At 68.2% G+C, this 40,500-nt stretch carries 40 protein-coding genes; 22 read left to right on the forward strand and 18 right to left on the reverse strand.

Annotated elements, in window-relative coordinates; all coding sequences use genetic code 11:
- Positions 1-72: 72 nt before the first annotated feature.
- Together ABIB29_RS19380 and ABIB29_RS19385 are read right to left on the reverse strand one after the other, a co-directional pair.
- Positions 73-387, reverse strand: coding sequence for a site-specific integrase (locus tag ABIB29_RS19380; protein WP_354174594.1), 315 nt, complete (start codon positions 385-387; stop codon positions 73-75).
- A 165-nt stretch (positions 388-552) separates the two neighbouring features.
- Entirely contained in the window at positions 553-705 is a 153-nt protein-coding gene (locus ABIB29_RS19385) for a trypco2 family protein (protein ID WP_354174657.1), read from the reverse strand.
- A gap of 914 nt (positions 706-1,619) precedes the next feature.
- Between ABIB29_RS19385 and ABIB29_RS19390 the strand changes: the two genes are divergently transcribed.
- The 3 genes from ABIB29_RS19390 to ABIB29_RS19400 all read left to right on the forward strand — a co-directional run bounded on the left by ABIB29_RS19390 (position 1,620) and on the right by ABIB29_RS19400 (position 3,130).
- Positions 1,620-2,195, forward strand: coding sequence for a hypothetical protein (locus ABIB29_RS19390; RefSeq protein ID WP_354174595.1), 576 nt, complete (start codon positions 1,620-1,622; stop codon positions 2,193-2,195).
- Positions 2,196-2,205: 10 nt separating this feature from the next.
- Entirely contained in the window at positions 2,206-2,469 is a 264-nt protein-coding gene (locus ABIB29_RS19395; protein ID WP_354174597.1) for a hypothetical protein, read from the forward strand.
- 400 nt (positions 2,470-2,869) lie between these two features.
- The gene (locus ABIB29_RS19400; protein ID WP_354174599.1) at positions 2,870-3,130 is read left to right on the forward strand and encodes a hypothetical protein; all 261 of its coding nucleotides are present in this window, start codon (positions 2,870-2,872) and stop codon (positions 3,128-3,130) included.
- On the opposite strand, the gene ABIB29_RS19405 is transcribed toward ABIB29_RS19400, so the two are convergent.
- Entirely contained in the window at positions 3,112-3,858 is a 747-nt protein-coding gene (locus tag ABIB29_RS19405; RefSeq protein WP_354174600.1) for a haloacid dehalogenase type II, read from the reverse strand. The genes ABIB29_RS19400 and ABIB29_RS19405 overlap by 19 nt on opposite strands.
- Before the next feature lie 44 nt (positions 3,859-3,902).
- Between ABIB29_RS19405 and ABIB29_RS19410 the strand changes: the two genes are divergently transcribed.
- Entirely contained in the window at positions 3,903-4,166 is a 264-nt protein-coding gene (locus ABIB29_RS19410) for a flavin reductase family protein (protein ID WP_354174602.1), read from the forward strand.
- A gap of 336 nt (positions 4,167-4,502) precedes the next feature.
- Here ABIB29_RS19410 and ABIB29_RS19415 read toward each other — a convergent pair whose 3' ends face one another.
- Positions 4,503-5,936 (reverse strand): SLC13 family permease, encoded by a 1,434-nt coding sequence (locus ABIB29_RS19415; RefSeq protein ID WP_502915660.1) that lies wholly within the window; start codon positions 5,934-5,936, stop codon positions 4,503-4,505.
- 54 nt (positions 5,937-5,990) lie between these two features.
- A complete protein-coding gene (locus ABIB29_RS19420; RefSeq protein ID WP_354174604.1) occupies positions 5,991-7,109 on the reverse strand; it encodes a PrpF domain-containing protein in 1,119 nt (372 codons plus the stop codon).
- A 241-nt stretch (positions 7,110-7,350) separates the two neighbouring features.
- Between ABIB29_RS19420 and ABIB29_RS19425 the strand changes: the two genes are divergently transcribed.
- Positions 7,351-8,289, forward strand: a complete 939-nt coding sequence (locus tag ABIB29_RS19425; RefSeq protein ID WP_354174606.1) for a LysR family transcriptional regulator — start codon at positions 7,351-7,353, stop codon at positions 8,287-8,289.
- 38 nt (positions 8,290-8,327) lie between these two features.
- On the opposite strand, the gene ABIB29_RS19430 is transcribed toward ABIB29_RS19425, so the two are convergent.
- Positions 8,328-9,473 carry a hypothetical protein gene (locus tag ABIB29_RS19430; RefSeq protein ID WP_354174607.1) on the reverse strand — a complete coding sequence of 382 codons (1,146 nt, stop codon included), beginning with the start codon at positions 9,471-9,473 and terminating at the stop codon, positions 8,328-8,330.
- A 451-nt stretch (positions 9,474-9,924) separates the two neighbouring features.
- Between ABIB29_RS19430 and ABIB29_RS19435 the strand changes: the two genes are divergently transcribed.
- On the forward strand, positions 9,925-10,773 hold the full coding sequence (locus tag ABIB29_RS19435; protein ID WP_354174609.1) for an esterase/lipase family protein: 849 nt from the start codon (positions 9,925-9,927) through the stop codon (positions 10,771-10,773).
- Between the two features lie 110 nt (positions 10,774-10,883).
- Here the strand turns inward: ABIB29_RS19435 and ABIB29_RS19440 are convergent, their stop codons facing one another.
- From ABIB29_RS19440 to ABIB29_RS19450, 3 genes are read right to left on the reverse strand one after another with little or no spacing between them, the layout of a single operon-like run.
- Positions 10,884-11,654 carry an alpha/beta fold hydrolase gene (locus ABIB29_RS19440; protein WP_354174611.1) on the reverse strand — a complete coding sequence of 257 codons (771 nt, stop codon included), beginning with the start codon at positions 11,652-11,654 and terminating at the stop codon, positions 10,884-10,886.
- A 39-nt stretch (positions 11,655-11,693) separates the two neighbouring features.
- Positions 11,694-12,977, reverse strand: a complete 1,284-nt coding sequence (locus tag ABIB29_RS19445; RefSeq protein ID WP_354174613.1) for a flavin-containing monooxygenase — start codon at positions 12,975-12,977, stop codon at positions 11,694-11,696.
- A gap of 2 nt (positions 12,978-12,979) precedes the next feature.
- Positions 12,980-13,375, reverse strand: coding sequence for a TfoX/Sxy family protein (locus tag ABIB29_RS19450; protein WP_354174615.1), 396 nt, complete (start codon positions 13,373-13,375; stop codon positions 12,980-12,982).
- A 256-nt stretch (positions 13,376-13,631) separates the two neighbouring features.
- Between ABIB29_RS19450 and ABIB29_RS19455 the strand changes: the two genes are divergently transcribed.
- Positions 13,632-14,786 (forward strand): DUF6226 family protein, encoded by a 1,155-nt coding sequence (locus ABIB29_RS19455; protein WP_354174617.1) that lies wholly within the window; start codon positions 13,632-13,634, stop codon positions 14,784-14,786.
- An 8-nt stretch (positions 14,787-14,794) separates the two neighbouring features.
- On the opposite strand, the gene ABIB29_RS19460 is transcribed toward ABIB29_RS19455, so the two are convergent.
- Positions 14,795-15,814, reverse strand: coding sequence for a DUF808 domain-containing protein (locus tag ABIB29_RS19460; protein WP_354174618.1), 1,020 nt, complete (start codon positions 15,812-15,814; stop codon positions 14,795-14,797).
- 157 nt (positions 15,815-15,971) lie between these two features.
- Here ABIB29_RS19460 and ABIB29_RS19465 point away from each other — a divergent pair, with 157 nt between their 5' ends.
- From ABIB29_RS19465 to ABIB29_RS19485, 5 genes are all read left to right on the forward strand, one after another.
- Positions 15,972-16,298 (forward strand): ArsR/SmtB family transcription factor, encoded by a 327-nt coding sequence (locus ABIB29_RS19465; protein ID WP_354174620.1) that lies wholly within the window; start codon positions 15,972-15,974, stop codon positions 16,296-16,298.
- Positions 16,299-16,310: 12 nt separating this feature from the next.
- Positions 16,311-16,967: a dihydrofolate reductase family protein gene (locus tag ABIB29_RS19470; RefSeq protein WP_354174621.1), complete on the forward strand. Its 657-nt coding sequence runs from the start codon at positions 16,311-16,313 to the stop codon at positions 16,965-16,967.
- Positions 16,964-17,422, forward strand: a complete 459-nt coding sequence (locus tag ABIB29_RS19475) for an SRPBCC domain-containing protein (protein ID WP_354174623.1) — start codon at positions 16,964-16,966, stop codon at positions 17,420-17,422. The genes ABIB29_RS19470 and ABIB29_RS19475 overlap by 4 nt, the downstream gene beginning before the upstream one ends.
- Before the next feature lie 26 nt (positions 17,423-17,448).
- On the forward strand, positions 17,449-18,657 hold the full coding sequence (locus ABIB29_RS19480; protein WP_354174625.1) for an acyltransferase family protein: 1,209 nt from the start codon (positions 17,449-17,451) through the stop codon (positions 18,655-18,657).
- Between the two features lie 121 nt (positions 18,658-18,778).
- On the forward strand, positions 18,779-19,360 hold the full coding sequence (locus ABIB29_RS19485) for a hypothetical protein (protein ID WP_354174627.1): 582 nt from the start codon (positions 18,779-18,781) through the stop codon (positions 19,358-19,360).
- 56 nt (positions 19,361-19,416) lie between these two features.
- On the opposite strand, the gene ABIB29_RS19490 is transcribed toward ABIB29_RS19485, so the two are convergent.
- Positions 19,417-19,818 (reverse strand): VOC family protein, encoded by a 402-nt coding sequence (locus tag ABIB29_RS19490; protein ID WP_160667324.1) that lies wholly within the window; start codon positions 19,816-19,818, stop codon positions 19,417-19,419.
- Positions 19,819-19,828: 10 nt separating this feature from the next.
- Positions 19,829-20,266, reverse strand: coding sequence for a helix-turn-helix transcriptional regulator (locus ABIB29_RS19495; RefSeq protein WP_354174629.1), 438 nt, complete (start codon positions 20,264-20,266; stop codon positions 19,829-19,831).
- Positions 20,267-20,525: 259 nt separating this feature from the next.
- On the opposite strand from ABIB29_RS19495, the gene ABIB29_RS19500 reads away from it, so the two are divergent.
- Positions 20,526-20,729 carry a cold-shock protein gene (locus tag ABIB29_RS19500; RefSeq protein ID WP_024365339.1) on the forward strand — a complete coding sequence of 68 codons (204 nt, stop codon included), beginning with the start codon at positions 20,526-20,528 and terminating at the stop codon, positions 20,727-20,729.
- 112 nt (positions 20,730-20,841) lie between these two features.
- Here ABIB29_RS19500 and ABIB29_RS19505 read toward each other — a convergent pair whose 3' ends face one another.
- Positions 20,842-21,192: a hypothetical protein gene (locus ABIB29_RS19505; RefSeq protein ID WP_354174631.1), complete on the reverse strand. Its 351-nt coding sequence runs from the start codon at positions 21,190-21,192 to the stop codon at positions 20,842-20,844.
- A gap of 129 nt (positions 21,193-21,321) precedes the next feature.
- On the reverse strand, positions 21,322-23,142 hold the full coding sequence (locus ABIB29_RS19510; protein WP_354174633.1) for an AfsR/SARP family transcriptional regulator: 1,821 nt from the start codon (positions 23,140-23,142) through the stop codon (positions 21,322-21,324).
- Between the two features lie 146 nt (positions 23,143-23,288).
- On the opposite strand from ABIB29_RS19510, the gene ABIB29_RS19515 reads away from it, so the two are divergent.
- Positions 23,289-23,483: a hypothetical protein gene (locus ABIB29_RS19515; protein WP_354174635.1), complete on the forward strand. Its 195-nt coding sequence runs from the start codon at positions 23,289-23,291 to the stop codon at positions 23,481-23,483.
- Here the strand turns inward: ABIB29_RS19515 and ABIB29_RS19520 are convergent.
- A complete protein-coding gene (locus ABIB29_RS19520; protein ID WP_354174637.1) occupies positions 23,442-25,997 on the reverse strand; it encodes an AMP-binding protein in 2,556 nt (851 codons plus the stop codon). The genes ABIB29_RS19515 and ABIB29_RS19520 overlap by 42 nt on opposite strands.
- Before the next feature lie 774 nt (positions 25,998-26,771).
- Between ABIB29_RS19520 and ABIB29_RS19525 the strand changes: the two genes are divergently transcribed.
- Complete coding sequence (locus ABIB29_RS19525) at positions 26,772-27,533, forward strand: ZIP family metal transporter (protein ID WP_354174639.1); 762 nt, start codon at positions 26,772-26,774, stop codon at positions 27,531-27,533.
- A 30-nt stretch (positions 27,534-27,563) separates the two neighbouring features.
- Here ABIB29_RS19525 and ABIB29_RS19530 read toward each other — a convergent pair whose 3' ends face one another.
- Together ABIB29_RS19530 and ABIB29_RS19535 are read right to left on the reverse strand one after the other, a co-directional pair.
- Positions 27,564-27,746, reverse strand: coding sequence for a PspC domain-containing protein (locus ABIB29_RS19530; RefSeq protein WP_354174641.1), 183 nt, complete (start codon positions 27,744-27,746; stop codon positions 27,564-27,566).
- 84 nt (positions 27,747-27,830) lie between these two features.
- On the reverse strand, positions 27,831-28,724 hold the full coding sequence (locus tag ABIB29_RS19535) for a glucose 1-dehydrogenase (protein ID WP_354174643.1): 894 nt from the start codon (positions 28,722-28,724) through the stop codon (positions 27,831-27,833).
- Between the two features lie 196 nt (positions 28,725-28,920).
- Here ABIB29_RS19535 and ABIB29_RS19540 point away from each other — a divergent pair, with 196 nt between their 5' ends.
- Positions 28,921-30,195 carry a plasmid pRiA4b ORF-3 family protein gene (locus ABIB29_RS19540; protein ID WP_354174644.1) on the forward strand — a complete coding sequence of 425 codons (1,275 nt, stop codon included), beginning with the start codon at positions 28,921-28,923 and terminating at the stop codon, positions 30,193-30,195.
- Positions 30,196-30,255: 60 nt separating this feature from the next.
- On the opposite strand, the gene ABIB29_RS19545 is transcribed toward ABIB29_RS19540, so the two are convergent.
- Entirely contained in the window at positions 30,256-30,930 is a 675-nt protein-coding gene (locus tag ABIB29_RS19545; RefSeq protein WP_354174645.1) for a TetR/AcrR family transcriptional regulator, read from the reverse strand.
- Positions 30,931-31,158: 228 nt separating this feature from the next.
- On the opposite strand from ABIB29_RS19545, the gene ABIB29_RS19550 reads away from it, so the two are divergent.
- The 6 genes from ABIB29_RS19550 (at position 31,159) to ABIB29_RS19575 (ending at position 40,323) form a co-directional block, all read left to right on the forward strand.
- Positions 31,159-32,676: an amino acid permease gene (locus tag ABIB29_RS19550; RefSeq protein WP_354174647.1), complete on the forward strand. Its 1,518-nt coding sequence runs from the start codon at positions 31,159-31,161 to the stop codon at positions 32,674-32,676.
- 71 nt (positions 32,677-32,747) lie between these two features.
- Positions 32,748-33,629, forward strand: coding sequence for an urea amidolyase associated protein UAAP1 (locus ABIB29_RS19555; protein ID WP_354174649.1), 882 nt, complete (start codon positions 32,748-32,750; stop codon positions 33,627-33,629).
- Positions 33,626-34,321 (forward strand): urea amidolyase associated protein UAAP2, encoded by a 696-nt coding sequence (locus ABIB29_RS19560; RefSeq protein WP_354174650.1) that lies wholly within the window; start codon positions 33,626-33,628, stop codon positions 34,319-34,321. Before ABIB29_RS19555 ends, ABIB29_RS19560 begins: the two co-directional genes overlap by 4 nt.
- Complete coding sequence (uca, locus tag ABIB29_RS19565) at positions 34,318-38,127, forward strand: urea carboxylase (protein ID WP_354174651.1); 3,810 nt, start codon at positions 34,318-34,320, stop codon at positions 38,125-38,127. Before ABIB29_RS19560 ends, uca begins: the two co-directional genes overlap by 4 nt.
- Positions 38,124-40,040: an allophanate hydrolase gene (gene atzF, locus ABIB29_RS19570; RefSeq protein WP_354174653.1), complete on the forward strand. Its 1,917-nt coding sequence runs from the start codon at positions 38,124-38,126 to the stop codon at positions 40,038-40,040. Before uca ends, atzF begins: the two co-directional genes overlap by 4 nt.
- Before the next feature lie 109 nt (positions 40,041-40,149).
- Complete coding sequence (locus ABIB29_RS19575) at positions 40,150-40,323, forward strand: hypothetical protein (protein ID WP_354174655.1); 174 nt, start codon at positions 40,150-40,152, stop codon at positions 40,321-40,323.
- The last annotated feature ends 177 nt before the right edge of the window (positions 40,324-40,500 follow it).

Raw genomic sequence — 40,500 nt, forward strand, 5'->3', positions numbered from 1 at the left:
CGCTGCGACGTGATCTTCGCCATGCTCAAAAACGGAACCTTCTACCTGGAAAAAACTCCTCAGGCAGCTTGACTAAAAGCATAGGGACACCCCCCCCGAGATCACGTCAGCGGATACCGCGTAGCGGTAGAAGCTGGACAGTGCCGCCAGTTTGGCCGCGATTGTGGCCTGGGCCAAAGCCGTGAGAGTGTGGCGGTATCCATCGACGATCGGACGCTTGACGGTGAGGAGGTCCATTCCCCTGCCATCCAGCCAAGAACAGAAGTCCGTCATGCTCCGGCCGTAGGCGCGGAGCGTGTGCGGTGAGCTTTGCGCCAGCTTCCATGCGGCGACGATGTGGCAGTGCCGTTCGTTTCCGGCCGGGGCGGGGATCGTGTGCAGTTCCATACCCACATGATGACTGACATTATCCTGTGGGTTTTTCGTTTCGGGGCTGGTGCGAAAACCAGGGTTTCATCATCGTCGTCGTCGTCTCCACGGCGGCGCACTGAAAGCAGAGTAATTTTTAGCGTCTGAGTCACGTCAGACTCTCGTGAGACTTCAGCGCCAGCCTCAAAAGCGCCACCACTTCACTCCGGCCTTTCCAGTGACATCTCTGGTTACGGCTGCCTGCACCGTAAGTTCCACTGGTCCAGAGCGAAACCCCACCCTTGTCCTTGGAGCGTTCGCTAACACTTTGTTCAACTCCGCTCGTAAGGTATCGATTGCGTCAACAACGCTCTGACATGGGGCGGCCTACCGCGCCCGCGATCCGGTCAAAACACAACGGTGCATTTGGTATCGTCGGGCAAGACCAGGTGCAAAAGTGGAAATCCCTTAGAGACAGAGGTGAAAGGCCGTCCTGGTCGGAGGGTAGGGGTTATACCCCCGATCAGGTACCAACGCTCCTGTTGGTGGTTAGCGCCTTATTGTGGCGACGGGTTTATGAGTTTTCGCTGGTGCTACCACTAAGTACTGGCAACTAATGCGCAGAATCGCTAACGGTGTCAAGGATGACCGGAAGTCAGCCGCCTTGGGCTACAAACTCGAAGAGATTCCGAACGTCCTGAATTTCCTTGCCCCTGGGTGGCTTCTCTACGACAGCGGCCACCATATCCAAGCACTTGGCAAATGGGCCTGGAAGACAACCAAGGTGCACGGAATTTTGAACGGTGGCCTACCCGGACTCTGCAGGAATGCTTGATGCGGTGCCTCTAGGGCGTCAGGCATAGGCTCACCCTGGCGCGGACCGACGCGGGTCTGCATTGGAACGGGGGCAAGTTCGTGGGGACATGGGCCAGAGTGAAACAGGCGGTGGACAGGGGTCGGGCTCCTGTGGAAGTGCAAGCCGCCGATCCAGCGCCGGAACCTGTGGAAAGTAATGCCAGCGAACTTCTGGACGAGACGACGTGTTCGAAGTGCGCGGAAATCGACGGCCACGACTACGCCTCGATAGGTGAGGCAAGGGCCGACTATCCGGAGGGCGGCGGCTACAAAAAATGTGAGAGGGAATCGGGCTGCCGGGGACACTCGTGTTCTCCTACCACGCCGGCTGAATCAGCGTCCCGGACTCCGCCACGGTCTCCTCGTCCGGGCCTTGGGGTCTGCCTGGCGCTGCTGCTGCGGCTAGTATCCAAGGCATGGGGATACTCGATCGATTCAAGAAAAATTCCAGCCCACAGGCGGAAACCGCAACCGCCGTTGTGGAAGCTCCGAAGAGGGACGATATCCGGACCCCCGATCTCATCCCCCGCCTCGACGTCTTCCACGGAACGATGGAGCCTAATCCGGACGTCCCTAAGCTCACCGCACAGATCCCGCTATCGCTGACGCCGCAGTTCGGGCCGCTTGGGGCCGAACTGCCCTACCGGATCACGACGGACGGCTTCCGTGGGCGGATGAAAAATGTCCGAGCAGGTGTGGAGCTCGAACTGACCCTAGCCATGAACAAGGAAGTGTACGGATACCCACAAATTCACGTGTTCCGCGACGGCAACTGCATGGGTCTCCTGGAGATCTACCGTGCTGAGTGGTTTGCGCCCGTAGTACGGCTTGCTGAAAAGTATGGCGTCGCCATGACCATGAGCGGCGTCACCGCAAATGATAGATTCGACCAGCGTGTTGAGCCGTACATCTTCTTGCCGGATCCCCAGAAGTTGTACGACATGGTGAGGTCCGCTCTACTGGCAAAGCTGGCTGCCGAGAACGGCCTGTAGACTCCCCGTCATGATGATTACTTATAACCCGGACCTGCTGATCGCCGACATGAAGGCCGCTGAGGGCGTAGGCGGTTACCTGACCCAAGTTCTGCTGCAGAGCGGCTATCTGGCCACTATCCGGCAGCAGGGCGTTACAGGGCTGTTCGAGTCGGACCTGAGCCATCTGCCCACCTCGGGCATCGTCGCGGACCCCGAGGCTTACACGCCGGAGGAAGTAATCCAGAAGCTGCGCGAGTGGGAGGCGCTCCCGGTTGAGGAGCCGTCGGAGTAACTACCCCTTGGGCTGTTAACGAGCCAATGGGCCGCCGCGGCATTGCGGACGGAGCCCCAGAGCATGACAAAGCCCCTCCCAACTCCGGGAGGGGCTTTGTTGTGCGCCGGGTCCTTCGTCCATCGGCTTAGCTGCGTGTAACGTACTAAATCCCCGCTCCTGGTTTAGGTTGTTTGCCGTGGAGACCGCCCTCAGCTTTGGCGATTTGCCTGCGATCGCGCCGCCGTGCACCGACGCTGACGGAACCGGCCGGCGCAAAGTACGCCCGTCGTCGTCGTCGTTCCATTCTTGCCTGCTGACCGGGCGAGGGAACCTGGGCTCCCTTAGTCCGGTTACCCCTAACACAGGCTGCGACAAAGCTATCCAGGGTGGTGGATCCGCCCTTGGACCACAGGTAGAGATGGTCACCGTACTCAGCGGGCAGCGGGCACCGCTGCCGGAGTCCGGACTCCATCTCGCACTGGCCACCGCCGCGTGCCATGCCCTCCGGGCGCCGCTGGCGGCTGAAACGCCGGACCGGGTCCCGGCGTATCACGTCCCTGGCGCGGATGCCTTTGATGTCTCGGGCGTGAATAATGGCCGCAACAATCTTCAGACCCACCACGAAAAGCCCGGGGACGGTGACCGCGGCCAGTACGCAGCTCAGGCCCTGAGTTCGTGAGCCAGTTCGGTGATGCTCGACGCCGAGAGGTCCCAATCGCTCTCCGGCGTCAGATCCGCAACCTGGCCCGGGCCGTATTCGGTGGGGCGGGCGATGAACGCCGTCGCCAGACCGGCCTCCCGGGCAGCACGCAGGTCGTTGTTGTGGGCGGCCACGAGCATCACAGCGCCTGGCCTGAGGTCCAGGAACTCCGCAGTCCGAAGGTAGGCCCTCGGCAGCGGCTTGTAGGTGCGCGTCATGTCCGATCCGATGATCACGTCCCACGGAAGGCCGGCGTTTCTGGCCATGTCCAACAGCAGCGAGGTGTTGCCATTGGAAAGGGGACCCACGATGTAGCCACGGCGGATGGCGGCCAGACCTTCCAAGCTGTCCGGCCACGGGGGCAGACGGTGCCAGGATCTGTTCAACTCCTCCAGAGTTCTTGCGTCCAGCCGGTCCGGATCGAAGCCGTGGCGGCGGAGCACCTCGTCCAGGTTTTCGCGGTGGAGTGTGTCCAGGGTGGCGAATTCCCGGGATCCGGAGCGGATAGCCTCCATTGCCGGCTGGTAGAGGGCGCGCCAGTCATCGGCGAACGCCTCGGCGTCGAGGTCCTGCCCATGTGTCGCGGCGAAGGCGGCCGCCTGCCGGGCGACGCCGGTGCGCCAGTCCACCACCGTGCCGAAGGTGTCGAAGAGGACGGCGCGTACCTCGCGCCCGGTTGACGGTGAACGGTATGGCTGGAACTTCATATCCTGTCTCCTTCCCGAACTTTCCTGACCGTTAGTCTGGCAGCATGCGCACTGATTTCGATCCCGCAACCACGTCCGCCCGTGATTTCTACCGGTTGCTCACCGCGGTGGTGGTGCCCCGGCCCATCGCCTGGGTTTCGAGTGTCTCGCCGGAGGGCGTCGACAATCTGGCGCCCGGGGGAGAGAAGGATTCGCTTCGCAACATCACCGAGTCCAGAGAATTCGTGGTGAACCTCGCCCCGGCAGCGCTGTTGGAGGAGGTCTCCGCGATGGGAACCACTACAACGGTAAAGCTGAAGAAGCAGTAACGAACTTCAACCATGGACGCCCACCTACGCGGAGACGATGATCATCTTGGATGGACTACTGCCTCCAATCTATGGGTAGCGAGGCACGCCCAGGGTGTCGCAGATCGGGTCCCGCGTTCCGGCTGGTCAGTTGCTGTTCGTGCGACCCAACCCTTCGTGGCAAGCCTAAGGCAGGGCGGCTGTGAAAGCCGCCCTGCCTTTGGCGCGTCCGCGTCTTCCCTGCGCCCGTCTATCGGGTTTCCTGTTGCGTTGGAGTGCAGGGTTGTCCCGTCCGCGTGCCGGACGTGGGTCCGGCGGTCCTTCGAACCAGCGTGAGATCGGGACCGGTCGTGCCGCTTACATAACCCCGGTCGGCACCAGCAGAGCCCAGGCCAGCGCGGGAGCCACCAGGACCACGCCTCCGGCGTACATCATGAGCTGGCGGTAGACACGCTGGCGGTCGTTGTCGCGGGCGTTGGCCACCACCAGGGCGCCGTCGGTGGAGAACGGGGAGACGTCCACCACGGTGGCCGCGATGGCCAGGGCCGCCACGGTGCCGGAGGCGCTTAAGGAGCTGGTTGCCAGCAGCGGCCCGGCCATCGGGATGAACGCGGTGAGCAGCGCCGTCGAGGACGCGAACGCGGACCCGACTCCGATCACGTAGCAGAGCACCAGGGCGATCAGCAGGGGAGCGCCCAGCGCCAGGGCCATCTCGGCGAGGGTGTCGATGACGCCAGCGTGCTGGAGCAGCGAGACGTAGGTGATCATGCCGGCCACGAGCAGCACGGTGGACCAGGACACGCCCCCGATGAACGTCTTGTGATCCTTGATGTTGACGAACGCCAGGAGCAGGCCGGCGGAGAGCGCCACGAAGCCGATCGGCATGTGGAAGCCCAGCGTGCACACCAGGATCGCGGCGATCAGGAGCAGGGTGAAGATCTGCTGGCCGGTGGGGCGGCCGGTGCGGGGCGTCTCCAGTCCGGCGTACTCGTTGCTGTGCTTGTCGCGCAGCTTGCCCAGCAGGCCGAACACCACGATGGTCAGGGCGGACAGGATGAAGTTCAGTGCGAAGCTGGCCAGGAAGAGCGAGCCCTGCGAGATGGGGAAGCCGTTCTTCAGCGCGATGTCGTGCACCAGGACGCCGGCGACGGACAGCGGGGAGAAGCCGCCGGCGTGGGCACCGTTGATCACGAAGGCGCCCATCAGGACCGGGTGGATGCGGGACTCGTACGCCAGGCCCAGGGCCGCCGGGGCCAGCAGCGCCACCGCGGCGGGGGAGAAGGTGCCCAGCGCCGTCAGCGCCGCGGCCAGGAGGAAAAACACCCAGGGGAGCAGCATGGTCTTGCCGCGGACCAGCCGCACGCAGGTCTGGACGATGATGTCGATGGACCCGTTCCGCTGGGCCATGCTGAAGAAGTAGGTCACGCCGATGATGGTCAGGACGATGCTGGCCGGGAAGTCCGCCAGGATTTCCTTGTCGGTCATGCCGAGGATGAAGTAGCCGACCCCGAAGGACGCCACCAGCCCCATGACGCCGATGTTCAGCGGCCATTTGGTGGCGACGACGAACATCACCACAAGGATGACAAGCGGGATGATCTGGGTGGCGGTCATGGTCGGCTCCGATTCAGAGGCGGCCGCGGGGTTGAACAGGCTACCTCCGAACAGGAGGGCCATCAGCCCCAGCGTCGTGATCGCGGCTACCGTCACCAGCAGGATACGGCGGCGGCGGTCGGGACGCCCGGAGCGCTCCGCCCGGGTGTCGCCGGGCGCGGTCTGTTGCGGTGCCATTTCTTTAGTCTTTTCTGCAATCTTTTCTGCGATGTTAGTCATGATGCTGTCTCCTCATCGAGTAGCGCCGGCAAAGGAGGCGTCGACGGCGGTGCCGAGGGCCTCCGGAAGGTGGATGGTGGTGGTGGCAATGGTGCGGGCGGTGCGGTCGACGCCGACGAGCAGTTGCCCGTCGCATTCCTCGCTCCAGGTTTCGATCACCCCGGCCGGGGTGCGCAGCCGCAGGGTGGGTCCGGCGGTGCCGCCGGTGATGTCGCCCAGCAGTGTGCCCGGGGTGCGGGCGGCGAGGGTCAGGGCGATGCTTCCGGTGATGGCCAGGGCCGGGTGCGGCTTGCCCATCGAGAGCATGACGACGGCGACGTCGGACTCGGCGTCGGACCGGGCCGGGGCGGACACCACCGCGACCTTGGGGACGGCGCGGGCCGCCTCGCCGGGTGTCGCTGCCAGCCCCATCCGCACGGCGGCCTGGCGCCGGATATGTTCCAGGGTGTCCAGTTGCAGTTCCAGCCCGGCGGTCCAGCTGGCGTGGCGCTCCGGGTCCAGGCCCAGCTCCTCCGCGCGCAGCATGACCACCGGCGCTCCGGCGTCGACCATGGAGACGGTCCAGCGGGTGCCTCCGGCGATGATCGTGTCGGTGGCGGACCCGGTGGGAAGGAGCCGGCCGGTGGTCTTGCCGGCCGGGTCCAGGAAGCCGAGCCCCACCCGGTAGCCGGGGAACGGCACGCCGGGCATCTGGGCCTGCGGGACGATCGGCAGGGCGCCGGCCGGGGTCGACACCCGCTGGATGATGACCTGGCCGGTGTTCGTGTTCCGGGTGACGATCCGGGTGACGTCGCCGTCGGGGACCACCCAGCCCTTTTCGATCGCGTACAGGCCCACCACCGCCGAGCAGTTGCCGCAGTTGCTGCCCCAGTCCACGGCGGCTTCCTCGATGCCCACCTGAGCGAAGGTGAACTCGACGTCGACGCCGGCGTCGGCCGGGCGGTGGAGGATCATCGCCTTGCTGGTGGTGGAGGTGGCGCCGCCCACGCCGTCGATCTGCCGGTGGTCGGGGCTGCCGAACAGCCGGGGCAGCAGCACGTCCGGGCTGGTCCCAGTCTCATCCAGCTGGCCTGTTTCGAAGACCCAGCATTTGCTGGTGCCTCCGCGCATCCACTCCGCTTCGATCTTCATGGTCTGTTCCTTGCTTCGGTTCTGGCCCGGGGTGTTCAAGGCCTTGATTCGAGATTGATCCAGATCACAAATGAAGACAAGGTTGGATATCTGCAAGGGGCTGTAGCGATGCTTCATTCACTGCTGCCGGTGGGGACAAGAGCCCTGCGAGGCGAGCGCCGCCGTCGGAAACGGGGTGCATAACGCTGCCATTAACCCGGGGAATGTATAGAATTAACGGATTCAACAGAAGGGCATAGCGTTGCTTAACGATGCTGATGAGGAATTGTTCGACATTCGGCGCCTTGCCCTGCTGGTGGAGGTGGTGGAACAGGGTTCCATCACCGCAGCGGCCGAGCTGATGATGTACACGCCCTCCGCCGTCTCGCAGCAATTGCGAAAGCTTGAGCAGGAAGTGGGGCAGCCGCTCCTCAACCGCCGCTCCCGCGGGGTGGTGCCCACCGAAGCGGGCCAGATTCTGGCCGGCCACGCGCGCAAGATCATCGGGCAGATGCGGGCCGCGCAGTCGGACCTGGACCAGATCGCCGGCCTTAAGCGCGGCTCCCTGACCGTCGGCACCTTTCCCACGCTCGCCGGGTCATTCCTGCCCGTTGTGATCCGGGCCTTCAAGAAGAGGTACCCAGCCATTGGCCTGTCCCTGCGCAGCGCGCGCTTCGATGACCTGGTGAGCGACTTGCAGTCCGGAGTGACCGGTCTGTGCCTGCTCTGGGACTACCCCTGGAACCGCTTTCACGACGACTCCATCCGGATCACGGAAGTGTTCCAGGAGAGCACGGTCCTGCTGGTTTCCCGCAGCCATCCGCTGGCCGACCGCGACGAGATCCGGATGGAGGAACTCCGCAAGGAATCCTGGATCGTGCGCGCCGAGGCCCACCCCGTCGTCGAGGTGCTGCAGCGCTCCGCCCACGAGGCCGGGTTCGAGCCGACCATCGGCTTCCTGGCCAACGACTACCAGGAAGCGCAGGCGATGGTGAGCGTTGGCATGGGCGTGGCCATGGTGCCGAAGACGGCCGTGGCCCTGCAGCACCCTGACGTCCGGGTCATCAGCCTCGGCTCCGCCGCACCGCTGCGGCGCGTGCTTCTGGCCCAGCGCCAGGACAAGGTCTACGCCCCGGCAGAGGTCGCCTTCCAGTCCACGTTGCTGGAAATCGCCCGCGAACGTGCCGGGGACTACCTGTAACGACGACGCCCGGGCCAGCGGCTGCCGTTCGCCGACGCTCAGCGCATCCGCAGGTTCGAGGGCTTCCCGGGAACGTCCATCGGCTGCAGGCCGGCGGCTTTGGCCTGCAGCACGCACCACCTGCGCAACGGCATGCCGAGAACCTTTGGAAGGGACCCGTGGTGCTGCTTCACCAGCGGCGTCCCCACACCGCCGAACAGGGACACGCTGATGCCCGATTCTCCGTGCAGCAGGGGGTCGCCAAGCACCGACATCCACGCCTTCTCGAGTGCCTTGGTAGCGGCAGCCGCACTGCCGTTGACTCCCTGGAAGCTTCGTGTCAGATGCGCGTGCATCCGCTGGTGCTCGGTCAGGGCGGGGGACTTGGAGTCCGCCGCCGGCTGGTTCTTCACTGTGGCCGGCTGGTCCTTCACCGCCGCCTGCGGAGCCGTGCCGACGGCCGGCGGCTGGACGGGCCGGGTGTCCGCGCCGGCAGCGGTGACCACAAGGTCGGCGAGTTCCGCGTGCAGCGCCGCGATCTGCCGGTGGATGGCGCTGATCCGAAGGACGACGTCGGTGTCCCCGCCCTTCGGTGAAACGCGAAGCTTGGTCTCTGCCCGGGGAGTGAAGGTGGTGCGGAACAGCGAACAAAGCGCTGTGGCCAGCGCAAGCCCGGCGCCGGCGTCGGGCAGGACCAGCGGTGACCGGCTGGTCGAGTTCGCAACCACCGCAGCCAGTTCCGGCAGGTCGCCGTACACCTTGCCCCAGCGAATTCGCTCAACCGTGGTGTTCTGGTCCACCTGCGGGGAGTAGACGCTCTGCATGAGCCGCAATTGCTGCGGATCGAAGGCGGGGAAGTGCTGGGGGAGGATGGCGCCGCGCAGCGCTGCCCGGACGGCGTCGAGCTGCCGGGACACCTGCTCGATCGGATTCGGTACGGCCAGGCCGCCGTCGAGCAGCCAGGGCGTGCCCGTGTCGGTTGCCTGCGCGACACGTTGGGGGAAGCCCTTCCACTCGCTGACCATGAGGGTGCCGTGCCGGACGTTATAGAAGAACCAGTCGATTTCGGCGACAGGCCTGCCCGGTGCGTCCACCCGGCAGTTGCTGAACGCCCACACGTCGTCATCCAGCAGCTCCTCCAGCCGGGCAACATCGCGGGGAGCCGGTCGGTGGGCGGCCGAATTGGCGGAAGGAAAGTGTAGCAACGGAAGCCTTCTGGGGCGCTATGCCAGCTGAGGGATCCCCACGCCCCGAGCCGGTCGCGCGTCGTGCGCTACGCCATCATCACCGGCCAGATGGCCCAAGGGCAAGTGGGGCCCACGGGCGGCTTTTGCCGGCTGGTGCCGCGTTACTCTGGGTCCCCGCAGTCTGGAAGTTCCGTTCCTGCATGGATGGACGTTTGTGCAGACGCCCGCGGCTGCGCACGGGCAGGTTCCGGGAACGCAAAGCTACTGAACAGTAGCTTTGTATCGCGGTGGAGCGGCATTCGCGGGCGGGCGGGGCACGCCCGCGGACCGGCTTATTTGTGCACATCCGTGCAAATCCATGGCCGAATCGGGTTCCGGGATGCCTAGCATTTGAGGACCGCAGCCCAGACCCGGCCGCGAAAGAGCTCCATCTGGCACCACCCGCTGACACACGAACAAAGAGGTTTCTATGTCATTGCTTACCAGAACCCTGTCCATCGCCGCCGCCGCGGTCCTCGCCGGCTCCCTTACCGTGGCTCCCGCCCAGGCGGGCACCCTTGACGTTTCCCCGCCCGGAGCCAACGACTGGTCCTGCAAGCCGTCCGCCGAGCACCCTTATCCCGTCATCCTGGTGCCTGGGACCTTCGAAACCATGGCGAAGAACTGGTCCACCCTGTCGCCCTACCTGAAGAGCGCCGGGTATTGTGTGTTCGCCCTCAACTACGGCGAGACTAACGGTGTGTACGCCACCGCGCCGGTGACCGAATCGGCGAAGGAACTTGCCCCGTTCGTGGACGCGGTCCGGGCTGCCACCGGAGCCAAGAAAGTGGATCTGGTGGGCCACAGCCAGGGCGGCATGATGCCGCGTTATTACATGGGCTTCCTGGGCGGAGCCAAGTATGTCCGTCAGCTGGTGGGGATCGCACCCTCCAACCACGGCACGACAGGCCTGATCGTCCCGCCGCCGGACTTCGTACCGCCGCCGGACTACACCGCCTTGAACTGTGCTTCCTGCGCCGATCAGCAGGCAGGCTCGGCCTTCATGCAGCAGCTCAACTCCATCGGCGACACCGTTGCCGGACCGTCCTACACCGTCCTGTCCACGGTCTACGACGAAGTGGTCATTCCCTACAACAGCCAGTTCCTCAACGGCTCCGCACAGCAGGTCACCAACATCACCATCCAGGACAAGTGCCCGGCCGACGTCTTCGAGCATGACCAGACGCCGAACGACCCCGTGGTGCACCAGTTCGTGGCCCACGCCCTGGGACAGGCCTCCGGCCCCGCCGACCCGGCCTACCAGCCCCGTTGCCTCTAGCAGGTTTCAGCGCCCCGGATCGCAGCCGGCAGACCACGACGGCGGGATTCACCAACCGGTGAGTCCCGCCGTCGGGCGTTGAGAGGCGGTCGCCCAAAGACCGCAGGTTGTTACTGGCCTTCGGCCGCGATTCTCTCGGCCCGCGCCCAGTGGTCCAGGAACATCCCGGCCAGGCGGGCCGGCTCGATCCGGTGCGGCGGGTCGAAGTGGTGGCGTTCCGCGAACACCTCCAGCCGGAAGTCCGGGAAGACGCCGGACAGCCGCTGTGCCACCTCGCCGTAATCGTCGGGGTTGCTGAGCGCGCCGAGGGCGAAGAGCACCGGCCGGCGGAACTCTTCGAGCCTCCGCCGGTCCAAGTCATAGGTCCTGAACGACTGCAGGAAAGCCCGGATCCCTGCCGGCCGCTTGGCCATCCAGGGCGGAGCGTCGCCTGGCGGCGGAAGGACGACGCTGGGCTTGACCCCCAGCCTCATGAACGCGGGCATGAACTGCTCGGGCGGGAGTGCATCCAGCTCCTCGTACTGCTTCCAGAGCCGGGCATGGGCGGGACTCCAGTCCCAGTTTCCGGCCCAGGCCGGCTCGAGCAGCGCCAGGCTGAGGAGCCGTTCCGGGTGCCGGGCGGTGAACGCCAGCGCGGCCGCCCCGCCACCGGAGTAGCCCACCAGGTGGAAAGTGTCCCAGCCGCGGGCATCGGCCTCACGGAGTGTCCCGTCAACCTCGGTGTCCAGGCTCCAGTCCCCCGGCGGACTGTCTCCCGCATAGAGTTCCAGGTCTTTGGCGACGGCGTCCGCTCCCGGTCCGAGCGCCGCAAGCAGGGCGTCGTAGGCCGGGCCGGCGGGAAGCACGCTGCCGGGAAGAAGGATGGCTCGCGACCGTTCCATGGAAAAAGCCTACGCCCGAAAGTCAGAGGCAGAGCCCGGTCACCGGGCGGCGATGTGCCCCGCAACGAACTCCGCGTCCGCACCCACCACTGACAGGGTGGCCGACAGGTGCTTCGTGAGCCAGGGGAGGCCCACGGCGTAGAGACCCGGCACGTCGGTGACGCCGCGGCTGTGCCGCGGGTAGTTCCACTGGTCGAGCACCGGGAGGTCGAGGAAGCTGAAGTCCAGGCCGTAGCCGGTGGACCAAATGACCGACGTGACTCCCTCGGCATCAAGATTGAGGCGGGCTCCCGATTCAGTAGGCAGCCAGTTGTCCACCGGCGCGGGTTCGGCGGGCGGGGCGTCGATGCCTGCGGCGTGAATGTAGGCGTCGGCCAGCCGCCCCAGCCGGGCACCGAACCCGGCCTCCGCCAGGGCGAGTCGTGCGGGGAGGTCGTCGCTGAAGACGAGTGCGCCGTCGTCCGTTCCCTCGAAGCGGCCGTGCAGCCGGACGCCCCGGCGGCCGAGGTCCCTCAGGTGGATGCTGTGGCCGCCGCCGTTGCCGGAGATCAGCGGGTTGCACATGAAGCGCGCGGCGGGGGAGGGGAGCTGGTCCACCTGGAGGCCGTTGATGCCGTACTCGGGACCGCGGAGGTTGACCTGCAGGATCCAGTGGAAAACGTCCTGGCCGCGGTACCGCCGCGGGGCCTCGGGGCAGGACGAGACGGAGAGATGGACTTCCCGGCCAGCGTCGAGCAGATCCTCGGTGATCTGCCCGCCGGACTGTCCGGTGCCCACCACCAGCACGGCGCCGTCGGGCAGCTGCTGCGGGTTGCGGTAGTCGTGGCTGTGCAGTTGGCGGATGTGCCCCGGAAGGGCGGCGGCGGCCGACGGGATGCGCGGGAGCTGGAAGGCGCCGTTCGCGAGGACCACGTTCCGTGCCTGCCAGCGGCCGCGGCTGGTGTCCACGGTGAAACCGCCGTTGGCCGGGAAGCCGCCGTTTGCCGCGCTGACCCGGGTCACCTCGGTGCCGAGCCGGACCGGCGCCGTGATCTGCGCGGCGTAGTCGCGGAAGAGGTCGATCACCTCGTCCCGGTGAAGGAAGGAGTCCGGCTCGGGGCCGTCGTAGGTCAGCCCGGGCAGCAGGAACGAGAAGTTGGGTGTGTTCAAGTAGAACGAATCCCACCGGTCCTGCCAGGCGCCGCCCAGTTCCGGCCGCCGCTCCAGCAGCTGATGTTCGACGCCGTGCCGGCTCAGCCAATAGCTCGTGGCCAGGCCGGCTTGCCCCGCGCCGATTACCAAGGTGTCGACGGCGTGGTCCGGGCCTGCGGCGGGGGAGGGCATGGCTACTTCTTCGCGGCCTTCGCCTTCGGAACCTTGGGAGATTTCGGCGCCTTGGGCGGCAGCCCGGCCACATGCTCAAACGCTTTCTCCACCCAGGCCCGGGCCCGCGCCTGATCGCCGTCGCCCTCGGCATTCCAGATCTCCGGCAGCCCGGTGTAGCCGCCCATCGGCCGCTCGGCCGGCCCGAACGGAACGGTCCGCTCGGTGCTTTCGAGCATTTCCTTGTCCGCCTCGCTGAGCTTCACACCGATGGTTGGGCCGAACAGTCCGGCGAACATGTTGCCGTGCACGAACGCCCCGAGGTTCCCGAACATCGGCTTGATGACCACCCCGGGATGGTCCGGCAGCACCGAGCGGAAGTGCTCCTTGTCGGCGTCGGACGCTTTCGGCATTTCCATGAGGTACCTCCGGGAACTGATGGTCAACGGACGGGTCTTCCTGCAGGATATGCCTGCGGCTGCGCGGGCTCTACCCCAAACATCTGCCCGGTACGCCGCCGTTCATCGCAAAGGACACGTTCGTGCCCGCGGACGAGCCCGGCATCGTGATGTCCGGCGTCCGGAAGTCCGCGGGGACCGCGTCCCTGGTGATCCTGGTGCTCACGCACCACGGGCGACGCCCCATCCTCGCTGCACCACGGACTAGGATCGCGTTATGGGGACGGCGGAGGACTTGTTTGACGGGCAGCCCTCCGGCCTGCCGGCGCCGATGCCGCGCGGTACGGCGCTGTACCGGCCAGGGCCGGGCCCGGCCGTTGTGAGGCACGTGAGCGGCTATGCCCCATTCGTCGACTTCTGCGCCGGCCGGGGAGTGCGGGCCGATGAGCTGGCCGCTGACCCTGAACGGCTCATCTGGTTCCTGCGCACGTTCGGCAGCCAGATAGACGGCGACAGCACACTCCGTGCCGCGGCGGCCGTGTTCGCCGGCAACACCATCGCCGGGCTGAGACCGGACACGGAGTGGACCACCTACGAAGGCGCCCCTCCCACGGTGGGGAACCGGGAGAAGCGGTTCGAAGTGGGCCGGCTGCTCGACGGGCTGCGCACCGCAGACGACGCTGCGGTCCATGGGCTGGTGGCCACACTGTTGGACTGGGTCCGGGAGGAACCGGAGGAGTTCCCGCCGCTGCAGCCCCGCCCGGCGACCCCGGCAGCAGGACAGCCCCGCTATGTCCGGCCGGCGCTGCCGGCGGCGGCCTACTATTCCCGCGAGGGGGAGCCCATTCCGTGCGGGCGGCAGTGGGGCGCGGACGGGCCGGACCCGGACTCCTACAGCGTTGACAGCCACCCGGAGCGTTTCGCGGGGCTCCACACGATCGCCCGTGCCCTGATCGACCACCTGACGGCGGTGTACGACGTCGACGTCCAGGACGATCCGGCCCATGTCGGGGAGCTGCTGGGGCAGGGTGGGAAGGTGCTGCAGGCGGTCAAAGTCACCCCGCGGGCGTCCGGAACAGCGGCCCTGACGTTGGTGCTGACCGGGTATCCGGGAGTTCAGGTGCACGCCGGAGTGCTGCATGACTTCCCATTTCCGGTGTGCGGCTGCGATGCCTGCGACGAGACCGTCGAGACAACGGCGGACCGGCTGGAGCGGCTGGTGCTCTCGGTCGCGGCCGGCGGTTACAGCGAACGCTATCCGGTGGGCAGCCGGAGGTGGAGCGAATACGCACTGACCGCATTCGACGGCTCCGGCTCTGAAACCGGCCGGGGCGAACCGGGCCCCTTCACCGCCGCCCGGCTCCACGACGCCGAGGTCCGGCTGCGGGAGGTCACCGGCGGGTGGCGCCCCTGGCCGCTGCGCCGGAGCTGAGGGGCGGCCTAGGCGGAATCGGCGTTACGTTTCGTCGGCCGATAACCGGCGAGTTCGGCGCGGACGTCGCCCTCCTCGTGCCCACCCTTCTTTTTGCCGAACGGCAGCACTTTGAGCAGCGGGTGCACGATGGCCAGGACGAGGAGGCCCCAAGCGAGTCCGAGGACGGCCGAGCAGAGGGTATTCACGAGCCAGGCCAGGAAGCCGCCCAGCACCGGGATCCCGGCGACAGGTGCCTCGAGGAGATGGACCAGGTCATACGGCAGGTGCCAGCCGAGGTCGTAGGCCCCCTGCAGCATGATGTGACCACCCACCCACAGCATGGCGATGGTCCCGATAAGGGTGATCGCGGCCAGCACGGCGGGCATCCCCTTGACGAGCAGCTCGCCGAAGCGCTGGGAGCCTGCAGAGTCCTTGGTCATCAGGTGCAGGCCGATGTCGTCCATCTTGACGATGAGTGCGACGGCCCCGTATACGAGCACCGTGATCAGGACCGCGACGACCACCAGGATGACCGCCCGGACCCACAAAGACTCAGCGGCCACCTCATTCATCGAGATGACCATGATCTCGCAGGACAGGATGAAGTCGGTGGTGATGGCGCCCTTGGTGACCTTGGCCTCCGCCTCCGGGCCCCGGTCGACCGCCGGCGCCTTCTCGGCGTCGTGGTCGCCGCGGAGCTTGTGCCAGACCTTTTCGGCGCCCTCGTAGCAGAGGTAGGTGCCGCCCGCCATGAGGATGAACGGGATGACCCCCGGGATGAAGGCGCTGATAAGCAGCAGCGCCGGCAGGATGATCAGCAGCTTGTTCCGGAGCGAGCCCCAGAAGATCCGCTTGATCATCGGCAGTTCGCGGGACGGGTCCGCCCCGGACACGTACTGCGGGGTGACGGCGGCGTCGTCGATCACCACACCGGCGGCCTTGGCTCCCGCCTTCGCCGCCCCGGCAGCGACGTCGTCCACCGAAGCGGCCGCTATGCGGGCCAGGGCTGCGACGTCATCCAGCAGGGCGACGAGACCGCCGCTCACAGAGCGCCGCCGCGCTGGTCGACGGCGGACTGCAGGGCATGGAGGCTTCGGTTGAGGCGCGAGATTGGCATGCAGTGATTATACGGTGGCCACAGGTCCGCGAACCGGCAGTGCAAAACACTTGACAGGCCGCCCGCTCTTCTGAACACTTAGGCATATGCCAAACTATCGAGCGGAAGTCGACCTGGTGCTCCGCTCGCTCGCCGATCCGACCCGGCGCGCGGTCGTCGAGATTCTCGCGAAGGGCCCCGCCCCCGTGTCGGCTCTCGCGGCTCGCTTCTCGATGACTCTCCCGTCGATGCTCCAGCATCTGGGTGTGCTCGAAGAGGCGGGCGTCGTCACGTCGGAGAAAAACGGCCGCGTACGCACCGTCAGCCTCCGCCCTGGCGCTCTCGATGTGCTTCACCTCTGGCTCGGCGAGCAGCGCACACCCGCCGAAAGCCGGGCCGACCGGCTCGGCATCCACCTCACCCGTCACGTTTAAGGAGGCATTGCCATGACACGCGTCCGCGTAGACCTCAACATCTCGCTCGACGGCTTCGCCACGACTACCGACCAGACCCCGGAAAACCCGTTTGGCGACGACTGGGGGCGCCTCACAGCCGCGTACGCTGCGACGCGCACCGTCCGCGAACGGGTGCTGCACGACGCCAGCGGGGAGGGAACCACCGGCGTCGATGACCGCTACGCCGCGCGCTACTTCGAAGATGTCGGCGCGGAGATCATGGGCGCGGGGATGTTCGGACTGCACGCGAACCCCGACGACCCCCACTGGCGTGGATGGTGGGGCGACGAGCCGCCCTTCCGCGTGCCCGTCTTCGTACTCACGCATTCGCCCCGCCCGTCGATGGAGATGGCAGGGGGCACCACCTTCCACTTCCTCACGGCGTCGCCGGAGGAAGCACTCCGAACCGCCGCCGCGGCAGCGAACGACGGCGACGTGCGCGTCGGTGGGGGCGCGTCCACCGTTCGGGACTTCCTCCGCGCCGGCCTCGTCGACGATCTCCACGTCGGCATCGCTCCCATCCTGCTCGGGCGCGGCGTACGGCTGTGGGACGACCTGCGCGGTCTGGAGTCGGGTTACAGCGTCAGCTCAGAGGCAGCACCGAGTGGCGTGACGCATGTGACCTTCCGGCGCGAGGTTCGGTCATGACGGCCGTCGCGCATGCCGGATTTACGCTGGTTCGCGACTATCCGGCGGCGATCGCCGATCTCTGGGCCGCGTTCGCCGTCGAGGAGCGCAAACGCGACTGGTTTGGCGGCGGTTACGAGTGGACGCCGAGTGAGTGGCGCTTCGATTTCCGGGTCGGCGGACTGGACATCGACGAGGCACGCTTCCACAACGGTGTGCTGTCGCGCTATGAGGCGCGCTACACCGATATCGTCGAGCACGAGCGAATCGTGACGAGTTACGACATGTGGATCGACGGCGCGCACATTTCCACGTCGGTAGCGTCCTTCGAGTTTGAGCGCCTCGATGGAGGGTCCCGGCTGACGCATACGGAGCAAGGCGTTCATCTCGACGGTCTCGACGACGGAGCGGGCCGGGAGTACGGCAGCCGGCTGCTCCTCGATGCCCTCGGCCGCACCCTCGCGACGAAGGCGTAATGTAACGAACTGGTAACATAGGGTGGATGCGCTCCACGTCTGGTCAATCAAGAGTCACGCAGCTGGACGGCCTCAGGGGGATCGCCGCCCTGCTGGTTGTCGCCTGCCACGCCCTGTCCACCCTCCCGGGAATCGGGAACGTGGTCTACGGCAACCGGTCCGCGGACCTCACCACCGCGGAGGCGTGGGCCGTCTTCTCGCCGCTGCACGTCCTCTGGAACGGCACTCCGGCTGTCCACGTCTTTTTTGTGCTCTCCGGCTTCGTGCTGGTCCTGCCGTTCACCCGGCCGGGCGCGGCCGGGCGCTGGGCGCAGTACTACGCCAAGCGGTTTTTCCGCCTCTACCTGCCGGCCTGGGCGTCCCTGGCGGTGGCCGTTGCGCTGATTGCCATCATTCCCCGGTCGGCGTCGCCCTTGCAGAGCCCGTGGGCGGACATCTACGTGACCGACCCGACCGTGGGCCAGGTCCTGAAGGACGGCCTGCTCCTGCTCAACGCCAGCACCATCAACACCCCGCTGTGGTCCCTCAAGTGGGAAGTCCTGTTCTCCCTCCTGCTCCCGGCCTACGTCCTGATCGCCCTGCGCGGGAGGCGTTTCTGGCACGTGAAAACCGGACTTGCGCTCCTGCTGGCCGCGGTGGGAGCCCTGCAGGACCTGGACTGGCTGACCTATCTCCCGATTTTCGCCATCGGGGCCATCCTCGGCGCCGAACGTGACCGGATCCGTGAGCTGACCCAGTCCTGGCCCCGCTTTGCCTGGTTCTTCGTCGCCGCCGCGGGCATTTTCCTGGCCAACGCGGAATGGATCAGCCCTGGGCAGCCGATCCCCGGCGTCGAAGCCGTCGTGACAGTGGGTGCGACGCTGATCGTCCTGCTGTTTGTGTCCTGCCGCTCGGCCAAGCGGCTCGGTGACACGGCCGTTGCGCAATGGCTGGGACGCGTGTCCTTCAGCGTCTACCTGGTGCACCTTCCGATCATCCTGGCCGGCGTCACCCTGCTGCGATCCGTTTCGCTTCCGCTGGCGCTCGCCGTCTCCGTGGCCGCCTCGTTCATGGCGGCCGAGCTGTTCTACCGGTACGTTGAACAGCCTTCCCACCGCCTTTCGATGGCCGTGGGGCGCGCGGTGGGGCGCCGGGGCCGCGGCGACGCACCTGCGGACAGTCCGGCCGTCCCAGAGCCGGCAGAAGCGATGTCGCCTCCAATGGCACCGGAATATGCTGGTTCCCGCTCCCGGTAACCCGGGGCGGCGCTCAGTGGAAGGTGCGGGAGTCCTGACTGGGGTAGGCTCGCCTGCGACCGGAACAAGCATTGATTCCAGCTGAAGGGGGCAGGGAATTTCCTTGGATCTACTGGGCGGCATGAGCCGCGACGAACTCCGCATCCTTTCCTGGGTTGCGGCCGCCCTCTTCGCGCTGGTGGCCGGCGTCTGGCGTCCGCGCAGGCTGCATTGGACTGCGCTTGGTTCCGTCCTGCTCTTCGCGGCCCTCAACGCGGGTGCCGGGATCTACGTCCTGAACCATTTCGGTGATTCGCGCTGGTCAGGGGGAGAACCGCCGCTGAGCGCTCCGTCGTTTTCCGGAACGCCTGTCGTCGGGCAGTTCCTGGGCCCCCTCGACACCGCTCTGAACGGAGTGGTCGGTGGGGTGAACGAGTTCCTGGCATTCAAGCAGGCACTTCCCGTGGCGCTCGACTTCCTTGCCGCGTCCGGCTGGGCCCTGCTGGTGTCGTTCCCGCTTGCCGTGCTCGCCGCCGGCATCGGTTTCGCCGTGGCCAGGCGCCGGGCGGCGGACTTCGAAAAATACCGTGCCACCGTTGACCTGCTCAAAGATGAGCTTGAGCAGGTCAAGCGGCAGATCTCGTCAGGGACTACCGTCGACACGGCACTCCTTGCAGAGGGCGCGGCCACTGACGCGCGGCCCGGGCTGACGCGCGGAGGTTGATCAGGACGGTGCCGGGGGCAGGACGTTGAGCCCGGCGTCGGTCGCGTCGTCGTTCCTCAGGCCTGGTTGAAGCGGACCATGTTGCCGGAAGGATCGCGGAAGGCGCAGTCACGCGGGCCCCAGGGCTGGACGATGGGTTCCTGGAGGACCTCCGCGCCGGAGGCCCGGACCGCCTCGAACGTGGCGTCGAGATCGTCCGTGCGGAACACGAGGATAGGCAGTGCACCCTTGACGAGCAGTTGTTGGAGGGCGTCGCCGTCGTCCCTTGAGCGGCCGGCGTGCGGGACGGACAGCACCAGCTCCAGATCCGGCTGGGCCGCGCTGCCGAGGGTGACCCAGCGCTGCCCGTCCGAGCCGACGTCGTTGCGCACTTCCAGGCCGAGCACGTCCCGGTAGAAGGCGAGCGACTCGTCGAGGTCGTTGACGGTGATTTGTGAATACTGCAGTGAAATGTTCATGTGTTCCACGCTATGACTGCGGGCGCGGGGGCGCTTCTTCGATCCTGCTCGGCTTGCGGGCAGGCCGCGTGCGCAGCCGGGCGATGCACGGCGGCATGGCCTGCACCGCGTGGTGCTCCCGGGCCCGGTAGGCGCTGGGGGTCATGCCGACGATCCCGGTGAACCGCGAGCTGAACGATCCGAGCGAGGTGCAGCCGACCTCCATGCAGGCATCCGTCACGCTGGCACCGGCCCGCAGCAGCGCCATGGCGCGTTCGATCCGCCGGGTCGTGAGGTAGTTGTAGGGCGTCTCGCCGTAGGCGGCCTTGAACCGGCGGGAGAAGTGCGCCGGGGACATCAGGGCACCGGCAGCCATGGTGGGCACATCGAGCGGCCGGGCGTAGTCCCGGTCGATCAGGTCCCGGGCCCGGCGCAGGTGCGCCAGATTGGCCAGCTCCTGTGGCGTCATGCCGCCATTCTAGAACCGTTCGGCGTCCGGGCGGAGGGCCTCAAAAGAGGCGCCGGAGGAGCCGCCCCGGGGCCGGTGGTCATCCGCCCCGGAAATCTCCTGTAGTCTTGATCCTGTTGTTGTGTTTATGCAGTTCGTAGTTCAGGCAGTACGCAAGGTTGAAAGACCTTGTTCTTCTGAAGCAGCGGTTTTGAGCACCCCACACCGGAGGACCCGAAAGTCGGGACTTTTCCTCCACCTTCACGAAGGACAAAAAATAATGGCTACTGGTACCGTCAAATGGTTTAACGCTGAAAAGGGCTTCGGCTTCATTTCCCCCGATGACTCCTCACAGGACGTCTTCGCACACTACTCCGCGATCGCCTCTTCCGGCTTCCGCTCCCTCGAAGAGAACCAGAAGGTCTCCTTCGAAACCGAGCAGGGCCCCAAGGGTCCCCAGGCCGTAAACATCCAGGCTCTCTAAGACTTAGCTTTCAGCTAACTCTTCTGAGTCCGGAACCTTACAGGTTTCGAGCAGGGTCCGTCTTTGACGGGCCCTGCTTTTGTTTAACCCGCGTGTGCTTCTTCAACAGCGGCTATCCGGCGGCGCGGTAGTCGAAGAACAGCGTGGCCGGGATGGGCCCAGCCAGCATGTCCGCCGTCATCCCGTGCGCGCTCACCAGATGCTCCTTGAACCACACGTCGTGGGGATCCTCCGACGCGGCGAGCGTCTGGTAGGCCTTGGCCAGATCCTCGGCCTCGTGGAAGATGCAGGTGAAGTCCCCCTGCGGGGTCTGCATCAGGCTGGCGACTTCCCGCACCAGGCCCATGCGCGCCCGCGAGGCTTCGTGATCTTCCCGCCGCGGGCCTTTCATTTCCTCGACGCCCGCCTTCCACGCCTCCAGTTTCCCGGGCAAAATCGGCGCGAACCACGTAATGCATTCCATGACAGATGTCCTTCCACACAGTAGTGAGCACGGTGGCAATCCCATCGGTACAGCTGCATGGTAGTCCCGCGGACGACGGCGGGACAGGGCTTCCGGAATGGGCTCCGGACCCGCTCCGCCGCGGCAAGCTCACCGGGCGACGCCGTGGCGCTGCGCCAGAAACGCGGCCAGCGCGGGGTTGTCGATCTCCTGCGCCAGCCAGGGCACGGCCTGGGCGGCAGCCGCGTCGCCGAGCACGGCCCGGTGCGACTGCGCCCGCACCACGAACTCCCGCATGCCGCTCCGGCTGGCCAGCGCGGCCAGCCGGTCCACGAACTGTGAGGCGCGCGGGGAGCCCGTGGCGATGGCGACTTCCGCCGCGACATCCAGCAGCCGGGCGGTGTACCAGAGGTACCAGGGTTTGGGTTCCAGGCCCCGGTCGATCCAGTGTTCCGCGGCGGCGAGGTCGCCGTGCGCCAGGAACAGCCGGGCCTCGGCGCCGGCGGCCAGCGCCATGTAGCAGTGGTCGCCGGCCAGCTCGGCCATAACCCAGGACCGGTCAATCAGGTCCGCCGCGGCGTCCAGCCGGCCCGCGGCCAGGTAGGTCTCACCGCGGATGCCGGCGGCAAACGGTTCGAACGCGGTCCAGTGTTCTTCCACGATCCCGTCGAGCGCCCGGTCCAGGGCGGCGGCTGCCAGCCCCAGATCCCCGCGGAGCAGATGCACGCGCCCCAGCAGCGCCTTGCTGAACGCCTGCTGCCGGCGGTTCCGGACCGTCCCGGCCAGCCTCCTGGACTCCGCGAAGGCAGCCACAGCGTCCCCATAATGCGCGGTGTCCGAGGCGAGCATGCCCTGGATCGCGAGGATCCGGGCCTGCTCGTCGGGGATGCCCCGCGCCGCCTGCGTCGCCCGGTCCAGCCAGCCGGCCGCCCGGTCCGGGACGCCGCGCTGCACGGACAGGTAGCCCAGCTCCCGGAAGGCCGCGGCGGCCGTCCGGGAGACGCCGTCGGGCGCTTCCGCCGACAGCGCGCGGTGCAGGAAATCGGCGACCTCGGCGCCGCGGCCACCCGCCTGGTGGATCAGCGCCCCGGCCAGCGTCACCAGCGCCTCGGCCACCAGGTGGCGGTCGGGGTTTGGTTGACCAGCGCGCTGGGCCAGGACGACGGCGAGCCGCAGCTGGTCGAGGCCCCGGTCCACGGCGCCCGCCGACAGGGAGGCGCTGCCGGCGTCGAGATAGGACCGGACGGTGGCCGCGGTGGCGGTGATTCCGGGGTCAGCCTCCGGAATTGAGTCGGACAGGGCGCGCCGGACCTCCGCCGGCAGCGGCAGGCCCAGCTCCCGGTGGTACAGCTCCGCGCATTTGGTGACCTCCTCCCGGGCCCGCCGGTGCTCGCCCAGGGCGACGAGTGCTTTGACCAGGACGGCGGTGCAGTCCGCGTGGAAGGGATCCCGGCGCAGCGCCAGGGTGGCCAGCCCGACTGCGTCCGCCGGGGTACCCGAGGCGAGGGCGGCCAGCGACGCCTCATAGAGCAGCGACTGGATGCAGTTCTCGAGCCGGTACCGCTGTTCCGCCAGCCAGGAGTCAAAGACGGGGCTGTCCGCGAAGGAGAGTCCTTCCAGCAGCTGGCCGTCGAACCGCCGCGGGTCCAGGCCGGGGCCGTTGGCCGAGCCGACCAGCTCCAGGGCATCGCAATGCCAGGGCTGCAGGAGGGTCAGCCGCAGCGGGTCGCCGGCGATGGAGACCCCCACCAGGGTCCGGCGCAGCTCGGACAGGTTCCAGCGCAGCGCACCCAGCGGATCCGCGGCGTCCGGGAACAGCAGGGCGGCCGTCCGGGAGCGGCTGATGCCGTCCGGCTGCAGGGCGAGGCAGGCCAGCACAGCCCAGGCTTTGCGGCCCTTGGGCTGTGGGGGAGTGGTGCCTGGGGACTCGATTCTGGGCGGACCGAGGAGCCGAATCCACGTCTCGGCCATAGGAGTAATTTTACGCCGCAGGGCCCTCCGGAGTCCCGGGAATTGAGCCCCGGGGAATTCAGTCGCGGGGGATTCACACGGTTGCTCACACGGCGGCTGCAGACACTGGAGTCATCCAATCCGCTCCACCCCCGAAGGAATTCAAAATGGAACTGTTCGCAGTCCTGCTGTTCGGACTCGTGATTGCTGCCGGCACCGCAACGGTGCGCGCCATGCTGAAGGACGGCCACGGACACACCCCCGTGGTGCGGTCCACGGACACATGGTCCGCCGGCACCCTGCCCAGCGAACCCTACACGTCATCCCTGGCCTGGTACCTGCCGGGGTCGCGGGTCCAGTAAGCGGTGAACCCGGGTCCGCCGGCGGGTGGCTGCGTCGACCACGCGCGTGCACAGCGCCCAGTACAGTGCCCCTGCGGCCAGCGACGCCCCCACGGCCAGTGCCGGGCTTATCCCGGCCAGGGGCGGGTAGACCAGCCAGTGGACCAGGTACGCGTAGAGGGAGGCGCTGGCCAGCACCACCGTGAGACGGCGGAGACCCTTCGGCACCGGGATGCTGGGCAGCCAGATGAGCACCAGGATCCCGGCGAGGAGCGTCCCTTCCCGGGCCGCGTTGTCGAAGAACCCCGGCACGGTGAGGACCGCGATGACCGAGACCATGCAGCGTTGGGCCGCCGTTCGGGACCGTGCAATGGCCCAGCCCAGCGCGAAGAGCCAGAGGGCCGGTGCCGTGTTCGGCACTCCGGGGTCCACCAGTTCGTAACGGGTGAGCAGCCCGGCTCCGGTAAGAGCCAGCGGAAGAAGCAGGGGGAAACGCCGCTCGGCGCGGTCCACCCAGGGAATGGCCAGCAGGGCTGTCATGCCCAGGAGAAGGTAGACAAGTATTTCGATGAACCAGAAGTGCCACTGTGTGGTCACTGCCTCCGGCCCGACGATGGCGTTCAGGAGCAGGATGTTGGCAGGGGTGTAGTTGTCGGTGATCAGATAGGCGGCGGCGATGAACGCCACACTGGGCACCACGACTCTGGCCAGGCTGGCCAGCTGCCGCCGCACGCGCCGGACACGCTCCCCCGCGAGCTGGAAGCGGGCGAAGTTGTACCCGGCCACGGCCATGAGCACGTGGGCCGCGCCCTGCCAACTGAACAAACCGACGTGTGTACTGACGATCAGGACGATCCCCACGGCCCGCAACACGATACTCGTTTCGAGCGGCGCGAAGAACCGCCGCAGCGTCCGGGCCGGAGCATCCCGCCGCCGTGGTTCCAGGTCCCGGACGGGCGTCACGTGCCAGTCCGGCGGGAGATGGCCCAGGGCTTTTTCCAGTCGGACCGATGCCGCCACGTAGGACAGCGAGTCACCGCCGAGCGAGACAAAAGTGTCGCCGTCGGCAATGTCGCTGACCTCCAGGGCGTCCGCGAAGATCCTTCGGACGCTGCCGGGGCCGTCGGCAGCCCCGTCGGCAGGCGCATGCACAGGTTCGGGCTCAGTATCGGGCCGGGACAGCGCCAGGACACTTTGATAGTCCAGTTTGCCGGTGGCCAGCCGGGGGAGGTGTTCGACAGTGTGGACTTGGAGGGCGGCACGCGGGAGCCCCATGCCCTGCGCCAGGACCTTGCCCAGCAGCTGCGTGTCGTGGCCGCCCTCGACGGCGACGACGAGACCGTCGTCGGTCCCGGCGCTGGCTGCCAGTACGCCGAGGTCCGCCAGCATCCGCTCCACTTCCCCGAGGTCAACGCGGAGTCCGACGATTTTCACGAACCTGCTGCGGCGCCCCACGACTTCGTAGACTCCGGTGGGGTGCTGCCGGGCGAGGTCGCCGGTGCGGAGCTCGTCGATGGCCCGGCCCTTTCCGAGGTCCTCGGCCGTCTCGGCGTAGCCGAGCATCACGTTGGGACCCGTGTAAACAAGCTCGCCATGCTCCAGGCCGGGAACGGGGTCGATGCGGAAGGCGCCTCCCGGGACGGGGATGCCGATCGCGCCGGGGACTGTGGCTGCGAGCTCAGACGGCAGATAAGCCATCCGGGCGGTGGCCTCCGTCTGGCCGTACATCACGACAAGATCCCAGCCTTTCCGGCGGCCGAGTCCGGCGTACTCCTGCACCATCTCCGGTACGAGCCGGCCTCCGGCCTGGGTGACGTAGCGCAGGCTGGGCAGCTCCATCTCCGCGAAACCCACCCGTTCCAGCAGCTCGAAGGTGTAGGGAACGGCTGCGAACGCCGTCGCACCGCGGTTTCGGAAAAGCTCCCAGAAGCACGGATCAACCACCGAAAGATCGGTGAGGACCAGGCCCGCACCGCGGAGCAGGTGGCTGTTGATCACCGACAGCCCGTAACAGTAGGACATCGGCAGTGTCGTCGCAGCGCGGTCGTCCGGGCCGATGGCCAGATATTCGGAAATGGACTCCGCGTTCGATTGCAGGTTTGCCTGCGAGAGACGGACAAGCTTGGGCGAGCCCGTGGACCCGGACGTGCTGAGCAGCAGGGCAAGGTCCCGGTGGAGCTCGTGCCGTGTGCCCGGCCGACGTTCCTCGAGGACGTTCCCTGACCGCACAACGACATCGGGGTCGTAGGCGGCAATGAGGGATTCCAGGGCTGCAGGTTTGTCCTCGGGCAGGAGGATCAGGGGGTGCCCGCCCGCCAGTGCTGCCAGGTAGGCAATGAGCGATTCGAGGTCGTTGGCTGCCGCCAGCGCGACAAGGCGCCGTTCGGTGCCGAGCCGGAGCACCAGGTCGTCGACGCGTTCCGCCAACTCCCGGTAGGTCAGCGTCAGTGTCTCTGTGAGGATGGCAGGTCTGTCCCCGTAGCTCGCAAGGTCCGCGGCGAAGGGCACCCGCATGAAATCAATCTGCGTGGTCACCCGGACGATGGTATTAGATAAGGCTTACCTAAACAAAATTGCACCACAAAAACATTGCGTAATTACTGCCGCCGCCGGCTGTACTCAGCCGGCGGACGGGTGGCCCGGGCAGCACCGCAAAAGCTCTCGTCAGGAGCAGGCCTTGCGGTCCGGGGGTAAACTGAGGTATTAGTCCTCCGCGTCGAGCACCCGCTCCTGGGAGCGCGTGTGGCCGTGGATCCGTTTCAGGTTCAACTGGAACAGGAATAAGGGACATCTCATGTCAACCAGTCCGTCTTCACTTCCGGAACGCAGCCTGCACGGACGCCCGCCGTCGCGCCCTCGGCTAATCTCCCTCAGCAGGAGTGAAACCCCCGATGGCAAGAAAATGCCGGACATTCGACGGCAGGCCATCGCCGCTATTGAGGCTTTGATGGCAGTGTCCGATCCGGGGAGCGCGCAGGAACGGGAGCAACTCAGGGCATACGTGGAGGCGCATCCCGGGCAACCGGAAGTCGCGCTGGCGAAACACTTATTGGCCCTCAGGCCCGATATCGACAACCCCAGGACCGGGGTGGAGCCGGGCCCCGGGTCATCAAATGCCGGAACAAGCCCCGGCCGGCACCCCTAAGCCATGTAGCCCGTGACCCGCCGGCAGCCGGTCACGAAGTTCCATCCTGCTGCTGCGGCCATTCAACGCCTGCGTCTGGAACAATTCTGAGGGTGCCCGGCGTTCAGTCCAGGGCCGCCCTTGGTTTCCAGCTAGCAGGCTTCGCGGCCGCGGAAGGTCAACGCATGCCGATGTGGGCGCAGGCCATGTTCTGGGGAACGCTGGCGGGCGGGGCGCTGGTCCTCGGTGCCTGGCTGTCCTGGAAGTGGACCATTCCGGCGAAGCTGGTCTCCTCGATCATGGCATTCGGCGCCGGTGTGCTCATCTCCGCGCTCGCCTTCGAGCTGGTGGATGAAGCCGTTCAGGGCGGCGGGCTGTGGCCCACCGTGGCAGGGTTTCTGGCCGGCGCCGTGGTCTACGTCAGCGCCAACGCCCTGCTGGCACGCTCCGGGGCGAAACACCGGAAGCGGTCCGGGGGCAAGCAGCCCTCCGAAAAGGACAGCCCCGGCAGCGGCACGGCCATCGCCGTCGGCGCCCTCCTGGACGGCATCCCGGAATCGGTGGTCCTTGGCCTGGGACTCATCACAGCCGGGTCCGTCAGCCCTGCCATGCTCGCGGCCGTGTTCATCTCCAACGTCCCCGAGGGGCTTTCCAGCACGGCCGGCATGAAAAAAGCCGGCCGCAGCGCCGGGTACGTGTTCGGTGTCTGGGGCGGCATCGCCCTGCTCTGCGGCGGGGCCTCGCTCCTGGGATTCACCGCGTTGGAAAACGCGCCCGAGGAAGCCGTAGCGTTCATCACGGCCGTGGCCGCCGGCGGGATCCTGGCCATGCTGGCCGACACGATGATTCCCGAGGCCTTCGAGGAACACCACAACCTCACCGGGCTGGTGGCCGCCGTCGGCTTTCTCAGCGCGTTCACCATCCACCACCTGGGCGGCGGCGGGTAGCACGCGCACAGCGCGCACCCGCTCCGGCCGCTACGAGCTCTTGGGCATGATGATCCACAGCACGATATAGACGAGTTCCCCGACGCCGAACAGGCCGAAGAACACGAAACCGATGCGGACCAACGTCCTGGAGATACCAAACCGGTCAGCGAGGCCCGCACACACGCCCGCGATGACCTTGCCGTTTCTGGGCCTAACCAAAGATCGTTCCATCCAGCCAAGGTAGCAGTGCGGCCCGGCCAAGAGAACAGCGCAGCCGGAAGAGACGCCCCACACAAAAGCGGGCCCGAAGCCCGACTACGGCGTCGGCATGCCGCCGTTGACGTTGAGGGTCTCGCCGATCACGTAGCTGGACTCGGCCGAGGCCAGGAACACGTAGGCCGGGGCAAGCTCGGCCGGCTGGCCGGCGCGGCCCAGCGGTGTCTCCTTGCCGAACTCCGGCAGGTCCTCGGTGAGCTGGCCGCCGCTGGGCTGCAGCGGCGTCCAGATCGGCCCGGGCGCCACCGCGTTGACCCGGATCCCCTGGGGTGCCAGCTGCTGCGCCAGGCCCTTGGTGAAGTTGTTGATGGCGCCCTTGGTGGAGGCATAGTCCACCAGGGTGGCCGAGGGGCTGTACGCCTGGATGGACGTGGTGTTGATGATGCTCGACCCGGCCGGCAGGTGCGGGATGGCTTCCTTGGTCAGCCAGAACATCGCGTACACATTGGTCTTGTAGGTGTGGTCGAATTCGACGTCGGTGATGTCGCCGAGCGACTCCTGCGCCACCTGCTTGCCGGCGTTGTTGACCAGGATGTCCAGGCCGCCCAGCTCCCGCACGGCGGTCGCCACCAGCTCGCGGCACACCGCGGCGTCCTTGAGGTCGCCGGGAACCTTGACTGCCTTGCGGCCGGCCTTCTCGATCAGCCCGGCAATCCGGGCCGCGTCCTCTTCTTCTTCGGGCAGGTAGGACATCACGACGTCGGCCCCCTCGCGGGCGAAGGCGATGGCCGTGGCGGCGCCGATGCCGGAGTCCGCGCCGGTGATGAGCGCCTTGCGGCCTTCCAGCCGGCCGGTGCCGCGGTAGGTGTTTTCGCCCAGGTCCGCCTTCGGCGTCATTTTCGCGTCCAGGCCGGGTTCCGGCTGGCTCTGCTCGGGCGGTTCGATCTGCTCGTACGCCGTCACCGGGTTCTTGAACGTGTACTGGTCAGTCATGGTGTACCTCCGGATGGTGGGTCTCAGCGCGGACAGCTTGCACGCCACGCACATGCTAAGCATGCTTAGCATCAACCCTAGCCAGTGCGGCGGTGCCGACGCAACGCAGCGCGTGGTCCTGCCGGGGAGCCGGCAGGAGCGGGGCGATGAGCCGGTCGCCGGTCCGGCCACGTGCGGGTCTGGCAGGATAGCCAGCATGGATTCCGCCACGACCGTCCCCGCCTACGACCTCCGCGTCAGCATCCAGGACACCGAACCTGAGATCTGGCGGCGCCTGCTGGTGCCGGAAACCATCACAGTCCCGGAACTGCACCGGGTCCTCCAGGCGGCCTTCGGCTGGGAAAACCGCCACCTCTTTGGCATCCGCTGCGTGGACCGGCTCGGCCAGCCCCGCGTCATCATCGGCCCCGACGACGCGGCGGAGGAGATGGGCGACGAACCGGCTTCCGGCGTCGTGCTCTTTGAACTCCTGGACGCCCAAGAGACTGCGCCGGTCGTGTTCGAGTACGAGTACGACTTCGGCGATGCCTGGACGCACATCTTCGAGGTGATGGGGCCGGCCGAACTGCCGGCCGGTGCCGTGCGGTGCATCGGCGGGGCCAAACGCGGACCGGTGGAGGACTCCGGCGGGACCTACGGGTACGCCCGGCTCATTGAAGCCCTGGCCGACCCCTCGCACGAGGAGCACACAGGGCTCTCCGACTGGTACAAGTTCGCGACGGGCGAGGACGCAGGCACCTTCGAGCCGGACGCGTTCGACGTTGCCGCGCTCAACAACCGTCTGGACGAGCTGGTGAAACGCCTGTGGCCGGAACCGCCTACGGACGCGGAGATCGGCGCCGTCATCCGTCCCGTGCACTGGCTGCTGGACCGGGCGGGCGCGGACGGACTGCAACTGACCCAGGACGGGTACCTCAAGCCTGCCGTGGTCAGCGAGGCCGTCCGCGACCTTGGCTGGGCCTACCGCTGGCCCGGTGCTGCGAACCGCGAAAGCCAGACCCTGCCCGTTCTGATGCTCCGGCAGCAGCTGCAGGCCTGGAAACTGCTGCGGAAGAGCAAGGGAAAGCTGGTCCTGTCACCGGCCGGACGAAAGATGCGCGACGGCGGCCGTCCCCTCTGGGACTACCTCGCCGGGATGGTGGCCTTCCCGGCCGACCAGGCGACGGCCGTGGTGACCCGCACGGTGGTCCACTGGATGCTGGAGGGCACCACGCCGTCGTGGGAACAACGGCAACGGATCATCGCGGACACGCTGAGCGTGGCGGGGTTCCGGATGGAGGGCGGCAAACCGGTGCCGCTGGACGTCGCCGGGGAGCTCTACGCGGACGTGCGCTGGACGTTGGACTGCCTGCAGTTGAAGGTTCCGGAGCGCACGTTCCGTGAGATGCCGGCCCTGACCGGCGGCGGACGGAAGTTCCTGCTGGAGGTTGAACGGAGGCTTGATTCGCGTCCGGATTCGTCCGGGCTCTAACCAGGGCTCTCACCGGGGCCGGGGCCAGGAAGGGTCAGCGTCAGGAGCGGCTGCGTGCGCTCAGCCAATACTCGCCACGAGCGCCGCACTCCGGCCCCGGATCGCCGTAAGGCTGTCCGCCAGCCCGCTGAGGACGATCCCCGCGTCGGCCGCCTGCCGCGGGGAGTCCGGGGTGGCAAGCCCGTCGGCGCGGAGGCTGACCAGGGACTCCACCAGCCGGAACGCGAGATCCCCGTTCTGGCTGGTGCCGGCCCAGCCGTTCCCCGGGAGTTCCTCTCCCAGGCGCCGGTACAGCCCCCGGAGTTCCTTCCGCTCCGCCATGAAGCCCTGGAACCGGGCGCTGCGCGCCTCCGGCAGGTTGTAGAGCACCCCGAGGTTCCAGCGGGCGTTGCACAGCTGGGTCCCGTCGTAGAGGGCGACAGCGTGCAGCCGCGCCGCCGCCGCCGTCGGGCTCCCGTTGCCGTCGTCCCCTGAGCAGACCCGGCGGGCAAAGGCGAGGCCGCCGGCCACGGTGCCCGCCAGCAGCACCTCAAGGATGTCGTCCTTGGTGCCGAAGTGGTGGTACAGCGAGGACTGGCGGATCCCCACGGCCTCGGCGATGGAGCGGGTGGAGGTGTTGGCGTACCCCTGCGTGGTGAAGAGTTCGGCGGCGGCGTCCAGGATTTCCTCACGGGCCGTGGCCCCCGGTCGGGAGGGCTGCTGCTTGCGGGGACGCCCCGGGCCGGTTGTGGTCACGCATCATTCTTGCACCCCCTTGGGGCCCTGCGGTGCCGCCCGCAGCGCGGTGAGGGCGCGGAAACATCACGGAAATAATCCGTCTATCTACCTTTTACACGGGCGAAACGAGTTCGGGATCTCCGGCTGGAAAACTATCAAGTGACCGGTATTCCGCAGCGTTGGGCCCAGCGCTGCATTTGCCGGAACGCACGAACCCCCAACGCCGTTCCAGCCCCGGAGATTCCGATGACATCCACAGTTCTTCCCTCATCCGCACAGACGGATGATGCAGACCTCACGTCGCTTGGCTACGAGCCGTCCCTGCACCGCAAACTGGGCCGTTATGCCTCCTTCGCGGCAGGCTTCTCCTTTGTTTCCATCCTGACCACCATCTTCCAGCTCTTCGCGTTCGGCTACTCCTTTGCCGGGCCGGCGTTTTTCTGGACCTGGCCGGTGGTGCTGCTCGGCCAGCTGCTGGTGGCCCTGAACTTCGCGGAGCTCGCCGCACGCTACCCGCTCTCCGGGGCGGTCTATCAGTGGGCCCGGCGGGTGGGCGGTGAAACGGTGGGCTGGTTCGCCGGCTGGTTCATGGCCCTGGCGCAGGTGGTCACCGCCGCCGCCGCAGCCATCGCCATGCAGGTGGTGCTGCCCCAGCTCTGGGACGGATTCCAGCTGGTGGGCGGCGACCCCGCACTGAACACCACCACCGGCGCGGCCAACGCCGTCGTCCTCGGGGCCATCCTGCTGGTGGTCACCACCGTGATCAACTCCCTGGGCGTCAGGCTGATGGCCCACGTGAACTCGGTGGGCGTGACCTGCGAAATCGTCGGCGTCGTCGCCGTGATCCTGGCGCTCATCACCGCCGCCCAGCGCGGACCCGACGTCGTCATGGACACCACTGTCATGGCGGGATCCGACCTCGGTGCGGTGGGCGCATTCATGGTCTCCGGCCTGATGGCCGCCTACGTCATGGTGGGCTTCAACTCCGCCGGGGAACTCTCCGAGGAGACAAAGTCCCCGCGGCGCACGGCACCCCGCACCATCCTCTCGGCCCTGATCATCTCCGGCATCGGCGGGGCGCTGATGATCGTGACGGCGCTGATGGCCGCCCCCAGCCTCGACGACGGCCGGCTCGCCACCGAGGGCCTGCCCTACGTACTGACCGCCGTCCTCGGCACCTTCTGGGGCAAAGTGCTCCTGGTGGACGTGGCCGTGGCCATCTTCGTCTGCACCCTGGCCATCCAGACGGCCGGATCACGCCTGGTGTTCTCCATGGCGCGGGACGGCAAACTCCCCGCCTCCGCCCTGCTCTCCTCCGTCCACCCCACCCGCGGCACCCCGATGTGGCCCTCCATCGCCATCGGCGCCCTGGCCGTGGGCGTGCTCGCCATCAACGTCGGCAACGCCGCGCTCTTCACCACCCTCACCAGCGTCTGCATCGTCATGGTGTACCTCGCCTACCTTCTGGTCACCGTGCCGCAGCTCCTCAACCGCCTCCGCGGCGACTGGGACCAGGTGGGCCAGACCATGCCGGACGGGCTGTTCTCCCTGGGACGCTGGGGCCTGCCCGTCAACATCCTCGCGGTGCTCTACGGCGCCGTGATGGTGGTCAACCTCGCCTGGCCCCGGCCCGAGGTCTACGACCCCACCGGGGAAAACGGGATCCTGCTCTATTCGGCCCCGCTAATGGTGGGCATCGTGCTCCTCCTCGGCCTCTGGATCCGGCGCTCACTCGCCCGGACGGCCAGCCGCACCACAGCCTGACCCCACCGCCTGACCCGCCGCCTCCTGGCTACACCGCCCGCGCACGTCCACGCCCCACTTTCAGGATTGACATGACACAGACCACCGAAACACCAGCCACAGCCACCGCCACCACCGCCGGAGCCCGCACGCACGCCCGGGAACAACACGGCCGCACCGCGGACACCATGCGGTACGTCCCGGCCGCCGCCGCGCCGGCACGGCTCACCGCCGTCCTGCCGCAGGCCGCCAGGGAACGCCTGAGCTGGGCCGAATCCGTGGCCTTCGGCCGCTACACCGCCCTGCCGCTGGCCCGCGGCACCCGGCTCCGGCTCACGGACACCGACGGCGATGCCTGCGTCCACGTCCTGCTCTACCGGAGCGGGGCACTGCACGAACGGCTCAATGTGGCGGACACCGTCAAGGTCCCCTGGCAGGCGTACCCCACCGCGGGACACCCGCTGCTCTCCGACGCCGGCCGGCTGATGGGCACGATTGTGGCCGACACCTCCGCACGCCACGACGCCCTGACCGGCACCACCACGCTGGCCGGAAACACGTCCCGCTACGGCGCCGGAACCGTCCACAGCAGCTCGCCCGCCGGGCGTGAACTGCTGACCCTGGCCGCACTGAAGCAGGGGCTGGACGCGCGGGACGTGGCGCCGTCGCTCTCCCTGTTCAAGGGCATCCGGGTGGACCCGGACGGCAGCATCCAGTTCACCGGTGCCGCCGGTCCCGGTGCCGCCGTCGAGATCCTCCTGCAGATGGACGCCGTGGTGCTCCTGGCCAATACCGCCCACCCGCTGGATCCGCGGCCGGACTTCACCGGAACCGCCGTCGACGTCGCCGCCTGGCACGCCCCGGACGACCTCCGCCTGCTGGGGGAGGGGCTCCTGACCGGGCCCCTGACTCCCGAACACCGCCAGGCCCTGAACAACACCGAACACGACCTCACGGCAAGGAACGCCCGATGAACACCGCCACCAAAACCCTGACAGCCCCGACCGCCACCGCGACCGCCGGGGCCCGCGAGACAGCGCTCGCGGCCGGCGCCGTCGTCCTGGACGAATATGTTCAAGCGCGCGGACCCTGGTCCGCCGTGGTGGCCGCCGGCGACGTCCTGACCATCGTGGACCTGGACGGCAACCAGGCCGTGGACTGCCTGCTCTACGCGGCGGACGACACGGACGTGCGCTACTCCGCCGCCGTCACCCTCGCCGCGCAGCGCTCGATCGTGCTGACCACCGGCTCCGTGCTCCGCTCCGACGACGGCGGGCCGCTGATGACCGTGGTGGCGGACGAGGTGGGCGTGCACGACACCATCGGCGGGGCCTGCTCGCAGGAATCCAACACGCTGCGCTACGGCCAGCACACCCGTGAGCAGCACGCCTGCGTGGAGAACTTCCTGATCGAGGGTTCCCGCTGGGGGCTGGGGAAGCGTGACCTGGTCTCCAACATCAACTGGTTCATGAACGTCCCGGTGGACCCGGACGGCGCCCTCGGGATCGTGGACGGCCTCTCCGCACCCGGCAAACGGGTGGCCCTCCGGGCCGAGGTGGACACCCTGGTGCTGGTCTCCAACTGCCCGCAGATCAACAACCCGTGCAACGGCTTCAACCCCACGCCTGTCCGCATGATCGTCACCCGCCCGGAGGCTGCCCTGTGAGCACTTTTGAAACGCCGAACCGCTTCGACACGCCACTGTTCGACACCCTGCTGATCGCCAACCGCGGCGAAATCGCCTGCCGCATCATCGAATCCGCCCGGAAAATCGGGCTGCGCACCGTGGCCGTATTCTCCGAGGCGGACCGCGGCGCCCGCCACGTCAAACTGGCCGATGAGGCCGTGCTCCTGGGCCCCGCCCCGGCCAAGGACTCCTACCTCAAGGTCGAGGCCCTGCTCGCCGCGGCCGCGGCCACCGGCGCCGGCGCGATCCACCCCGGCTACGGGTTCCTCTCGGAGGACGCCGGCTTCGCCGAGGCCGTCGAGGCCGCCGGGCTGGTCTTCGTGGGGCCCACCCCGGACCAGCTCCGGATCTTCGGCACGAAGCACACCGCGCGGGACGCCGCCCGCGCCGCCGGCGTGCCCATGATCGCCGGATCGGACCTGCTCGCGGACGTGGACGCGGCCGTGCTGGCCGCCCGGGACATCGGCTTCCCGCTGATGCTCAAGGCCACCGGCGGCGGCGGCGGGATCGGGATGACCGTGTGCCGCACCGAGGACGAGCTCACCGAGAGCTACCCCCGGGTGGCGCGCCTCGCCGGCGCGAGCTTCAGCACCGCCGGCGTGTTCGCCGAGCGCTACGTCGAGCATGCCCGGCACGTGGAAGTACAGATCTTCGGTGACGGCGACGGCCGCGTGGTGAGTCTGGGGGACCGGGACTGCTCGCTGCAGCGCCGTCACCAGAAGGTGCTGGAGGAGGCACCCGCACCGGACCTGCCCGCGGCACTCCGGGACGAACTGCACCGCAGCTCCCGGGCCCTCTGCGCTTCCCTGGACTACCGCTCCGCCGGGACCGTGGAGTTCGTCTACGACCCGGCCCGCCGGGAAGCGTCCTTCCTGGAAGTCAACGCCCGGCTCCAGGTGGAACACCCCGTCACCGAGGCCGTCACCGGCGTCGACCTGGTCGAGTGGATGCTCCGGCTGGCCCAGGGCGGCGCCGAGGCAGCTACGGTGCTGGCCGGTCGCCCGGACGGCATCCCCGTCTCCGGCTACGCCGTCGAGGCCCGCCTCTACGCCGAGGACCCGGCCCGCAACTTCCAGCCCAGTTCCGGGACCGTCACCAACGCCGTCTACCCCGGCACCGACGGCGTGCGCGTCGATGCCTGGGTGGAAACCGGCAGCGAAGTGTCCACCAACTACGACCCGCTCCTGGCCAAGATCATCACCACCGGCACGGACCGGAACCAGGCCTTCGACCGGCTCGGCGCCGCGCTGAAGGCCACCCGGATCGACGGCATCGAGACCAACCTCGGCATGCTCCGGGCCGTGACCGCCCTGGACGTGGTCCGCGACGCGGCCCACTCCACCGGCACCCTGAACGACCTGGGCGACCCGGAACCCCGGATCACCGTGGAACGGCCCGGGCTGCAGACCTCGGTCCAGGACTGGCCGGGACGTGCCGGGCTGTGGCAGGTCGGCGTTCCGCCCAGCGGCCCGATGGATGACCTGTCCTTCCGGCTCGGCAACCAGGCACTCGGCAACCCCGAAGGCGCACCCGGGCTCGAGTTCACCATGACCGGCCCCAGCCTGCACTTCACCCACGCCACCACGGTGTGCGTGGCCGGCGCCCCCACCACCCTCACCGTGAACGGCACGGACGTGCCTGCCTGGGAACCGGTGACGGTCCCCGCGGGCGGCACGCTCGACGTCGGCACCGCCGACGGGTCCGGCCTCCGCGGCTACATCCTGTTCCAGGGCGGACTCGACGTGCCGCTCTACCTGGGCAGCGCGTCCACCTTCACCCTGGGCCAGTTCGGCGGCCACGGCGGCAGGGTCCTCCGGTCCGGGGATGTGCTGCGCGCCGTGGCCCCGGACGCGGGCACGGACGCGGCCGGTCCCGTTCCCCTGGACAGCCGGCCCGTGCTGACGTCCGCATGGGAGCTGACGGTGGTGGAAGGTCCCCACGGCGCCCCCGAGTTCTTCCAGCGCGAGGACATCGAGGACCTCTACGCCGCCAGCTACGAAGTGCACTTCAACTCCGCCCGCACCGGCGTCCGCCTCATCGGCCCCAAACCGCGGTGGGCCCGCAGCGACGGCGGCGAGGCGGGACTGCACCCCTCGAACATCCACGACACCGCCTATTCGGTCGGTGCCCTGGACTTCACCGGCGACACCCCCATCCTGCTCGGCCCGGACGGTCCCAGCCTGGGCGGCTTCGTCTGCCCCGTGACGGTGGTGACGGCCGACCGCTGGAAGCTGGGCCAGCTCCGCCCCGGCGACGCCGTCCGGTTCGTCCCGGTCGAAGCCCGCCAGGCGCCGTCGGCCAGAGACCTGGGACCCGGCCGGCAGCTGGTGCTGCCCGGGGACGCCGGCTGGACCCGTCCCGCCGGCGCTTCCCTGGCACCCGCCGCCCTGGCATCCGGTGCCCCGGTATCCGGTGCCGGCCTCCGCCGGGGAGACGGCGACGACGGTGTGCTGGGCCGGGTGCCGGAAGGCCCCGGACGGCCCGCGGTCACCTACCGCCGCTCCGGAGATGACAACCTGCTGGTGGAATACGGCGACATGGTGCTGGACCTCAGCCTGAGGGCCCGCGTGCACGCCCTGCACCAGCACCTCGAGGAACTCCGGATGCCGGGGATCGTGGACCTCACGCCGGGGATCCGCTCCCTGCAGATCAAAATCGACCCCGCGGTGCTCCCCGCCCCGCGACTGTTGGGCCTGGTGCGGGAGATCGAGGCCGCCCTCCCGGCCAGTTCGGAGCTGGTGGTGCCCAGCCGCTCCGTCCGCCTGCCCTTGTCCTGGGATGATCCGGCCACCCGCGAAGCCATCCAGCGCTACATGGCCGGCGTCCGGGACGACGCCCCGTGGTGCCCGTGGAACATCGAGTTCATCCGGCGCATCAACGGCCTGGAGTCCGTGAACGAGGTCTTCGACACGGTCTTCAACGCCGAATACCTGGTCCTGGGCCTGGGCGACGTGTACCTGGGTGCCCCGGTGGCCACACCCCTGGATCCCCGCCACCGCCTGGTCACCACCAAGTACAACCCGGCCCGGACCTGGACGCCGGAAAACGCCGTCGGAATCGGCGGGGCCTACATGTGCATTTACGGCATGGAAGGACCCGGCGGCTACCAGTTCGTGGGCCGGACCACCCAGGTGTGGTCCCGTTACGCCGATTCCGCGCCGTTCGAACCGGGCTCGCCCTGGCTGCTGCGGTTCTTCGACCGCATCTCCTGGTACCCGGTCAGCCCGGAAGAGCTGCTGGACCTGCGGGCGGACATGGCCGCCGGCCGGGGCCGCGGCGTCGAGATCGAGGACGGCACGTTCTCTCTCGCCGAGCACGAGGACTTCCTGGCCCGGAACAGCGAGTCCATCACGGTGTTCCGCGAGCAGCAGGCGGCGGCCTTCGCCGTCGAACGGCAGGCCTGGTCCGACGCCGGCGAGTTCGACCGCGCGGATGCCGCGGCCGCCGTCGTGCCCGACGCCGAAGAGCTGGTGGTGCCCGACGGCGCCACCCTGGTGTCCGCGCCTTTCGCCGCCAGCGTGTGGAAGGTGGACGTCGCCGCGGGGGACCACGTGGTGAAGGGCCAGCCGCTGGTGTCCCTGGAGGCGATGAAGATGGAAACCGTCCTGGCTGCCCCGTGCGACGGCGTGGTGCAGCAGGTGCTGCCGGTGGCCGGCTCCCAGGTGGTGGGCGGCGAAGCCCTGGTGGTCCTCGGGCTGCCCGCGGCAGCCTCCGTCACGGACGCGTCCGCAGTGGAACTGATCGAGCAGCTGGACACCAAGGAACTGGAAGAGGCCGCAGTATGAGCACGACATTTGCCGGACCGGGCGCCACTGCTGCCGGACCGGGCGCCACTGCCCGGGTTCGGGCGGCGCTGGCCGCCATCGACGCCTCCGGCCGGCCGGAAATCTGGATCACCGTGCGGGCCGCGGACGAACTGCTGGCCGAGGCGGCGGCCGTTGACGAAGCCGTGGCCGCGGGCGCGGACCTGCCCCTGGCCGGGCTGCTGCTCGCCGTGAAGAACAACGTCGACGTGGCCGGGATCGACACCACGGCGGCGTGCCCCGGATTCGCGTACAATCCGGGGCGGGACGCCGAGGCGGTGGCCCGGCTCCGGGCCGCGGGCGCGGTGGTTGTGGGCGCCACCAACCTGGACCAGTTCGCTACCGGGCTGGTGGGCACCCGCAGTCCGCACGGGGCGGTCCGCGATGCGCGCCGCCCGGACCGGATTTCCGGCGGCTCCAGCTCCGGCTCCGCCGTGGCGGTGGCCCTGGGGCTGGCGGACATCGCCATCGGCACCGACACCGCCGGATCGGGGCGCGTCCCCGCCGGACTGCAGGGCATCGTGGGCATCAAGGCCACGCTGAATGTGGTGTCCACCGCCGGAGTGGTGCCGGCATGCCGTTCCTGGGACGCCGTGACCATTTTCGCGCGGGACCTGGGCACTGCTGAACTGGCCATGGGAACCATGGCCGGCGGGGCGCGCCCGTGGCCCGCCGATGTTCGGCTCGCGTCGCCCGCCCGGCCACGCGTCGCGTACCCGGCCAGCCTGCCGGAGCTCCCGCAGGCGTGGGCGGATGAATTCGGCCGACAGATCGCCAGGCTGCAGGCCTCGGGCGTGGACGCCGAACCGATCGAGTTCGACGTGTTCCTGCAGGCCGCCCGGCTGCTGTACGACGGCGGGCTGGTGGCCGAGCGCTTCGCGGCCGTGGGGGCGTTCGTCGACGCGGCAGGCGACAGCTCCGAAAATGCCGCCGGCCTGGACCCGACGGTTGCCGGAATTGTTCGCCGCGCCGGCGAGGTGCCGGCGCACCGGTACGTCGCGGACACCGCCCGGCTGGACGGACTGAAGCGGCAGGCGATGGCGCGGCTGGAGGGCTTCGACGCCCTGGTGGTCCCCACGGCGCCGTTCCACCCGAGCCTGGCCGACGTCGCCGCCGACCCCGTCGGCGTGAACTCGCGCATGGGCACCTACACGAACTTCTGCAACCTGTTCGATCTGTGTGCCGTGGCCGTCCCGGCAGGGGAGGTGGACGGCTCCCAGTTCGGGCTCACGGTGGTGGGGCGGACGTTCGACGACGCCGTAGTGGCCGGGATCGCCCGCAGGATCGAATCCTTGCCGCTTCCCCCGGCGCTGTTTGCCTCCGGGGCTGCTCCTGCGCAGCAGCTGCCGGCAGGGGAGCCGTGGCCCGTCCGGGCCGGCGCGACCTCGGTACCGCTGGTGGTGGTGGGGGCGCACCGCAAGGGCCAGCCGCTGGCGCACCAGCTCGAAACCCTGGGGGCTTCCTGGGACGGGCACGTGCGCACCGCGGCCCGCTACCGCATGGTGTCGCTGGATACCCAGCCGCCGAAGCCCGGGGTTTACCGCTCCGAGGACGGGGCGGAACTGGTGGCCGAGCGCTGGCTTCTCTCCGAAGCGGCACTGGGGCGGTTCCTTGCCGCACTCCCCGAGCCGATGCTCCTGGGATCCGTGCGCCTGAGTGACGGCTCCAGCGCCACCGGCTTTGCCTGCGACGCGGTCGCCGCCTCGAGCGGTACGGACATCACCCGGTATGGCGACTGGCTGGCCGCGCTGGCTGCAGCCCCGGCCGGGCCGGGAGGGGCCGGGGAGGAAGTGCCCCGGCAGGGATCGCCTGGCCAGGGACCGCGCGGTTCCCTCGGAGACGCGCTTCTGACCGGCTTCACCCGTGGCCTGCACTCCGGTACCAACCGGAAGTAGCGGGGAGCCGGCGTCCTAAGGATCGGCCGGACGCGGAAGGCCGGCGCACACCTGTTCCGGGCCCTCCGGCCTTCGACCGCAGTGGCGTGAATGAACGAAAGGAACGGCAGTGCTCAACATCAGGAAATGGTGGTCCAAGATCTGCCCGACCCCAGACCCGCGTCCGGCCGGGGAGGTGTCGCCGGCCGCGACCCACGAAGCGGAACTGCAGTACTGGTGGCTGCTGCCGGGCGATGTCTGCCTGACCCCGACGGCCGCCGCCCCCAAGTCCGCAGGGGAGTGAGGCAGCCCACAGGAACCCGATGACGCCGCTTCGGGCCGAAGTGGGCGTGCCGTGCCGCGGAAATCCGCGGTGTTGCGGGGTTTTTGGGGGTGGGGGGTGCGTGGTGGGGGTGGATTTGTGTGTGGTCCCGGTGGCGTGTAAAGTAATTCGAGTCGCCGCCGCTGATGCGGAGAGATT

Source organism: Arthrobacter sp. UYEF36 (assembly GCF_040547025.1).
GTDB lineage: Bacteria > Actinomycetota > Actinomycetes > Actinomycetales > Micrococcaceae > Arthrobacter.

Coding starts and splice junctions, on each gene's coding strand:
- ABIB29_RS19380 (WP_354174594.1), bottom strand. CDS start 387: ATGGAACTGCACACGATCCCCGCCCCGGCCGGAAACGAACGGCACTGC.
- ABIB29_RS19390 (WP_354174595.1), top strand. CDS start 1,620: ATGGGGATACTCGATCGATTCAAGAAAAATTCCAGCCCACAGGCGGAA.
- ABIB29_RS19395 (WP_354174597.1), top strand. CDS start 2,206: ATGATGATTACTTATAACCCGGACCTGCTGATCGCCGACATGAAGGCC.
- ABIB29_RS19400 (WP_354174599.1), top strand. CDS start 2,870: ATGGTCACCGTACTCAGCGGGCAGCGGGCACCGCTGCCGGAGTCCGGA.
- ABIB29_RS19405 (WP_354174600.1), bottom strand. CDS start 3,858: ATGAAGTTCCAGCCATACCGTTCACCGTCAACCGGGCGCGAGGTACGC.
- ABIB29_RS19410 (WP_354174602.1), top strand. CDS start 3,903: ATGCGCACTGATTTCGATCCCGCAACCACGTCCGCCCGTGATTTCTAC.
- ABIB29_RS19415 (WP_502915660.1), bottom strand. CDS start 5,936: ATGGCACCGCAACAGACCGCGCCCGGCGACACCCGGGCGGAGCGCTCC.
- ABIB29_RS19420 (WP_354174604.1), bottom strand. CDS start 7,109: ATGAAGATCGAAGCGGAGTGGATGCGCGGAGGCACCAGCAAATGCTGG.
- ABIB29_RS19435 (WP_354174609.1), top strand. CDS start 9,925: ATGTCATTGCTTACCAGAACCCTGTCCATCGCCGCCGCCGCGGTCCTC.
- ABIB29_RS19440 (WP_354174611.1), bottom strand. CDS start 11,654: ATGGAACGGTCGCGAGCCATCCTTCTTCCCGGCAGCGTGCTTCCCGCC.
- ABIB29_RS19445 (WP_354174613.1), bottom strand. CDS start 12,977: ATGCCCTCCCCCGCCGCAGGCCCGGACCACGCCGTCGACACCTTGGTA.
- ABIB29_RS19450 (WP_354174615.1), bottom strand. CDS start 13,375: ATGGAAATGCCGAAAGCGTCCGACGCCGACAAGGAGCACTTCCGCTCG.
- ABIB29_RS19455 (WP_354174617.1), top strand. CDS start 13,632: ATGGGGACGGCGGAGGACTTGTTTGACGGGCAGCCCTCCGGCCTGCCG.
- ABIB29_RS19465 (WP_354174620.1), top strand. CDS start 15,972: ATGCCAAACTATCGAGCGGAAGTCGACCTGGTGCTCCGCTCGCTCGCC.
- ABIB29_RS19470 (WP_354174621.1), top strand. CDS start 16,311: ATGACACGCGTCCGCGTAGACCTCAACATCTCGCTCGACGGCTTCGCC.
- ABIB29_RS19475 (WP_354174623.1), top strand. CDS start 16,964: ATGACGGCCGTCGCGCATGCCGGATTTACGCTGGTTCGCGACTATCCG.
- ABIB29_RS19480 (WP_354174625.1), top strand. CDS start 17,449: ATGCGCTCCACGTCTGGTCAATCAAGAGTCACGCAGCTGGACGGCCTC.
- ABIB29_RS19485 (WP_354174627.1), top strand. CDS start 18,779: ATGAGCCGCGACGAACTCCGCATCCTTTCCTGGGTTGCGGCCGCCCTC.
- ABIB29_RS19490 (WP_160667324.1), bottom strand. CDS start 19,818: ATGAACATTTCACTGCAGTATTCACAAATCACCGTCAACGACCTCGAC.
- ABIB29_RS19495 (WP_354174629.1), bottom strand. CDS start 20,266: ATGACGCCACAGGAGCTGGCCAATCTGGCGCACCTGCGCCGGGCCCGG.
- ABIB29_RS19500 (WP_024365339.1), top strand. CDS start 20,526: ATGGCTACTGGTACCGTCAAATGGTTTAACGCTGAAAAGGGCTTCGGC.
- ABIB29_RS19505 (WP_354174631.1), bottom strand. CDS start 21,192: ATGGAATGCATTACGTGGTTCGCGCCGATTTTGCCCGGGAAACTGGAG.
- ABIB29_RS19510 (WP_354174633.1), bottom strand. CDS start 23,142: ATGGCCGAGACGTGGATTCGGCTCCTCGGTCCGCCCAGAATCGAGTCC.
- ABIB29_RS19515 (WP_354174635.1), top strand. CDS start 23,289: ATGGAACTGTTCGCAGTCCTGCTGTTCGGACTCGTGATTGCTGCCGGC.
- ABIB29_RS19525 (WP_354174639.1), top strand. CDS start 26,772: ATGCCGATGTGGGCGCAGGCCATGTTCTGGGGAACGCTGGCGGGCGGG.
- ABIB29_RS19530 (WP_354174641.1), bottom strand. CDS start 27,746: ATGGAACGATCTTTGGTTAGGCCCAGAAACGGCAAGGTCATCGCGGGC.
- ABIB29_RS19535 (WP_354174643.1), bottom strand. CDS start 28,724: ATGACTGACCAGTACACGTTCAAGAACCCGGTGACGGCGTACGAGCAG.
- ABIB29_RS19540 (WP_354174644.1), top strand. CDS start 28,921: ATGGATTCCGCCACGACCGTCCCCGCCTACGACCTCCGCGTCAGCATC.
- ABIB29_RS19550 (WP_354174647.1), top strand. CDS start 31,159: ATGACATCCACAGTTCTTCCCTCATCCGCACAGACGGATGATGCAGAC.
- ABIB29_RS19555 (WP_354174649.1), top strand. CDS start 32,748: ATGACACAGACCACCGAAACACCAGCCACAGCCACCGCCACCACCGCC.
- ABIB29_RS19560 (WP_354174650.1), top strand. CDS start 33,626: ATGAACACCGCCACCAAAACCCTGACAGCCCCGACCGCCACCGCGACC.
- atzF (WP_354174653.1), top strand. CDS start 38,124: ATGAGCACGACATTTGCCGGACCGGGCGCCACTGCTGCCGGACCGGGC.